Consider the following 57,671-nt stretch of genomic DNA (forward strand, 5'->3'; position numbering starts at 1 on the left):
GTCCGCGCCATCATCGAGCTGCACTGGAGCTTGAGGGCGTCGACGGCCGGACCCGCTACATCCCCAAGGCGATCCTCGGCGAGCTCGAGTCCGACGACGCGGCCGCGGGCCCGCCCCCGCTCCGCTTCCACCGCGCCCTCGCGCGCCTCGGGGGCAACCGCTCGCCGCGGGTGACCGTGCTCGAGGACCGCCCCGAGGGCCCGCGCCTGCGCCTGGCCCCCGAACTTCAATCCCCCCGCAGCGAGGTCGAGGCCCTCCAGGCCCAGCTGCGCAACCGCCCGGCGGGCGAGGTCCTGCGCGCCCTCGACGAGCACGCCGCCCGCCACCCCGACGTGCCCTTTGGCCGCAGCTACGCCGCGGAGCTCGACCTGTGGACCGGCGACTACGCCCGCGCCCTCGAGCGCTTCGACGCGCTGTGGGCCGAGACCCGCACGCGCTGGGCCTACATCGGCGCGGGCGCGGCCGCGATGTTCCTGGGCGACGAGGACGGGGCGCTGGCGCGCTGGCGCGAGGGCCTGCGCGTCTACGAGCTCTACCTCGACGGCGAGGCCACCCACACCTACCAGGCCGAGCTGTGGCGCAAGCGCGGCCAGCCCGAGCGCGCCCGGGAGCTGCTCGAGCACACCCTCGCGTCCACCGGCACCCGGCTCGGCGCGTGGATCAACTGCGCCCTGGTCGGCCATGCCCTCGGCGACGCGGACCTGCGCGCGCGCGGCCTCGCCTTCGCCCAGCGCCACGCCCCGCAGCTGCTGTGGTCGGCCCAGCGCAGCGTCGAGCGCGACGCCTTCCACCCTGGGACCCGCCCGGCCATCGGAGACCCCGCCGTGCTCGAGCGCGCCCTCGTGCTCATGCGAGGCAACCGCTCCTCGGGCATGCACACCTTCTTCGACGACGAGGGCCGGTTTCGGGTGTTCGCCCACGACCACGCCCGGCGCTACCTCGAGTTCGCCGAGACCACCTCCGAGCTGGCGCTGCGGGCCCTCTACGCCCGCCTGGCGAGGCCATGAAGAAATAAAAAGGGCGGGGACTCATCCCCCGCCCACTACACGCCTGCTTCGACGCGCTCACCACTGGCACGCTTCGGCGTCCAAGGTGCTCAGCTCGCAGGCCGCCGAGACCACCGCGTCGCAGGGGACCTCGACCCCCGAGCGGCGCACGAGCTCGAACTCGAGGTTCTGCCCCTCGACCTGGCACTGCGGATCGAGGTCGTCGCCGGTGTGGGCGATCCAGCACGCGTCCGCGCCCGCGGGCAGCTCGTGGCCCCCCATCCCGTCGCGCTCGCACTCGGGCAGCTGCTCCGAGCCGCTGCTCGTGTCCTGGTAGACGTTGCAGTTGTAGTCGAGCTCCTCCGTGCTCGCGTCGATGTCCTTGACGCAGTCGCCGTAGCAGGCCGGCGGCAGCTCGACGGTGATGTTGGCGACGATGTCCTCGAGCGCGGGGGTGTAGTCCTCGGAGCACACCGAGTAGAGGTTGAGCTCGTCCTTGAACGCGCTCGGGAAGGCGCTAGCGAAGCTGACCAGGCGCACCGGCGGGACCGCGGTCTGGACCTCGCCGTTGACCACGTTGCTGCAGCCGTCGCCGATGCCGAACAGCTCCTGCGTCGAGTTGTCCGGGCTGTCGGCGTAGACGATGGCCTCGCCGTCTTGATAGCCCAGCGGCACGCCAGCGATGACCGAGACCAGGACCTCGCGGCCCGAGGTCTTTTGCGCCGCCACGCCCTCGAGCAGCTCGACGTAGTGGTCGACGGGGCGGAGCACCGCCGCGTCCCGGTCCTCCGTGGGGTTCCCGCTCGCGTCGTAGCTGGCGTCGGAGCAGCTCGCGTAGGGGCTCTCGCCCTCGCAGTCCGTGCCCGCGTTCCAGCACGCGGCCGAGGTCGCGTAGCTGACCCCGTCGGCGAAGAAGGCCCCGTCGAGGAACAGCGCGTCGGCGTGCTCGGGGTTGTAGGAGCAGTCGACCTCGTCGGTCACGACCACGACCGCGAGCAGGGCGTCGTCGCGCAAGAAGCCGTACTCCGGGCGATCGGGGTTGTGCATGTTCTCGAGCGCCCGGGCCATGGCCTCGAGGGGCGACTCCCAGCCGCAGCCGCTGATGCCCTGGGGCGCGAAGCACTGGAAGGCGTCGAGGGTCGTCACCCCCTCGGGCAAGTTGGAGACCCCGTTGTAGCTCTGGATCCACGGCCGCGCCGCCTCCTCGCTGTCCCCGCAGCCCTCCGTGGGCCGGATCTCGAGCTCCTCGCCGCTCAGCTGGCAGTGCGCCTCGCAGGCCGCCGCGAACTGATCGTTGCCGTTGAAGGTGAAGGTGCCCGGGCGATCGAGGCACGAGCTCAGGTGGAGCGAGCCGCCCGTCGCCTGGCCCTCGCAGCTGTGCCCGCCGATGTCCGTGGTCGTGATCCCGATGCGGTAGTCCGCGCCGACTTCCTCGAGCCTCTCGATGACCGGGCCAAAGTTCGCCGCGAGGTTGGCCTGCTCCTCGCCCATCGAGCCCGAGTTGTCGAGGACCAGCAAGACGTCGACCTTGCGGTTGACGTCGAGGGGCAAGGAGTTGGTCGACACCGACGAGCCCTCGATCTCCACGCCCTTGAGGTCGTGGGCGTTGCAACCACTCGCAACGACGCCAGCGAAGGTCAGCAGGGCGAAGGCGGAGAGGTTGGAAGGGCGGACCAGGGAGTTCAACGACTTGGCGCTCACGCCCCGAACCCAGAGCAAGGCGCTTGCCCTCGGGAAAAGCTCAATGATTTCGCGGCGTGCAAGCGAAGTTGCCAGCAAACCCCGTTGGCGCCCGCGCCCGCTCCCGGCAACGGCCTTACTGGCGCGAACTCTCGCCACCCACCTCTACGCCGGTCGCCAGCTCGGGCCGCCTCGCGGCGCCCCTCACCAAGTTAAGAAGTGGCGTAATCGAGGGCCCAAAAAATCTCGACATTCTTCCTTGCGCCCCAACCCATCCCCGCTACATTCGTGTTCGTTAGCGAGGTAGATGAGATGAACGCTCGAGACGAGATGACCGCACGCGCCGATTTCCTGGCCGCCGCCGCCCTGGGCTGCGCCGCCGGTAGTTGGTCCGCCGCGGGGTCGACGGACGAGGGTTGCATCGGTACCTCCGGGCTCTGGCAGTCGTCATCCGCCTGTTCATCGAGTTGTCGCTGAGCGCTCGAGCGGACCAGGCGAAGGCCGGGACCCGAGAGCACCACCGACACCGAAGACGCACTGGGGAGACTAGCCGACAGCAGGCGACGGCACCCGCTTGGAAGGCGGGCGAGACGAAAGTCCTTGGGAGTTCGACCCTCCCTCTCTCCGCTCGGGCGTGAACATTTTGGGGGGACTAGCCGACAGCAGGCGACGGCACCCGGTTGCTAGCCGGACGAGACGCATGTCCTTGGGAGTTCGACCCTCCCTCCCTCCGCTCCACGCCCACTCTTGGAGAGACCAGCCGATAGCAGGCGACGGCACCCGTTTCGAATACGGCCGGGCTCACGCCCTTGGGAGTTCGACCCTCCCTCTCTCCGCTTCGACATTTCACTGGTGAGGCAAGCCGACAGCCGGCGACGGCACCCGGTTTGAACCCGGGCGAGACCACAGTCCTTGGGAGTTCGACCCTCCCCCTCACCGTCGCTCGAATACACACAATACGTGAGCGTAGCTCAACGGTAGAGTATCGCATTGCCGATGCGAGGATGCGGGTTCGATTCCCGCCGTTCACTTCCCACTCAAACCCCACATCACGTGCATGGAGCTCGGTTGGCAGAGCACGACACTTCCAATGTTGAGGAAGCGGGTTCGATTCCCGTCATGCACTCTAGATTCCAAGACAATCACAAACACGGGCTGCTGGCTCAATGGGAGAGCACCTGGCTTGCATCCAGGGGGGTATCGGTTCGAATCCGATGCGGTCCACAACCAGAAAAACAGGTCGAGAAGTCGACAGACCCAAATCGGCATACAAAGAAATCGACAGCCGACCAATCACTCTTCCCCCCCTCACCCCAAGCGCCTCGTTCGCGCACACAACCAACGGCCCCTCCGGGGCCGGGCAGTGGGGTGGGGCCCCCCGACGGGTCCGCCCGGCGGGGGGAGGGGCCTGCAAGGCCCCTAAAACAAGGAAGAGTGAATGGAACGCGCCCAAGGGCGCCTTCCATTCACGGAGATGTAGCTCAACGGGAGAGCACGATGCTGGCAGCGTCGCGGTTGAGGGTTCGAATCCCTCCATCTCCATCCATGCTTTTCGAGCAGACAACTCAAACAATTCAGTGATCCACACATAGGGCGCCCACCGGGCTGGCTTTTGGTCTCCAAAACCGGGATGGAGGGTTCGACTCCCTCGCGCCCTGTCCCCCGAGCACGCTCGGGTCTGGTGTGATGGCGGAAATGGCTAACGCGCGTGGCTGCAGTCCACGAGACTTCCGGTTCGAGTCCGGATCGCACCTCTTTCCTTCCCCCTGCTGTGGATCCGCAGACTTTCCCCACTCTTCACCCCTGAAGAGGAGGACACTGCCATGGCCCACATCCACAGCGACAACGCCGTACCTCCGAGGGGCACTCGGGAGTACTTCCTGTACAAGCGGCGCGTACGTACGCTGGGCCGCCGCGGCGGACGGCTGGCCCGCTTCCGCGAGATCGCCCGGCACAAGCGCCTGACCATCGAGGACACCGTCTCGGGCGCCCTCGACCCGGTCTTCGTCAGCGAGTACCGCTACTTCGTGTGGAACGTCGGGCCCGTGCTGTGCGTCTACTGCAACGCGGCCCTGGACAAGAGCACGAAGACCCGGGACCACCTGGTCCCCCGGTCCAAGGGCGGACCCAACGGCGACAACCTGGTCCCGTCTTGCGCTTGCTGCAACCGGGCCAAGGCCGACGACTCGCTGCTGATGTTCCTGCATCGGCGCGCGAGCTGAGGCCCATCGAACAACCCCAAACACGAAGGGGAGTCAGGCAATGCCTGGCTCCCCTCTCTTTGTTGGCGCCGGTCTACGGCGCGCGATCAGGCCTTGTCGGGCGCGCCCCCGGCCTGCTCGCCCTTGTTTTTCTTCTTCTTGTTCTTGCCCTTCTTTTGGCCCTTCACCATGGGCGCGCCGCCCTTGAGCTTCTTCTCGAGCTTGGCCCACGAGTCGCGCAGGGTGATGGTGCGGTTGAGGACCAGCTGCCCCTCGGTGGTGTCCCGATCGACGCAAAAGTAGCCCGTGCGCTCGAGCTGCACGGTCCGCCCGGCCTCGACCTCGACCAGGGCCGGCTCGACCCGCGCGTCCGCGAGCACCGCGAGGGAGTCGGGGTTGACGTGGTCGAGGAAGGTCTTGCCCTCTTCGACGTCGAGGGGGTTCTCGACGCGGAACAGGCGGTCGTAGAGCCGCACCTGCGCCGGCTTGGCGTGGCGCGCCGAGACCCAGTGCAGCGTGCCCTTGACCTTGCGCCCGTCCGGCGCCTTGCCGCCCTTGGACGCGGGGTCCCAGGTGCAGCGCAGCTCGACGACCTCGCCGGCCTCGTCCTTGATGACCTCGGTGCAGGTCACCAGGCAGGCGTAGCGCAGGCGCACCTCCTTGCCCGGGGCGAGCCGAAACCACTTGCGCGGGGCCTCCTCGCGGAAGTCCTCGCGGTCGATGTAGAGCTCGCGGCAAAAGGGGATGTCGCGTCGGCCGTAGGACTCGTCCTCGGGGTGCAAGGGCGCGTGGAACACGTCCTCCCCGTCTTCGGGGTAGTTCTCGATGACCAGCTTGAGCGGCCGCAGCACGCCCATGTAGCGCGGCGCGACCTCGTTGAGGCGGTCGCGGATGGCGTGCTCGAACAAGGTCACGTCGACGACGCCGTCGCGCTTGGACACGCCGATGCGCTCGCAAAAGCGGACGATGGACTCGGGCGGCACGCCCCGGCGGCGCAGGGCCGAGAGCGTGGGCATGCGCGGGTCGTCCCAGCCGTCGACGTGCTTTTCCTCGACGAGCTGCCGGAGCTTGCGCTTGCTGACGATGGTGTAGCCGAGGTTGAGGCGGCCAAACTCGGTCTGCTCCGGGTGCGTGTCGACGGGGCAGTTGGCCACCACCCAGTCGTAGAGCGGGCGGTGGTCCTGGAACTCGAGCGAGCACAGCGAGTGGGTGATGTCCTCGATGGCGTCGCCGAGGGGGTGGGCGTAGTCGTACATCGGGTAGATGCACCACGCGTCCCCGGTGCGGTGGTGGTGCTGCTTCAAGATCCGGTAGAGCAGCGGGTCGCGCATGTTGAGGTTGGCGTGCTGCATGTCGATCTTGGCCCGCAGCACGTGGGCGCCCTCCTCGAACTCCCCCGCGCGCATGCGGGCGAAGAGATCGAGGTTCTCCTCGACGCTGCGCTCGCGGTGAGGGCTCTCGACGCCGGGCTTGTAGAAGTTGCCGCGCCCCTCCCGGATGGCCTCGAGGCTCTGGCTGTCGACGTAGGCCAGGCCCTCGCGGATCAGGTGCTGGGCGCATTCGTACATGCGCTCGAAGTAGTCCGAGGCGAAGCGCGGCTCGCCGGCCCACTCGAAGCCCAGCCAGGCGATGTCGCGCTGGATGGCCTCGACGAACTCGGTGTCCTCGGCGACGGGGTTGGTGTCGTCGAAGCGCAGGTTGCACTGGCCCCCGAACTCCTGGGCCATACCAAAGTCGACGCAGATCGCCTTGGCGTGGCCGATGTGCAGGTAGCCGTTGGGCTCGGGCGGAAAGCGGGTCTGGACGCGTCCGCCGTGTTTGCCGCCCTCGATGTCGGCGGCGATGAGCTCACGGACGAAGTTGGAGGGTCCGTCCTCACTGCGCTCGGGGGTCTTCCCGTCGGTGGTCACCCGGGGAGGTTTACCCCAAAGTCCGCGCAGGGGCCCGCGAACGCCGGGGCTCGGGTTGTGAGCGCGCGCAGGGCCCGTGCGCCCCACCCCGTCGACGCCAGACCCCGATCGCCGGCAGCTCGACCCCGCGGTGCTATGGTCCGCCCGTGCCGGGTCTGCTCGAGCGCCTGTTCGGTCGGCGGAGCTCTCCGCCCAAGCGCGACTATCACGAGGGGCCGAAGCTCGCCGGCCTCGACGAGGCGACAGCCCGGGCCATCGAGCTGCAAAAGCGGTACTGGCGCGACGATCCAGCCGAGCGCGCGGCGCTCGAAGAACAGGCGCGGACCGGCTCGGGCGGGGCGAGCGGCCTGGGCGGGCTCGACTGGCCCGAGGCCCTGCGCCTGCACCACCTGCGCTGCCTCGAACTCCTCGACGCGACCCCCAATCTCCGCGAGCAGCTCCTGGCGCCGGCCGAGGTCCTCGCCGAGCTCGGGGCCGCGCCCACGCCCGCGGTCCAGCACTTGGGCCCGGTCCGCGCGAGCGCCCGCGCCCTGCTCGGTCGGCGCTCGCCCTACCGCCCGCGCCACGGCTTCACCTGGCACGGCGCCGGTCCGCCCGAGGGCGAGGCGATCCCCTACTCGGACCTCCAGGGTCGGATCGTCAACGCGGCCCTGACCCACCTCGGCAGCCTCGAGGTCCTGGTCCTCGACGAGGCCTTCGAGCCCGCCGGCGTCGACTTCGTCGCCTTCGACGAGATCCAGACCCTGTCCCTCGCCCCCCGCGAGAGCCCGGAGGCGGCCACCCAGCCCCCCTTTCGACCGGCGCGCATCCTCGGCGAGTACGGCCTGGGCGACCGCGTGGTGCTCGTGCCCCTGCGCCACGGCCTGAGCTGGTACGGCCACGAGCCCAGCCTGCTCATGGGCGCGGGCGAGCGCCAGGTCGCGCCCGTCGAGCTCCGCGGCCTCGCCGATCCCACCAAGGCTCTCGCCAACCCCGAGGGCGACCGCCGCGAGCTCACGATCCGAGCGGGGCTCCAGCGCCTCGAGGTGCTCAGCGACTACGCCGAGACCGGCCTGGGCAGCGCGACCCTGGCCGAGGCCTACCAGTTCAGCCTCGCCATCGATCAGGACGACCCGCGCTTCGACGACAAGTGCCGCGGGCGCGACCTCGATCCTCGGGCCACGCGGGGCGACGTCGTCCGCGAGTCCCGGCTCCGCGCGAGCGCCCGGGCGGCCAAAAAACGCGACTGAGACCGCCTTCGCGCGCGATGTGCGGAGTGCCCAGGGCCCGGGTGACCTGCCGCGATTGCGCCCCCGCCTCGGCTGGCGTAATCAGCCCCAGCCATGGCCTGGTTCTACGAGCACTACCGCGACACGTCTGCCGTCGGCATCCACACCACGGGCAAGCTGCACGAAGAGCGCAGCGCCTTCCAGGCCATCGAGGTGCTCGAGACCAAGGGCCACGGTCGCCTGCTGACCCTCGACGGCATGGTGATGCTCACCGAGCTCGACGAGTTCGTCTACCACGACCTGCTCACCCACGTGCCGCTGTGCGCCCACGCCGATCCCAAGCAAGTGTTGGTCGTCGGCGGCGGCGACGGGGGCACGGTCCGCGAGGTCCTCAAGCACGCCAGCGTCGAGCGGGTCGTCCAGTGCGAGATCGACGAGCGCGTGACCCGGGTCTGCCAGGAGTACATCCCCTCCGTCGCCGGCTTCCTCGACGACCCCCGCGTCGAGCTGGTGTTCGAGGACGCCGTCGCCTACGTCAAGCGCCACCCAAACACCTTCGACGCCATCTTGGTCGACTCGACCGAGCCCATCGGCCCGGCCGCCGCTTTGTTCGGTGAGCCCTTCTTCCGCGACCTCGACGCGGCCCTGCGCCCCGGCGGCGTGATCAGCTCGCAGTCCGAGTCGCCCTTTTACGCCCCCGAGGTCATCCAGGGCCTGTTCGGCGCCGTGCGGCGGGTGTTCCCCGAGGTCCACGGCTACTACGGCGTGATCCCGACCTACCCCGGCGGCGGCTGGGTGTTCTGCATGGCCAGCCACAGCCGGAGCCCCGGAGACCTCGACCTCGACCGCGCCGCGGCCCTGTCCACGCGCTACTTCTCGCCGGCCGTGGCCCAGGGCGCGTTCATGCTGCCGAGCTTCGTCCGCGAGCTGGTCACGGCCGGAGACGCGCAGGCGTGAGCGTCGTCGAGCCCTCGGCGGGGCGCGAGCGCTTCCTCGGGGCGCTCCCCTCGGGAACGCAGCTGGACGAGGTCCAGGCGGCCCTCTTGGGCGTGCCCTTCGACGGCGCCGTGACCTACCGCGGCGGCGCGTCCGGAGGCCCGGCGGGGCTGCGCGCGGCCTCCGACAGCATCGAGACCTACTGCCCCAAGCTCGACGAGGACCTCGAGGATCGGCGCTACGTCGACCTGGGCGACCTCGACTGCTCGGTCCCCGACGCGGCCAGCGGGATCGCGGGCGAGACCCCCGGCGAGCGCCTATGTCGCTCGCTGCGGACCCAGCTCGACGCCCGCCTGGCCGACGCCCCCGCCCTCCCCGTGCTCGGCATCGGCGGCGATCACCTCGTCGCCTACCCCTTCCTCGAGCGCATGCTCGAGCGCCACGCCGACCTGCAGATCATCCACATCGACGCGCACATGGATCTGCGCGACGAGTGGGAGGGCGAGCCCTTCAACCACGCCAGCGTCCTCGGCCGCGCCCGGGACGTGATGGGCCCGGACCACCGCGTGCACCAGTGGGGCATCCGCTCTGGCGAGCGCAGCGAGTACCGCATGGCCCGGGAGGACGCGCGCTTCGAGCTGCTCGCGCCCACCCTCGAGGCCATCACCGCCCGCGTCACCGCGCTGTGCTCGGCCGGGCTGCCCCTCTATGTGACCCTCGACGTCGACGGCATCGACCCCGCCGACATCCCCGGTACCGGGACCCCCGAGCCCGACGGGCTGGCCTTCGGCGCCGTCGAGGCCGCCCTGGGTCTGCTCGCCACGCGCGAGGGTCGGGTCGTCGGGGCGGACATCGTCGAGCTCGCGCCGGCCCTCGATCCGACCGGGCGCTCGAGCGTCGCGGTGGCCCGGCTCGCGCGGACCTTGCTCCTGGTCCTGACCCGCTGAGTCACGCGCCAGCTGCTATGGTTCGGCGATGGCCCTCCTGGCCCACGCGCCGCTGCTCGCGGCGCTGACCCTCGGCGCGCCCCCGCCGGACTTCGCCCTGCGCGTGCACGAGGCCCCGGATCCGGCGTCGATCGTCGACGAGACCCCGGCCGACTTCGACGGCTGGGCCGAGACCCCGCGCTGCTCCGAGGCCGCTACCGAGGGGGGCGAGGGAGCCCAAACCCACGCCAGCGACGAACTCAGCCCCCCGCCCCCCGCGCGCAAGATCGGCGAGCACACCACCATCTTCGTCAACTTCGACGGCGTCTCCCTCGACACCTGCGTCCCGTCCAACAGCCACGCCAACTGCAGCTCCATCGAGGGCGGCGAGACCATCGACCCCTTCCCCGGCGACCTCGCCCAGCGGGTGGCCATCCTCGACGGCATGCGGGACATCGGCGAGGGCCTGGGCCTGCGCATCACCGGGCAGCGCCCGGGCCCCGACGAGACCTACCTGATGCTCGTCTACGGCGGCGACTCCATCGCCGAGGAGGCCCTGGGCCGGGCGCCCGCGGGGGACTGCTACGACGACCTGCCCAACCAGGTCGGCTTCGTCTACCTGGGCACGGACCGCGCCGCGTGGATCAACGGCGGCGCGTCGACGGCCATGCACGAGGCGGCGCACACCTGGGGCCTCGACCACGTCGGCCTGGACACGGCGCTGATGGCCCCCATGGGCGGGAACACCATCGCCGACTACTTCGACGGCTGCGCGCAGATCGTCCAAAACGTCGAGCTCGACCCCATCGATCCCGGCACGGCCAGCTGCCCCGACCTCAACCTCGAGCTGTGCGGCCTGGCCGACTTCCAGTACGCCACCGCCCTGATCGAGTACCTGTTCGGCGGCCCCTACGTCGACGCGCAAGCCCCCGCCCTCGAGCTGCTCTCGCCCGGGAGCGGCCGCTACTACCAGGCGCCGGCGAGCTTCTTCGTCGAGCTCGGGGTCATCGACGACCTCCACCCCCAGCGCTACGAGTTCGCCGTGACCATCCCCGGCCTCGTCGACGAGCCCAACTTCTCCGAGGTCCTCGACCCGAGCTTCGAGGTCGAGAACCTCCCCGTCGGTAGCTGGACCTTCGAGCTGCGGCTGCGCGACATGGCCGGCAACGAGGGCACGCTGAGCTTCGAGATCGAGGTCGGCGAGGATCCCCCGCGCCTCGACGACGGCTGCGCGTGCGCGGCGGTTGAGACCGATCCGCGGCGCTCGCAGGGGCTGGGCCTCGCGCTGCTCTCGACCCTGGGCGGCGTCTGGGGGCTGAGGCGCCGCCGCAGGCGAAAGTAGGGCGCCCCCTCGCCGTTGGGCAGCTTGCGCCCGGCCGCGCTCGGACGCTAAGAAAGCCGCTGCCCATGACCGACGCCACCTCGACCGCGCACGCCACCTCGCTCCCCCGCTGGGCCATCCTCGGCCTCACGGCGCTGCTGGGCACCGCATGCCCGAGCAAGATCGAGGCCGGCCCGAGCGAGGGCGAGGACCAGGCCGGGTCCGCGAGGGAGGTCACCGAGGACGACCCGCGGGTGGTCCGCGACACCGACGACCTCTACGCCAAGGAGGACGCGCCGACTCAGCCGCCGCCCCAGCCCTCCCTGGGCACGGGCCGGCCCGACGAGACCAACGGGGTGTGTCGCCTCTACGCGCCCAAGCTCCCCGACCCGCAGTGCTGCCCGGCCGAGCTCGGCTTCGACGCCGAGCGCTTCAAGGAGCTGTGCGGCCTGCCCATCTACCTGGGCGAGTCGATGCACCACACCTGCGGCTACCACTTCATGGCCGAGCCCGACGGCGACGGCCGCCTCCCGAATCCGCTGGCCGTGCGCGTGTCGAAGATCATCGACCCCGACACCAAGACCGCCGCCGAGGAGCACGACGAGCGCATCCAGGTCCGCCTCAAGCAAGAGGGCTTCACCTCCGAGCCCATCCCGGGCATCCCGGACGCCTACTGGAGCAGCCTCGAGGGGCTGCACTGGGCCTTCATCCCGGGCGAGGGCTGGGGCGCGCCGCGGCTGGTGACCTGGCGCGACGGGGTGTGCTCCGACGAGGCCATGCAGACCGTGCTCGCCGAGATGACCAGCGCCAAGCCGCCGCCGCCCAACGCCCCGCGGCCTTCCCTGGTCCCGAAGGCTCGGCACTGAGGGCCGGCCAACGCTGACCCTCCACCGGAGTCTCCCCGTCGGAGGCACGCCAGGTCGATATTGAGTTTCCCCTAACCAGGCTTCGGGTGTGGGAAGCTCTTTGCGATGCCCCTGATTCGGACCACCAGCAAGTTTAGCCAGACCCTGCAGCCTCAGCGTTACACATCCGAGCGCGAGTTGCAGGATATCATCGAGAAGCACCCCGAACTCCTCGTCGATGAGAACGAAGCGCGCGTCGCCCTCGTCTCCCGTGAGTTCGTTCTTCCCAGCGGTGCCGGCCGGCTTGATCTCCTACTCGTCGACGAGACCGGTAGACTCAGCGCAGTCGAGGTCAAGCTCGAGCGCAACGGGCAGTCACGCCGAGAGGTGTTCGCTCAGGTCTTTGACTATGCCTCCGCGCTCGCGGAATACCAGGTGACCGAGCTGAACGAGAACACGGGCGGGGGCGTCGAGAAGGCCCTACGTCAGTTGCTCGGCGCCGACAACCCGAACGCAGTAGAAGACGCTCGGCTCAACTGCGACCGGATGTTGCGCGCAGGCTCTCAGCGCGTCGTCATTGCGGTGGACTCGGCGCCTGATGACCTCGTCCGCATCGTGCGCTTCGCCAACGACCACAGCGACCTCGACATCCGGCTAGTCGAGATCGAGAAGTATGTCGCTAAAAACGAGTCCATCTTCGTCCCCCGACTCCTCGTCCAAGGAAACGAGCATGAGGCCAAAGCCTCAGAGCCTCGCCCCATCATCCACAACCTCATCGAGGTCGTCCGGCTCTTTACGCCCCCGTCAGGCATCACAGTTCATGGTCGCGCCCGTCACTACCGGGCCGTGCGGGTTGCCGGTTGGCCAGCGTCCATGCACTACGAGTTCCTCTCCTCCGGAGATCAGATCCACCCAGAACTGCACCTCGAGTCCAAGAACGTCATGCGTGTAGCGCCTGTCGTTGAAGGCCTCGCTCAAACTGTCGCCTCAGCGCTGCCGGAGTGCAACGTCCAATGGGTGACTCCTTGGCAACGTGTGGGGGGCCGCCTCCGGGTCTCTATGCCCAACGGGGCAGAACTAAGAGACTCCGTTGCAGCCATGTACAAGCTCATTGAGCTGACCAAGCAGCCTGTCGCATCCAGTTGGAACGAGGCTGCAAAACTCGATCAGTAGCTCAGCTCATTCGCTCACACGCGAACTGGGCCGACACGCGGGTGAATTCGAGACTAGCGACGTCCACGAGATGCACACTCCCCCGGTTTGCTCACCGAGGGCTCGCTCGGCATGGGTGGTGTATTCAGCTCCCGATTCGCGTTCTTTGAGGCGTGGGCCCATACCGAGATCATCGATTCGACAGACCAACTCGGCACGAGACTCGACGCTGTCCCAACGCCCCCGCCGCTCAACTCCAAGCGATCGCCCTGAGCCTACTCACCACCTAGTCGATCCAGGCTCGGCACAAAGCCGTCGCCCGTCGGCCTACTGGTCGACTTCGTCTTCTTCGGCGGCGGCCGCCGCGTCTTCCTCATCCTGACCCACGGCCGGATGCGCGGGGCGGCGGATCGGCCCGCGGGCGTCGAGCTCGTCCTGGCGCGCGGCCGCGCCCACGTTGTTGCCCGGGGTCTTCGCCTTGGCCTTGCGGGCCTCTCGGCGAGCCTCCCACTCGGCGCGCTTGGCCTCCTGCTTGGCCTTGCGCTCGTCCTTCTTGCGCTCGGCCTCGGCCTTGTCCCACCAGGTCCGCTGCTTGACGGGCCGAAAACGCTTCTCGTCGTCCTCGTCCATCTCGATGCCGTAGCGGTCGTAGAGGCGCTCGGGCAGCTGGGCGTGGACGGTGGTCTTGCAGGTGATGGTCTCCTGCTCTTTTTGCTTGAAGGGCGCCTTCCACTGGTCCCAGCCACCTTGCTTGATGACCACGTTCCAGTGCGGGACCTTGGTGTAGCGGCGCACGAAGGTCACGGACTTGGCCGGCTCGCCCTCATGGTTGCGCTCCCAGTCGCGGCACACCCAGGCGCCGTAGATGCGCTGATAGTGCTTCTTGCCGTTGATCCGGCGGTTGATCTTTCCGCCGCGGTCGTACCAGAGGTAGGGGTAGCGATCGATGCCCCAGATGTCCTGGCGGTAGTCCCACAGCTCGCCCTCCTGATCCTCCACGAACACGCGCACGAAGGTGTTGGTGCGGTTCGGGTTGGGGGCGAACATCGCCCAGCTCTGGTTGAGGCGGGCGGCGTTGAAGTACTTGTAGCCGTAGACCCCGTCGAGGAACTCCTTGTGGAAGGTCTTGGCCAAGCCCTTGCTGGGCGTGTTCCAGACCAGCAGCGTGGAGGTCTGGTAGGCGACGAAGATGCTGACGAGCAGGATGCCCCACAGCGGGTAGGCCCAGCGGCTCTCGGGGCGCCTGTGCGAGGGCACGGGCGGATCCGAGAGCAGGGTCTCGTGCAGCGGGCGCTCGACGCCGTCGTCGTTCATCGGGTCGGGGTCGGCCTCGAGGGTCGCGTCGCCATCCTCGGCGCTGGCGTGGCCCTCTGGCGGGGTCACGTCAGCGGTGTTTTCGGACTCGGGCCCGTCCTCGCGCACGTCGGACATCCTGGGGATTGTGCCAGACCCCCCGACAGACTCCACCGCAGTTTGTGCCGATACGTGCGCTTTGCGTGAGCTGACGCGCCTCGGTCTGGGTCCAAAGACACCCTGCCGGAGTGAGGTGCGCACCCTCCACAGATCTCTGCGCCGCCCATGGAGTCTTCCCGCCGCTTCGTTCGTCTAGTGCACAGCCGCCCATGCACGACGCCTCCGCGAGCCCGAACCTCCCTGCTCCCCTCGCCTCGACGGAGCCGAGCGCCCCCAGCTCCCTGCCCGGGCGCCTCGCCGCCCTCGCGGCCCTCGCCGTGTCCGGCTGCTGCCTGGTCGTCAGCGCCGGCATGTGGCCCCTCAACCTGGAGTGGATCCCGGGCTTCACGGCGCTGGTGATCCTCTACGCCGTGGCCGCCGCGGGCCTGTGGTCGAGCCGCGGCTGGGCCCGCTACCTGGGCCTGGGGACGGCCCTGTGGGGCCTGGTCTGCTTCGTCCAGGCCACCTTCGTCATCGGCCCGCAGCGCTTCGCCCTCGCTGGCATCGCCCTGCACGCGCTGATGCTGCTGTTCACCCTCGTGCAGCGACCGGCACAGGGCGGCGCCGTCGATCGCCGCCACGCCTTCGCCATGACCTGCGCCAACGCGGCCCTGCCCTGCGCCCTGGTCTACGGCCTCGCGCCTCAGCACGACTGGCTCGTCGGCGCCGGAGTCATCGGCGGCGCGGCGGTGGTCGTGGCCGCGTGCGCCGGGCTCGGCCGCGGCCGCACCTGGGGCCTGTTCGCGGCGCTATTCGGCGCGGTGTTGATCGCGGTGACCACCGCCCGGGCGCCGGCCACCGGCTGGCTCGTCCACCCCCACGCGATCTTGCCCAACGAGAACCCGCTCGCGCTCTTGGGCCTCGGCGTCGCCGCCTCGTCCCTGGCCTTCCTCGCGGTCACGCCCTACTTCGGGCCGATCGTCCGCTTTTTGATGCGCCCCTCGAGCGAGTAACTAATCGGCCTGGCGCAGCACCCGACCGATGTGACTGCGCCGCGCGGCCTGGGGCGGCCGGCGCATGGCCTCGACCATCTGGTCGATGCCCGCGACCGTGAGCGTGTACATCGGGAACACCCGGCGGATCTCGCTGATCGTCGGGGCGTCCCACAGGCGCTCGGGCTCGGGGTTGATCCACCCCGAGCGCGGGAAGTGGTCGGCGAGCTTGGCCAGGCAGCGCAGGCCGCTCGGCGCCCGGTCGAGGGTCCAGAAATTCGAGCTGGTCATCATCAGCTCGCCGGGGTGCATCCACGCGTCGCCGACCAGGCACAGGTGCCAGTTGGCGTCCTTGGTCCGCAGCAGGTGGTCGATGGGCACGGGCTTGGTGAAGGCCGCGTCCTCGTAGACCTTGGAGTAGACGCAGTTGTGGAAGTAGTAGGACTCGAGCTCCTTGAAGCCGCCGTGCTTGTGGGCCGCCGAGAACAGCCGGCTGACGAGCTCGGCGTGGGGGTCCATGCTGCCGCCGACGTCGAGGAGCAAGAGCATGCGGACGTCGTTCTTTCGCGGCGGCCGCATGACGATCTCGAGGTCGCCGCAGTTGCGCGCGGTCTCGTCCACGGTCATGTCGATGTCGAGCTCTTCGATGCCGCCCTTGCGCTGGAGCCGACGCAGCCGTCGCAGCGCCGTGCCGAGCTGGCGCGTATCCAGGACCAGGTCCTTGCGAAACTCCCGGAAGCGGCGCGAGTCGGCGACGGCCAGGGCCGAGCGCCCGCCCCCAGAGCCGCCCATGCGCACGCCCGCGGGGTTCATGCCGCCCTGGCCAAAGGGCGAGGTCCCGCCCGTGCCGACCCAGCGGTTGCCGCCCTCGTGGCGTTTTTTCTGCTCGGCCAGGCGCTCGAGCAGCTGGCGGCGCAATTCTTCGATGCCCAGCTCGTCGATGAGCTCGCGCAGGGCCGGGTCGAGGTGGAGCAGCTGCTGGGGATCTTTGAGCCACTCGGCGAGCTGCTCGGTGAAGGCCTCGAGGTCCGCGATCACCCCGCGGAAGCTCTCGCCGAAGGCCAGGTCGAAGCCGTCGTAGTCGCCCTCGTCGTTGACGAGGATGCAGCGCGCGACGGCGTAGAAGCCGTCGAGGCTCGAGTCGTGCAGGCCCTGGCCGAGGGCGTCGAGGAGCGCGAGCCAGTTGTGCGCGCTGACCTTCACGCCCCGGGCGCGGAGCTTGTAGAAGAAGTCGAGGAAGAGCGGGACCCCTCGCCCGCCCGCGCGCATGTCGACGGCGGGCACTTCAGTACCTCCCGCCGCGCCCGCCCCCCGAGGCGCCGCGCTCGACCCGGGCGACGTCCTGCTCCTTCTTGAGCAGCACGCCCAGGAAGGGCAGGCGCGCGCCGAGCAGCTTGGCGGGGTCGATGTCGGCGTGGCGCAGGGCGGCGATCCAGTCGATCAGCTCGCTCGTGCTCGGGGGCTTGCGCAGGCCCTCCGTCGCGCGCAGGCGGTAGAAGGCCTCGAGGGCGCTGGCGAGCAGCTCGTCCTCGATGCGCGGGTGGTGCACGGCGACGATCCGGGCCATGAGCTCGCGGTCCGGGAAGGCGATCCAGTGGAACACGCAGCGGCGCAGGAAGGCGTCGGGGAGCTCCTTTTCGTTGTTGCTCGTGATGATCACGATGGGCCGCTTGGCCGCCGTCAGCGTCCGCCCGGTCTCGGGGATCGTGAAGCTCATGGCGTCGAGCTCGTGGAGCAGGTCGTTGGGGAACTCGAGGTCCGCCTTGTCGATCTCGTCGATGAGCACCACGGTCTGCTCCTCGAGCTCGAAGGCGCGCCCCAGCGGCCCCAGCGAGATGTACTTGGCGATGTCGCCGACGTCGCCGTCGCCGAAGCGGCTGTCGTGGAGGCGCTTGACCGTGTCGTACTGGTAGAGGCCCTCGACGGCCTTGGTCGTCGACTTGACCTGCCAGCGCAGCAGCTCCTTGCCCAGCTGCTGGGCGAGGTCGACGGCGAGCAGGGTCTTGCCGGTGCCAGGCTCGCCCTTGATCAGCAGGGGGCGACCGATCGCCATGGCGACGTCGACGGCCTTGGCGAGCTCGTCAGAAACGATGTAGCGGTCACTGGACGCGAACTGACTCATGGATGGCGGAGTATGGCACAGCGTTCCGAGGCCGCCCGGCGGGCCCTGCTCACCCGGCCAACTTCCGCGCGCCGCGAGGGCTGTGGCATACCCGAACTGTCATGCGCTGCCGTGCCTCCGCACCTGATGCCCCGCCCGCTCGGGCGAGGGCGGCGAAGCTGGCGCGGTGGGTCGCGCTGCTGGCTACGCTCGCCTGCCACGGCGAGGGCGAGAGCGACGAGCCCAAAGACGATCGCCCGAGCGCGGCGGCCCCCGTCGAGCACCCCGCGGCGACGGCCGAGTCTCCGAGCGCCGAGCCCGAGCCGACGCGCGCCGAGGTCCCGCCCTACACCCCGGCCTCGACCCTCGGCGAGCCCGTCGACCTTCGCCGTGCCCGCAGCGTGCGCACCGTGTACCGGGCGACCGACAAGCAGTCCGGATCCCGGGGGCGCATCCCCAGCAAGGAGCGCTTCCACGTCTACGCCCACGCCGAGCCCACGCCGGACTGCGGCGCTGGCTGGGCCCAGGTCGCCGACGCCGGCTGGGTGTGCCTGTCGCGGACCGATCCCGACACCGCCGCGCCCGATCCCCTGCCGCGCCTGCTCGAGGGCTCGGACCTGCCCTTCGTCTACGCCCGCCACAAGGCCCACGCCGACGACGCGACCCCGCCCCTGCCCGTCTACCGCAGCGTCCGCTCGTTCAACGCGGGCGACGATCCCGTCGAGGCGCTGCCCGCCTACGGGAGCTACGCCTTCCTGCGCTACCGCTGGAACAAGGGCACGCCGGTGATGCTCACCGCGACCAAGCGCGCGGTCCCGGCCGCCGAGCTGCACCGCTTCGACCCCAGCGCCTTCGAAGGTCGAGACCTCCGCGAGCGCCCGCTGCCCGAGGCCGTGCTCGAAGGTCGCTGGCAGCTCGCGTGGTCCAAGCGCTGGAAGGCCGCGGTGCTCGCCACGCCCGACCCAAAGGCGAGGGTCCTGGGCCACCTGCCCCAGCAAGGCGAGCTCTACGTCAACCCAACGAGCGCCCCCGGCCCCGGCGGCGAGCCCTACTTCGAGGTCCTCGCCCTCGAGCCCGGCACCGGCCTGACCCCGGAAAAGCGGCGCTCCGATCCCGCCGCGCTCGCGGGCGGCTGGGTCGCGGGCGACGATCTGCGCCGCTGGCTGCCCCTCCCGCCGGAGGGCGGCACGGGCGACGCGGGCAGCTTCCTCGCGGGCGAGCGCCTGCTCGACGTCGACCTCGACGAGCAGATGCTGACGGTCTGGCACGAGGGCGAGCCGATCTACGTCACCCTCGTGTCTTCGGGCCGCGCCGGCGATCGCACCCCGCCGGGCCTGTACCGCGTCAAGACCAAGTACGCCTTCGGCAAGATGGCCAGCCTGCCCAGCGACGACGATCCCTACTTCGTCGAGGCGGTCCCCTGGGCCATCTACTTCAGCGGCCGCTACGCCTTCCATGCCGCCTACTGGCACGGGCGCTTCGGTCAACGCATGAGCCACGGCTGCGTCAACCTCAGCCCCCGCGACGCCAAGCGGGTGTTCGAGCTGTCGACGCCGACCCTCCCCGACGGCTGGCGCATCGTCCACGAGCACCCCGTCGACCCCGGGACGCAGGTCCGCGTTCGCCGAGCGGGGCACGAGCTGCCCGATCGCCGCAAGCTGCTCGAGTAGCCCCGCACCAGCCGCGATCGACCCTGCACGGCCCGAACTCCCCGCAGACGGGGGCGCCAGGGCTGATACCATCGCGTCAATGGCGGAGAGTTCGGAGCAGGCCCAACGAGCTGACGAGTCGGCGTCCAAGGCCAAGGCCGAGCCCAAGACGGCTGGAGGCGGCGCAGACACGGACGGCGTCTCGCGGATCACCGCCGACCTGCTCGAGATCGAGATGCCGGCCCCCCACAGCATCGGGACGACCGCAAGCTCGAGCATGCTCTTCCTGGTCGCGGCGGTGTGCCTGTCGGCCTACGTGTTCACCGAGCTGGTGTTCGGCAAGTTCGAGCTCAACGCGGTCTACCTGCTGCTGAGCCTGTCGGCGGCGCTGAGCTGGGCGGCCTACGCCATGCGCGAGCGCGGCCACGAAGAAGCCTGGGCCGGCGCCGTCGGGGCCTGCGTGGTGACGACCATGTTCTGGGGCGGCGAGCACCTGGCCACGGCCAACCTGCTCAGCGGCATCCTGATCACCCTGACCTGGGCCGGCATGCTCTTGCACCCGCAGTGGAACACGGCCCTGGGCCTGTACTCGGTGTTCGTGCTCTACACCGTCAAGGGCCTGCCGCGGGCCGACGACGACTTCGGCATCCCCGTGGTCATGGCCTTCGTGCTCGTGCCCATCGCCCTCGGCGCGGCCTTGCACCTGCGCGAGCGCAGCGTCGACAACCAGGTCAAGGCCAGCCTCAGCAAGCTCGCCAAGCAGCGCCAGGAGCTCGAGCAGCGCCTGCAGGCCAAGATGGACGAGCTCGAGCTGTCCCGCGAGCAGCTGTTCGAGGCCCAGAAGCTCAAGACCGTCGGCACCATGGCCTCGGGCCTGGCCCACGAGCTCAACAACATCCTCACCCCGATCCGCGGCCACGCCGAGCTCATCGCCGAGGGCGCGGCCAGCACGGAGCAGAGCCGGCGCTACGGCCAGCGCATCCTCGACTCCGCCGCCGCGGCCGCGCAGATCACCGGCGCGCTGCTGACCTACACCCGCCAGGGCACCTTCCAGCCCGTGCGCTCCAACCTCCGCCAGCTGCTCCAGGCGCAGATCCTGCCCGTGCTCTCGCGCAGCCTGCCCGGCAACGTACGCCTCAAGGTCGACCTGGCCCGCAACGTGTCCGTGGACGTGGACCGCGTGCTCTTGCAGCAGGCCGTGGCCAACCTGGTGTTCAACGCCGTCGACGCCATGCCCGAGGGCGGCGAGATCACCATCAGCCTGGGGACCAGCTCGCGCCCCCACGCCGAGGCCGAAGAGGACAAGGTCGACGTCAACGACGGGGTCCCGCGCAGCGCCGTGCTGACCGTGGCCGACACCGGCACCGGCATCGACGACGAGCACATCGACCAGATCTTCGATCCCTTCTTCACCACAAAGCCGTGGGCTCGGGCAGCGGCCTGGGCCTGGCCATGCTCATGGGCACGGTCACCCGCCACCACGGCCGCGTGCTCGTGGACAGCGTCATCGGCCAGGGCACGACCTTCACGATCCTGCTCCCGCTGGTCGTCGCCGAGGACCGCGACAGCTCGCACAAGCCCTGGCCCGTGCTCGGCGGCGACTCCAACGGCCCCGTGGTCGTCGTGCTGACCGAGGACCAAGACGCCCTCGACGAGTTCGAGGAGCTGCTCGAGGCCACGGAGTGCAAGCCGATCTGCACCTCCGACCCCAAGGGCGCCGCGCCCTTGCTGACCGAGATGGGCGACAAGGTCGACCTGCTGATCCTCGACCTCGAGATCGAGGGCTCGACGCGCATGTTCAAGAGCGTCCGCGAGCTCAACCCCGACATGCCGGTGATCTTGCTGTCCGACTCGCCCACCGATCCCACGGTCCAGCGGATGATCGGCGCGGGCCCGACCCGCTCGGTCCGCAAGCCCATGGACGGCCGGCTGTTCTCGGCCCTGCTGACCGACCTGCTCCACCCCTCCGAGGGCTACGTCCGCGACTTCACCCCGGTCCCGATCGGCCCGGGGGCGGACTCGTCTGGACCCCACCCGCGGGCCTGAGCGCGCCATGTCGCAGCCGCCTCAGCCGACCCAGCCGGCTCAGCCCGAGTTCACCACGGCGCGGCTGTGGCTGCGCCACGTCCAGCCCGAGGACCTCGACGATCTGATCGCGCTCGACTCGGACCCCGAGGTCATGCGCTTCATCAGCGGCGGCAAGCCCAACACCCGGGCGGACTACCTGGGCGACCAGACCAAGGCCGGCCTGCTCGCGCGCATGACCGCCTACTCGAACCAGGACCCGCCCAACCCCCAGGGCTACTTCAGCGCGTTCATGGGTGAGGCGCGCCGCTTCGTGGGCTGGTTTCACCTGCGCCCGAGCGTGTTCGACCCCGAGGTCCCCGAGCTGGGCTACCGGCTGATCCGCGGCGTGTGGGGCCAAGGCCTCGCCTCCGAGGGCTCCCGCGCCCTGGTCGCGTACGCCTTCGACACCCTCGGGGTCGCGGCCGTCGACGCCTGCGCCCTGCCGGACAACGCCGCGTCCATCGCCGTGATGCGCAAGTTCGGCATGCGCCTCGTGGGCGAGTCGGCGCACCCCATCGCGCCACAGCTACAGGTCGTCCGCTACCTGGTCACGCGCGAGCAGTGGGCGGCGCGGGGCTGAGGACCTCGCGTTGATCGCGGACCCCATGTTCGCGTCACCCCCTCGGAGGCGGGGCTGAAACCAGAGGGACCAGTCGACTTTCGACTGCGGACTGTTTCCAAGGTCGGGAACACCGCCCAGCCGCAGCTGGGCGCTCCCCGAGTGGGCGGACGGCGCTCAGCCCCCAGTGATACCGTGGTCAACGCGGGCCCCTTGCAACCCCGCAGCGCCCGCGCACAAGGCTCATGACCGAGGTCTTCTACGACCAGCTGCTGCTCGATCTAAAGCGTGACGACCAGGGCTCGTGCACGGTGACGATCCGCGTCGAGAGCGGGCGGAGCCAGGGCGCGCAGGCCGACCTCGACGCCCGCGTGAGCCTCGACCCCGACGCCCTGCGCGTGTGCGACACGGCCGAGCGCTACGCGCAGACGCTCACCGAGCAGCTGTTCGCCGCCGCCGAGCTGCGCGAGTGCTTCGTCGAGGCCGAGAAGACCGCGCAGACCCGCGGGGACTTCCTGCGCGTCGTCGTCCGCATCCACCCCTCCGCGGACGACCTGCACGGGCTGCGCTGGGAGCTGCTGCGCCACCCGGTCACCGAAAAGCCCCTCGCCACCAACGAGCGCGTGTTGCTGTCGCGCTTTTTGTTCTCCGACAACGAGCGCCCCGTGGAGCTGCGCAGCCGCCCGCAGCTGCGCGCGCTGGTGGCCATCGCCGCGCCGGTCGGCAAACGAGCCGAGCGGACCAAGCTCGCGTCCGTGGACTTCGAGGCCGAGCGCGCCCGGGCCGAGGCTGGGCTCGAAGGCATGGCCATCGAGGTCCTCGGCGGGCCCGAAAATCCGTGCACGCGCGCGCGCTTGCTCGACGCCCTGCGCGGCGAGGTCGACGTGCTCTACCTGGTCTGTCACGGGCGCTTTAGTCGGCGCAACGAGGGCGAGTGGCGGCTGATCCTGCAAAACGAGGCCGGCGACGTCGACTACGTCGGGGACCTGCTCGATCAGCTCGGCAACCTCCAGCGCCTGCCCCAGCTGGCCATCCTGCTCTCGTGCGAGAGCGCGGGCGACGGCCGCTACGAGCCCAAGCCGAGCATCCAGCAGACCCTCGCGGGGGGCCTGGCCAAGGCCGGCGTGGCGGCGGTGGTCGCCATGCAAGGCCGCATCTCCATGGCCACGGCCGAGCGGATGATGCCGGTGCTGCTCCGGCAGCTGCAGGCGGACGGCCGCGTCGACCGGGCCCTGGCCGCCGCCCGAGCCCTCGTCTGGGACCGCCACGACGCGTGGATGCCCGCGCTCTACAGCCGGATGAAGTCCGGGCAGGTGTTCGCCCCCGAGCCGAGCGCGCGACCCCTCGCGGAGCGCCTCGACGAAGCCTTCGCCGCCGACCCCCTGCCGTCCTCGGAGGAGGTCGAGCCCGACCCCGACCTGTTCCAGCGCGACGCGCAGCTGGCCGCCCTGCACGAGGCGCTGCGGGAGTCGCAGGGCCAGGGACCGCGCGCCTGCGTCATCCGGGGCGACATGGGCACGGGCAAGACCGAGCTGGCCCGGAGCTTCGTCAGCCAGGCCCTGCGCGCCGACCCCTCGCTGATCGCGGTCGTGGCCGACGACGCCAGCTTCCTCCAGCGCAAGAGCACCTACCTGGCGATCCGCGAGGCCTTGAAGCTGCTGTTCGGCGGCATCGAGGCCGGCCGGCTGCTCTCGGAGTCCGACGCCGAGTCGGTCCAGCGCTGCCGCGCGCTGACCACGGAGCTCGCCGAGCCGCTCGTCGAAGAGGTCCCCACGCTGCTGTCCTCGATGCTCTCGACCACGGCCCCGCTGCGCCGCGCCCTCGCCGAGGACGGCGCCCAGGAAGGCATCGGGCTCGAGGCCACGCAGATCTCCCAGGACGACCTGCGCGAGCAGTTTTGCAAGCTCCTGCTCTCGCTCCAGGGCGCGCGCCCGCTGCTGCTGGTGTTCGAGAACATGCAGTGGGTCGACGACGTGTCCATCGGCCTGCTGCAGGATTTTTTGAGCCGCAAGGCGAGCGCGCGCGTGCTGTTCGTGTTCACCTACCGGCCCGCGGATCTGGTCATGGAGGGCAAGCAGCAGCACGCCTTCTCCCGGCTCCAGCGCAGGCTCGAGCGGGACAAGATGATGCTCCCGGCCCTCGACCTCGACGCCATCGAGGCCCGGGAGCGGCGGCGCTTCGTCGACGCCTTCATCGACGCCGAGTACGCGCCCAACGCCATCGACGAGGACTTCCGCGAGTCCCTGTTCGAGCACACCCAGGGCAACCCGCTGTTCGTCCGCGAGCTGATCTGCGCCCTCGAAGAGCGCGGCGCCATGTTCGAGGACGCGGCCCAGGGCTGGACCGTCGACGCGGGCTTTCGCTGGGACGAGTTCCCGCGCAGCCTGGAGTCGACGGTGGAAGAGCGGCTCTCGCAGCTCGACGACGAGCACCGCGAGATCCTCGACGTCGCCAGCGTCGACGGCCTGACCTTCCGGGTCAAGTCCCTGGTCGAGGTGCTCGGGCAGAGCGAGCGCCAGCTCGAGCGCCAGCTCAACCGCTACCTCGAAGAGCGCCACCGGCTGGTCGAGGACGGCGGCGTCCAGCGCCTGGGCGAGCAGCGGACGACCCTGTTCCGCTTCTCCCACCCGCTCGTGCGCCAGTACATCTACGACGGGCTGAGCCGGTCCGAGCGCAGGCGCTACCACCGTTACGTCGCCGAGCAGATCGAGGCGCTCTACGAGGGCAGGCTCGACGAGGTCGCGATGCTCCTCGCCCACCACTACGAGCAGACCGGCGACAACCTCGACGCGGCCAAGTACCTGCAGATCGAGGCCCGCCACGCGGCCCGGGTCGGGGCCAACACGACGGCCATCGAGCACCTCCAGCACGGCCTCGAGCTGTGCGCCACGGCCGACCCGGAGGAGGGCGAGCAGACCCGCATGCAGCTCGAGCTCGACCTGCAAAACGACCTCGGCGCGGCCTTCAAGGTCGAGCAGGGCTGGCTCGCCGACGACACCGTCCAGGCCTACCAGCGCGCCCGCGAGCTCGCCGAGCACCTCCTCGATGACGCCGAGCTCGCGCGGACCCTGTTCGGCCTGTGGGCGCCCCGGATCTGCCGCGGCGAGCTGCCCGAGGCCAGCGCGCTGGCGACCCAGTGCCTCGCCATCGGCCAACAGCGCGGGGACACCGGGATCATCCTCCAGGCCCAGGCGGCCCTGGGCAACACCTTGTTTTGGAGCAGCCGGTGGGAAGACGCCGTGGCGGCCTGCTCCCAGGTGCTCGAGCTCTTCGACCCCGCCGTCCACGGCGAACACATCGCGGAGTACGGCCAGGATCCGCGGGTGCTCGCCTACATGTTCTTGACCCTGAGCCTGAGCATCCTCGGCCGCGTCGACGAGGCCCTCGACCAGCGCGAGAAGATGCTCGAGCTGGTCCGCGAGCTCGAGCACCCCTTCACCCTGGCCATGGGCCTCAACACCGCCGTGTGGGTGGCCTGGCAGCACCGCGACGGGCCCGGCTGCCAGCACTGGGGCACGGAGCTGGTCCAGCTCTACGCCCAGCGCCACCTCGCCCCCATGTACCTGAGCCTGGGCCAGATGTACGCGGCCGCGGGGGATGCCCTGGTCGGTCGAAGCGTGGGCAGGCTCGCGATCATCGAAAAGGCGTGGGAACAGCAGGTCGAGCGCGTGCCCGTGGTCCAGTCCATCTACCGGCTGATCGAAGCCGAGATCCGCTCGGGCACCGGCGACATCGACGGAGCCCTCGAGGCCATCGAGGAGGGCAAGCGGGGCGACGAGCGCCAGGGCCAGGACTGCTACCTCGCCGAGCTGCTGCGCATGCAGGCCCAGTGCCTCGCCGAGCGCGATCCGCCTCAATCGCTAGAGCTACTCGAGCAGTCCATCGCCGTGGCCCAGCGCCAGGGCGCTCGCTTGTTCGAGCAGCGCGCGCGCGCGCAGCTCGAGAGGACCCAGGGGTGAAGCGCGAGGGTCGCTCCGAGTCCTCGATGTCCGGCAGGGAGGGCGCGGCGCGCCCACGACGACCAAAACAGCCAGCGCACTCGCTTTTTCGGATGGTGGGCCGGCCCGAGCGTGCTACTTCAACAAAGGACCATGGCCTACCTAGCTGATGACGGGGAACGCATCCTCGACGCCCTGATGGCAATGGTCGTCGTCGACGGGGAGATCGATCGCGACGAATTGGCCCAGGTCAAAGGCGTGTATGTCGATTTGACCGGGGAAACACTCGACCCCGCCGCGCTCGCGTCCCGTGCAGCGCGCCGCCTCCACTCCGACGACCCCGCCCAGCTTCACCCCGACCTCGGCGTCGGGCTCGACGAGGGCGCCAAGCGCCGAGTGATGGCCGCCGCCTACGCCGTGGCCGAGGCCGACGGCTTCGTCCTCGAAGAAGAGGACCAGCTGCTGCTGCTGCTGAGCCGAGCCCTCGGCCTGAGCGAGGACGTCTATCGCCTGGCCATGTCGGGCCTACTGTCGACGAGCTCGAGCTGACGCGGCGGCCTCGCCCACCGAATCCCACCTCGCGCCCACCTCGCGCAGGGGCCCCGCTCGGGGCTCGCCACCCCAGGGACCATCCTTGATGTCTATCCAGTCTGACGCTTCTTTGCTGTCCATGGCCGCCATCGTCGATGACAACTTGAGCCGCCTCGACGAGCGCGAGCCCGCGGCCCTGCAGCTGCGCTTGAACGGCCGCGAGCTGTCCTACTACGGCAAGGCCGTCAGCATCTCCACGACCTCGAGCAAGCGAAACCGCAAGCTCAAGAAGGCCATCGAAGAGGAGATGGCCGCCGGCCGCCTGCCCCCCGGCGCGGGCGAGCTCATCGTCGAGTGGGGGCCCCTCGACGGCCCCCGCGATCGCTTCTTGATGGTCGAGCACGAGGGCAAGCGCAACTTCATCAACGTCAAGCTCAAGGGCCCGCGGGCCAAGAAGGGCAAGGGGCCCGGGCGCGAGCAGGTGTTCGTGACGGGGACCTGCCTGTTCGGCAAGCACGGCGTGCGCGCGACCACCGATCGCGGGAACACCCTCCACCTGTGCAGCCCCAGCGAGATGCGCAACGCGACGGCGCAGACCCACGGCGTCATCGAGAACCTCGACTTCATGGACGGGCTGCACGGCTACGAGGTCCAGAGCACGCTCTTGCGCCAGGGCGCGCTGAGCTGGTGCGGGAGCGAGCAGGTGTTCTTCAACGCGCCCTTCATCCCCTATGTGCTCTACGGCCGCGGCGCGCTCGAGCGGGGCCTGCTGAACCGCCGCACCTTCCTCGACTATGTCGATAGGCTCGCGGCTCGCGTCCAGGACGTCATCGACTACGAGCGCGGCGTGGCCGAGTGCGCCGTCGTCCCCCTCGATCCCCTCTACCCCTTCCTCGACGACCTGCTCGACACGGACCGGACGCTCGAGGACTTCGTGCGTCGCCTGGTGGCCCACGATCCGTGGTGGGGGGCCTACCTCGGCGAGGACACCGTCGAGGACTTCGAGAGCCTCGGCTTCGCCAGCTACGTCAAGGTCTACCACGACCTCCTGTCCGCCCCGGGCGACATCGATCTGTGGGCCGTGGAGATGCAAGAGGAGATGCGGATCATGAAGATCGCCTACGCCGCGATGCGCGACGGGAAGCTGTCCATCCCCAAGGGAAACAACCGCACCCTGGGGCTCTACCCCTTCGTCCAGGTCGTGTCTCCAAACGCCGAGGGCCAGTGCAACATGGCCTTTTACTCCGAGGAGTACGGGCGCCGAGACCTGGCCCGCGAGATCCTCGAGCGGGCCACCCGCTCGGTCCCCAAGGCGATCGTGCGCGACGCTCAGAGCACCCTGATCGACCTCGAGCGGCGCCGATCCGCGGGCGCGCAGACCCACGCAGAGGCGGCCGAGCCCCTGCGGGCCCGCCTCCCCTTCTCGCAGGCGGCCGGCTCGGCGAGCTGAGCTCTGTTTTGCCCCCACAGGCGTCTGGGACCGGGGGCGCTTCGTCGCTCCGCTCCTCCGCTTTGGCTTGGTGGGCAATGGAGTTCGTGCCGTTGAGAGGGCATGTGGTCGCCCCCGCAAGCGGGGGCGTGGATTCGCTGACAGTCTCTGATACGAAACTGACCGCTCGGTAGTCCGCGGGGGGCTGTTTCATCCTTGGTAGGCCGAAGCCTCGACTTCGGTGAGGGCTGATAAGAAACTGACCGAGCGGTAGATGGCCTGGGCGCCGTTTCATCCCCGGTAGGCCGAAGCCTCGCTTCGGTGATGGCTGATAAGAAACTGACCGAGCGGTAGATGGCCTGGGCGCCGTTTCATCCCCGGTAGGCCGAAGCCTCGCTTCGGTGATGGCTGATAAGAAACTGACCGAGCGGTAGTCAGCCTCCCGTTCCTTGGGCCGTAGCAACCTGCGTCAGGTCAACTTCGTAGCCGAGGTTCTCGAGCTTCCGCACGAGTCGCTTGAGAAGCTTGTTGCGATCGAGGCGGTCGAAGTAGTCAGGCCCAAGGTCCCTGTAGGGCGCGCCTTCTCGCAGCATGTAGTAGACCGCGGTCAAGATCGAAGCGGCTACTGCCATGACTGCCTTCTTGGGCCCTCGTCGGCTCTTGAGCCGAAGGAACTGGGCCCGAAGGTACGTTCGCTTCGCTCGGGTCGCGCACCATGCCGCCTGGACGAGCTGTGTCTTGAGCCACGGAGCCCCCATCCGTACGCGAGTCGAGCGACGCTTGCCTGCGCTCTCGTCATTACGTGGACACATCCCCGCCCACGACAAGAGATGCTTGACCGAAGGAAACCTCGTCATGTCCGTGCCGAGCTCCGACACGATGACCTCGGCGATCGTCGTGCTGACACCAGGAATTGTCGTGAGCAGCTCCACCGCCTCTCGAAACGGCTCCTTCGCGTTGCCGAGCTCGGCATCGATCTTCTCGATCGCCTTCTCGATCGCCTGGACCTGTCGGTAGTGAAGCTCGAGCAAGAAGCGATGAGATGGATCGAAGTGACCCCGCAGCGCCTCGATGACCTCCTGCCGCGAAGCTCGGAGTCGCGTTGACGCGAGGCCGGCGAGCTCTTCGGGGTCCGTCTTGCCTTTGATGAGCGCTTCGAGGATTGCCCTCCCGCTCTTCCCCATGACATCGCTGAGGACCGATGTGAGCTTGATGTTTGCGTCCTGGAGGACCTTCTGCAGGCGCTGGATGTGACGGGTCTTCTCGTGAACGAACTGCTTGCGCGTCCGAGTGAGCGAGCGCAGGTGCTGGATCCACGACTCGGGCACGAAGCTGGCTCGCACCAAACCGTGGGCGAGCAAGTCGGCCAACCATGTCGCGTCGTTGATGTCTGTCTTGCGACCCGGGACTGCCTTGACGTGCAGCGCGTTGGCCAGGGTGAGCTCGAAGTGACCATCGAGCACATGCCACACGGGCTTCCAATAGACCCCCGTAGCCTCCATGATCACATGGCTGCACCCATGCGACTGAATCCAGTCCCGCAACCTCTGGAGCTCGCGGGTCGTAGTCTTGAAGGTCTCGACGTGCCGAGTGACCTCGCCATCGTGGGCAAGTCGAACACAGGCAACGACGCTGTCCTTGTGAACGTCGAGACCGGTACAACGGGGATGTAGAACTTCCATGGCTGGCTCCTGCGAGAGAACTCGACGAGGAGCTCGCCATCTTCGAAGTCTGATACGCGTGATCCCGGCCAGGCCGTGTCACAAGTGGAGGTGCTCGCGGAGCTCCGGGTCCGACTGATCTACGGGCTTACCCTGCACCAAGAGAAAACCGACCTCCGTGCGTCGAGGGGCCATCATCGCATGCTCGGGAGAGCTGCCGCGTACTACGCCGTTTCATCCTTGGTAGGCCGAAGCCTCGCTTCGGTGACGGCTGATCTGAGCGCTCGAGGGCCGGACATGAACCTGCTCAAAAAGCTCCAGCATTGCGTCGGCGTGGCGTCGTCCACGACGGCTAAAATGGACAGAGGGTTGGCCAAACTCGTCTTGGCCGACCCTCTGAGCTCCCTCCACGCGCTCGTGCAGCTCGAGGCACACCTGCGGAGGATTGGCGCGTCACGCAGTGATGCCGAGCTCGAGCTCTATCGGCGGGTCGACCAAGACGAGTTCTGGCGCCCCCACCAATCGACATGGCGGTGCGCTCACCCGCCCGCGAGGGCGATGAAGATGTACATCAACACGCGCAGGACGATGGCCGAGAGGAAGCCATGGTTGGCGCCCTGCTTGGTGTCGGCCTTGCCGACGGCGAGCACGATGGCCCAGCCGATCAAGCCGAAGAAGAAGCCGACCGCGGCGCCGCCCCAGTAGGTGCCCTGGGGCTCTTCGTCGAAGTTGATCTGGGTGTCCGTCCAGGGATCCGAGCCGTTGCTCGGCGGCGGTGCAGGGCTGGCGTAGGGGTTCGGGTCGCCACTGTTGGGCTGCATGCCCCGACGATAGCGTCAAACGCGTGCCCGGTGACTGAGTCTCAGATCCTCGCGCACGCGGCCTGGCGCTCCCGCTACCCTGGCCCAGACCGGTTCAGCTCACTGCATCGGCGTGATGCCGCCGCGGCGGGACCCCGTGGGCTTGCTCGAGCCCGTCGTCCCGCTCGAGGCCTCGCGCGCCGCGTCGTCGATGAACTGCACCTCGGAGACGTACCAGTCACCCCACTCCATGCGCATTTGCACGGCGATGCGTCCGCCCTTGCCGATGTCCGCCGTGACCACGGCCTTGGGCGCGCCCAGGGAGGGGCTGACGTCGACGCGCTCGATGTTCGAGCGCACCCCGGCGAGGCGCTCGACGATGTCGACGAGGGCCATGGAGCGGGCCGTGTCCAGGCTGTAGACGTGCTGCACGGCGACGAGCAGGGCCTCGCGCTGGCCGTAGTTGCCGAACCAGCGCGCGGCCATGTAGGTGCTGCCGATCTCGTAGAAGAAGGCCTGGACCGCGTCTCGGGAGATGGTCCCGCTGACCCCGAGGCGGCGCATGACCTCGTCGGAGCCGGTGTGCGCGACCATGGACTCGAGGGTCGCCAGGGGCGGCTCGGAGACCATGCGGTCGGCGACGAGCTCGTCGATGGCGGCGAGGAAGCCCTGGAGCACCGAGCGCTCGGAGCTGCGCTCGATGAGCACGTCGATGGTCCGGCCGCGGATCTCCCGGGCGTGGCTCGGCGAGGTCAGCCGGGCGAGCTCGTCGACGGAGCCCGTGCCCAGGGCCGCGAGGTACTCGAGCGCCCGGCTCTCCGCGCGCGCGCGCTGGTCGAGCTCCGACTCGAGCTCGGGGCGCTCGTCGAGCATGCGCACGGCCTCGGCGATGGGGATGGCGAAGCCGCCTTTTTGGTCGCGCCAGGTCCAGGTGACCACGCCGATCACCCGGCCGTGGTGATCGAGGACCGGGCCGCCGCTTTGGCCCTGCTGGATCCGCGCCGTGACGCCCACGAAAGAGCCCGGGCCGACGTTGGGGTTGTAGACCTCGAGGCGCTCGACCGCGCCCGTGTGCGCGAGCAGGCCCGGATCCTCGTCCATGGTGGCCGCGTCGTCGGGGTCGACCTCCCGGGACAGGATGACCACGCCTTCGCGCTCGTCGACGTAGTCGCTGACCGGGGTGCGCTTGCGCGTGGCCAGGCCCAGGGCCGGCAGGGTCTCGTCGGTGTCGATGTGCAGCAGGGCCAGGTCGCGCTGGGGGTCGATGTAGACCACCTCGACCATGGAGTACTCGGGCACGCCGTCGAGGCCGGGGAACTGGACCTTCTCGATGTGGTCGGCGTCCTCGACCACGTGGCGGTTGGTGATCATGTAGCCGGCCGAGTCGATCACGAAGCCCATGCCGCGGCCCTGGTCGGTGATCACCACGCCGATCGACGCGGCCGAGCGGTCGGCGACGACCCCGGGCGCGAAGCTGCGCGCCTTTGGACCCTCGGCGACCCGCACCCCGCCCAGATCGCGGCTCGCCGCGCAGCCCGTCCCCACCGCCCCGAGCACCAGCGCAGCGGTCAGCAGGCGTGCGGAGACTCGACGGGCTTTGGCGAGCGCAGTCACTGCAATTCAGACTACGCCCACGGCCGCCGCGATGCCACTGATTTAGCGCTCCTCACCGGTCTGGACCGGTTCTGAGCGCCCGTCTGCGCCCGCTCCCGCCGAAGCGGGGGGCGCGAGCGAGTCGGCGCTCGGATCCATCCCGGCGCCAGCCTCGTTGGCAACCGATTCCCCCGGCTCCGTGTCGACCGCGACCGTCGTCCCCGGACGGTGTTCGACGACGAAGCGGACCTCGACCCGGGAGCCGACCCGTGGCTGAGACGGCGCGGGAGTCACGGGCTCGGGGCTCGGCTCCGGCTCGGCCTCGCCCCCGACCTCGCCCTCGGCTCCGGTCTCGCCCTCGTCCAGCAGATCATCGAGCCGCTCCAGGGGCTGAGCCCGCGGGCGCGGATGGTGCAGACCGAGGCGGGCCTCCACGAAGATCAGCCGCGTGCCCGGATCCACCTGCGGCGCGATGCTGTCGACCCGTCCGCGCACGACCGTGGGCACGCCGCCGACGTTCTCGATGGTCATCTCGACGATGGCCCCGAGCTGCAGCAGGCTGCTGCGCGACTCGGGCACGGCGAAGCGAACCAGGCGCTCGTCGGAGATCAGCTCGAGCACCGGGTCGCCCATGCCCACCGTGGCCCCCTCGTCGACGTAGCGCTGGGACACGGAGCCCTCGAAGGGCGCGCGCAGCTGGGCCTCGGCCATGCGCGCCTCGGCCTCGCTCATCTTGGTGCGCTGCTCCCTGGCCGAGGCCCCCGCGACCCGCCGGCGCGCCTCGGCGACCTTCTCGGCGTAGCGGCGCTCGCGGAGCTCGGCCTTGGACACGAAGTCCTCGATGGACTCGACCTCGGCGCGGCTGCTCTTGGCCTGCTCGAGCTCGAGCTCGAGGCGCTCGAGCTCGGCCTTGGACGCCTTCCAGGCCGCCGTCGCCTGGTCGAACTCGCTCTGGTCCCCGCGGATGTCCATCTGGGCCACGAGCTGACCCAGGCCGACGCGATCGCCGACCTTGAGGTCGAGGACCTCGACGCGGGCGAAGTTGTTGCTGACCAGCAGGACCTCGGCCGCGGGCACGACCACGCCGAGCATGGCCTCCTCGGCCCGCTCGCGCTCCCAGGCCTGGATGCCCACGTCGACCGCCGGGCCCATGCGCGCGCCCAGGCCCCGGGCCGGCGGCGGCCCCTGCTCGCTCGGCTCGGCGTCGCAACCGAGCAGCCCCAACAGCCCCAGTACAGCCAGGCCGGTCAGCCCCCTCAGCCACCGCGACGCGCTCACGACTCCTGCCCCTGTCCCGCGTAGAGCTTGGCGTAGACCTTGCCGCGCGCGAGCAGCTCGGCGTGGGTCCCCGACTCGACCACCCGACCCTCGGACAGGACCAGGATCTCGTCGGCGTCGATGACCGTGCTCAGGCGGTGGGCGATGACCACCCGGGTGCACTCGAGCTCCGCCAGGGAGCGCTGGATCGCCGCCTCGGTCACGTTGTCCAGGTTACTCGTGGCCTCGTCCAGGAGCACGATGGAGGGCTTGCCGGCGAGGGCCCGGGCCAGGGCCAGGCGCTGGCGCTGCCCGCCCGAGAGCGAGGCCCCGCCGTCGGCCAAGATGGTGTCGTAGCCCATGGGCAGGTCCATGATCTCGTCGTGGATGGCCGCGAGCTTGGCCGCGTCCATGACCGCCTCGAGGCCGATGCCCGGCTGGGCCAGGGCGATGTTGTCGCGCACGGTCATGCCGAACACGTCGCCGCGCTGGGTGACCACGCCCAGCTGCTCCCGGACCGAGCGCAGCTCGAAGTTGGCCAGGTCGCGGCCGTCGTAGAAGACCTTGCCGTGGGTCGGCATGTAGAGCCCGACGAGCAGCTTGGCGAGGGTCGACTTGCCCGCGCCCGAGGCCCCGACGATGGCCACGAACTTGCCCGGCTCGATGTCGACGCTGATCCCGTCGACGGCGAAGGGCGTGCTGTCCGAGTAGCGGAAGCTGACCCGGCGCGCGCTGATCTGCCCGCTGAGCCGGGGCGCCCGCTCGACCTCCCGGCCGTGCTGCTCGGCCTCGGTGTCGAGCACGTCCTCGATGCGCTCGAGGTAGCTGCCCAGGACCTGAAAGCGCATGGCCACGCCGACCAGGCCGTTGAGCGGGCCCAAAAAGCCCCCGGCCAGCGCGGCCAGGCCGAGCATCCCGCCCAGGCTCGTGCTGCCCTCGAGGACCAGCTTGGCCCCGACCCCGAGGATGATCAGCGGCGCGGCCATGGCCAGGGAGCCCAGCAGCGAGCCCACCCAGGCGTCGAGGCGACCGCGGCGCAGGGACACGTTGAGGTTGTCGACGAAGAGGTTGGTCCAGCGCTCGACGGCCCGGAACTCGGCGCCCATGCTCTTGAGGGTCTCGATGCCGCTGATCAGCTCGATCTCGTAGCCCGAGGTCTTGGCCTGGACCGCGAGGCTCTCGGCCATGAGCTCGTGCTGGCGCTGGCGCGTGGCGAAGTACAGCGACAGCTGCAGCCCCGCGATCAGCAGGACCACGAAGCCCATCAGCGGGCTGAGCCAGAACACCATGACCAGGTAGAGGCTGACCAGGGTCCCGTCGAGCACGGCCGACATCGCCCCGGAGGTCAGGATCTCTCGGACCGTCGTGTTGCTGGCCAGGCGCATCATCAGGTCGCCCGTGGACCGGCGCTGGAAAAACGAATAGGGCAGCTCGACGAGGTGGTCGAGGAAGCCGACGGTCATCTGCGCGTCGAGCAGGGTGCGCAGCTGCAGCAGCAAGTTCGCGCGGATCAGGCTGCTGATGAAGTGGAAGAACACCATCGTGCCCAGGCCGACGCCGAGCACGAGCATCAGGTCGAGGTCGCGGCGCGGCAGGATGCGGTCGACCAAGAGCGTGGTCATCAGCGGCAGCGTCAGCGCGAGCAGCTGGATGAGCACGGACATCAGCAGCGCCCGGGACCACAGCTGGGGGTAGCGGCGCATCAGCGCCACGTAGCGGGCGATGCCCTTGCTGCCCCCGCGCTCGTCGCCGCGGACGAAGGCCTCCCCGGGCTCGAGCAGCAGGGCCACGCCCGTGCACGCCTTGTCGAACTCTTCCTCGCTGACCACCCGCCGACCCAGGGCCGGATCGACGATGCGCACCGAGGTGTCCGCCCCGCGGCGCTCGATGCCTTCGAGGACCACGAAGTGGTTGAACTCCCAGTGAAGGATCGTCCCGCGCGGGCACAGCTCGACGTCGTCGATGTCGTCGATGCGGACGCCGCGGCCGCGCAGGCCGTAGCTGCGCCCGGCCCGGAGGATCGCCAGGGCGCTGACGCCGTTCTCGTCGGCCCCCGCGGCCTCGCGCAGATCCTCGAGGGCGACGATGTTGCCGTGGTAGCGCAGCACCATCGCCAGGCAGGCCGCGCCGCAGTCGGCCTCGGTCATCTGCTGCACGTGCTCGAGGCGTCGGGCGCCGATCGCCCCCAGCCGCCCGAGCGCGGGAAATCTCTGCCACAGCGGTTCGTCGCGGGTCTCGCTCATCACGGCTCGGGTCGGTCAGCTTAGCAGCCTGCGCTCGGCCGGGAGGCCGCGGCCGCTCAGACTGCCCAAACTAGCAGCCCCCGGCGCCCGAGCCAGCGTGGCAGCTCGGACCCGCGCGGTGCCGACCCCTCGGCGTGGCCACCCGGCCTGTCAGGTCCTGAAGCGGCCGAACTCAGCGCGGATCGGTGGCGTGGAGCCTGCGCCCCTCGCGAGCGAGCTCGCGGAGGTTCTCGCCGTCGATGGAGGCCGCGTCCCGGCCGCCCAGGGCCTTGGTCAGCGAGCGCCGGTAGTTGTCCACGGCTACGTAGTACTCGGGGTCCTCGAGCACGTTGACGTCGCAGATCTTCTCGGCGCGGCGGATCAGCTTGATGCAGTCCGGGCTCAGGTGGCGCAGGCGCAAGCGCTTGTTGGCGGCCTGGTAGCGCTCGGCGAGCTTGTTGATGGCCTCGATGGCGCTGTGGTCGGCGATGCGCGACTCGGCGAAGTCCACGACGACCTCGTCCGGGTCCCCGGCGACGTCGAACTTCGAGGCGAACAGGGTGGTCGAGCCAAAGAACAGCGGGCCGTAGATCTCGTAGTGCTTCACGCCCTGCTCGTCGACGTGCTTGCGGGCGCGGATGCGCAGGGCGTTCTCCCAGGCGAACACCAGCGCCGAGACGACCACCCCGCACAGCACGGCGACGGCCAGATCGAAGGCCACGGTCAACCCGGTGACCAGGCCCATGACGGCCACGTCGGCGACGGGGACCTTGTTGAGGATGCGGAAGGTGTTCCAGGCGAAGGTGCCGATGACCACCATGAACATCACGCCGACCAGCGCGGCGATCGGCACCATCTCGATATAACGCGCGCCGAACAGGATGAACATCAACAGCCCGACGGAGGCGACGATGCCCGACAAGCGCGCGCGGCCTCCCGATTTGATGTTGATGATGCTCTGGCCGATCATCGCGCAGCCGCCCATGCCCCCGAACAGGCCGTTGGTGATGTTGGCCGCCCCTTGGGCCAGGCACTCCCGGTTCGCGTCCCCGCGGCTGTCGGTCAGCTCGTCGATGAGGTTGAGGGTCATGAGCGACTCGATGAGCCCGATCGCCGCCAAGATCCCCGCGTAGGGGAAGATGAAGGCCAGGGTCTCGAAGTTCAGCGGGATGACCGGGACGGCGAAGCTGGGCAGGCCCGCCTCGATGCCGTCGCCGCCGCGATCGGCGATGAACGACGCCACCGTGGGCGTGTCGATCCCGGCGACGATCGTCACCAGCGAGACCGCGAGGATCGCCGTCAACGCAGCGGGCACCTTGGTCGTCAGGTGCGGCAGGCCCACCATGATGGCCATGGTCGCGGCCGTCAGGCCCAGCATGACCCCGAGCTCCGCGCCCCCGAGCCAGGTACCCGCGCTCTGGAACATGCCCAGCTGGGACAAGAAGATGACGATCGCCAGCCCGTTGACGAAGCCCATCATCACGGGGCTCGGGATCATGCGCACGAACTTGCCCAGGCGCAGCCCGCCCGCGGCGATCTGCAGCGCCCCCGCGAGGATCAGGGTCGCAAACAAGTACTGGAGCCCGGCGTGGTCCCCCGCGCCGCCCATGGCGTTGCCCTCTTTCACCAGCGAGACCATGACCACGGCCATGGCCCCCGTCGCCCCGGAGATCATGCCTGGGCGGCCGCCGAAGATGGAGGTGATCAGGCCCATCATGAACGCGCCGTAGAGGCCGACCACGGGGGGCACCCCCGCGACGAAGGCGAAGGCCACCGCCTCGGGGACGAGGGCGAGGGCTACCGTGAACCCGCTCAGGATGTCCGCGCGGACGCTCCCTGGCTCTTTGCTGATGAACATGGGCAGATCGCTGTCGGTCCCGAGAGGTCGGGGCTCGACAGGGCGGCGTCTCTACCCGACTCCCCGCCCCCGCACAACTGCGCCGATCCCATGGACGCGTGCGTCACCGTGGGCGCTGCCTCGAGAGAAGCCGTCGTCCACGGCTTTGCCGCGCGCCGAGCCCGTGAACGGCGCGCGGCTCGACGACGGCTCCGCGCCTACAACTTCGCCGTGTCGAGGTGGATGAGCCGCGCGTGCAGGCTGTCGGACTCGAAGCCCTCGGTCTGCTCCCGAGTGCCCAAAGTCAGCGTGGTCCCGAACGCGCTCAGGTCGAAGCTGCGGTCGCCGGGCCAAAACTGCACGGCCTCCATGGGCATGATGGCGTCGGCGTCGATGGTCATCGCCTCGCCCACGGTCCCGGTCTCGACGTCGGCCTCGGCCAGGTGGATGCGCGCCGTCGACTCGTCGGAATTGATCGACGGGTAGCAGTCGCAGTCGGGCAGGCCGTTCTCGCTGCAGTCGAGGGTGTAGGTGTACTGGCGGTCGTACTGGGTCTCGACCCAGGCCACCCACAGCCGACCGTCGCTGGTCTCGGCCACGTCGAAGGCCTCGTACTCCAGGCCCGCCGACTGCTCGTGGCAGGCCTCGCTGCACGACTCCCCGGGCGCGACGTAGTGGTGATCGGGGCAGTCCCGGACCGGCGCGGCGGAGTCGGGGATGGTCACGTCGAAGGTGCTCACGCCGTCGCCGGCCAGGCCCCGCAGGTGCAGGCCGTCGCCTTGCCGGGCGACGACCGTGACGAGGGCTCCACCAGCGGCGGGCGCCGGCTTGGCCAGGGGCAGGGGCAAGAAGGTGACGTCGCCGTAGTCCGCCGCGACCATGCCCAGGTCGACCTCTTGGCCAGCGACCTCGGCCATGAGGTGGCCCTCGGTCTCGATGTGCGACTGGTAGTAGCGGACCAGGTCGCCGCCGCGATCGAGGCCAAAGTCGTGGTGACTCCAGGTGTTGTCCACCGTCACCGAGCTGCTCGTCCACTCGCCCGGGCCGGTGCGCACGGTCTCGTGCTGCGGGTCGCTGTTCGGGCCCGCGTGGAACTCGTAGTAGATGTGCGGGCGGTCCTCGAGGTCGAGCTCGATGCCAAAGATCTCGCGGATGTCCTCGTCGACGATGGCGAGCTCCGTCGCGTAGCCCTCGCCGTCGGGGTAGGCGTAGGTCGCGTCGTAGCCGTCGTGGGTCACGAGGTGCACCGCCCCCGTCGAGTCCTGGGCGATTTCCGTGACCGAGAACACCGGCGCCACGTCGAGGCGCTCGACGGCCTCGCCCTCGACCTCGAGCATCAGCACGCCCTCGGTCCACAGCTCGACCAGCGTCGCCTGGCCGTCCCGGCCGGCCACGCTGATGCCTCCGCTCGTCGTGAAGCCACCGCAGCCGCCACACTCGATCTGCACGTCCACCGCGATGGCGCAGTCGGGGCCCGGGCAGCCCGGGAAGCTCTCGTGGGTCGCCGGTGTGGCCGTGCACTCGAGGCTGCACTCGCCCCCCTCGTCGGCACCTTCATCGGTGTCGGTGTCGGTGCCTTCGTCGGCGTCGTCGCCCGTCTCCCCGGACTCGTCCGCGGGGGTGTCCTCGACCGCGCAGGCCAGGCTGAGCGACGCGAGGCCGGCGAGGGTGAGCAGGGAGAGCAAGCGGGGGGAGCAACGCAAGGCCATGACACAAACACGGTTCCACCCACGGACTGAATCGATCATGTGTTCGATCCCAGTCGCAGGCCGTGAACGGCCTTCGCCGCCCCAGAGGCTCTGGATGACCGAGCCCTGCGCGACCCAGGCCTCTCGACCCCGGCCGCGCAGCGTGGCCGCCCGATCAGTGCGCGGGCGTCAGCTGAAGGTGGTGGACCTGGGAGGCCGAGACCATCTGGAGGCAGCTCGAGTGCACGATCGCCTCGAGCTCCTGGCCCCGACGATCGAGGTCGTCGTAGTGGTACTGCGCGGCGCTCGGGCCGTTCGCCGGATCCCCGACGGGGCAACAGCTCGCGGTGCAGGTCTCCGTCCCCAGCGGCGCGACCAGACCGCTCGGCGTCGTGCAGCCGTCATCGGTGCCCGTCATGAAGCGCGAGAACTGGGCGGGCCCGGCGTCCACGGGGCTCTGGGCGCGGACGTGCAGGAAGGGCTCCTCGGCGACGGCCCCGGCCACCGAGCGGCTCACGCCGTAGGTCAGGGTCTGCTGGTAGAGGCCGCCAGCGTCCTCGAAGGTCTCCCGCCCGTGGCAACCGCTGCAGGTGTTGAGGGAGAACTCGTGGCGCGCCTCGAGGTCGGCGTGGTGGCTGCCCCAGTAGCGCGCGCGCTGCATGCCCGCCCAGTTGATCACCCCCGGAGCCGCCCACGCGGGCACGCTGGAGCTGGCGCTGACGAAGGGATCGAAGTACACGACGTCGGACCCGCTAAAGGGGCTCGGCCGGCTGTGGTTGAGGTAGCCGTAGGGCGCGTAGGCCCCTTGGAAGGGGGTGCTGGTCCCGGGATAGAAGGGCTCGACGGTGTAGCTCCCCGCCACGATGTCCGCGGCGTAGGTGTTGATGAAGTCGTCGATGGGCTGCTTGGCCGTGTTCGTGTCGGGGTACTCGTAGGCGAAGGCCGGGGTCATGGCCACGGGCTGCATCCTCAGCTCCGCCCCGGTGTTGACGTACTCCCGCATGTGCCACTGATGGCCGGAGTAGTGCGGCCAAAACAGGGTCTGGGAATTGACGCGCAGCTGGCCCAGGGCGCTCCCCGTGACGTGGTTTGGGTTGGCTCCCGACGCGACCACGGGCTCGGTGATGGCCTCGAGCATCGCGTTGTAGGTGGGCGTCCCCAGGCCCACGCCGTCGAGGTCGTACCAGCTCGAGGCGTAGCTCCGAGTCGCGCTGCAGCCCGTGATCGGGACCTCGTACTCGAAGATCACCGTCGTGTTCATGGGCTCGCAGGTGTCGGGATCGACGAGCTGGAATACGTAGCGCAGCTCGCCCGCGTTCCCGCCAACGCCGGCCTCATGGAGGTCGACGCGGTTGACGATGGCCAGGAGCTGGAAGGGCGGCGCGGACAGGTCCAGGGTGTCGTTGAAGACGTGGACCTGGTTGTCCTCGACGGTGTGCGGGAAGCGGTTCCAGATCTCGGCCACGCCGCTGGGGTTGCTCTGGGTGGTCTGCCCGTTCACCGACTGGTTGTTCTCGTAGGTGAGCAGCCAATCCTGGACCCAGGTCTCCACGGGCACCCCCGCGGGCGTCGCCATCTCGTTCATGAGGTGGGAGAAGCCGTGGCTGCCGTAGGCGTCTCCGGTGAACTTGCAGGTGCCCCCCACCTTTCGCCACACTCCGGTCCGAGTGGGGTCCTGCACCACGTGCAGGTCCCGGACCGCCAGGGTCTTCTCGAAGTCGGTGGTCGTCGCCATGGGGGCCGGCGCCGAGGGGAAGGAGAGGCTCGCCCCGACAAAGGCCTGGGGCTCGAGGGACGCTGGGGCCACGGCCTCGCCGTCGAAGACGAAGTCGAGGGCGCTGGCCTCGAAGGCCTGGGTCTCGAGGGCGTTCCTGCCGCGGAAGCGAGTGACCTGGCTGCCGTCTTCGACGCGCTCGAGGTAGGCCAGGCGACGCTCAGCCTCGGCGCCAAGATCAAAGCTGACGATGGCCGAGTAGATGCCATCGAATGCCTCGAGGTCTCCCTCGCCGCCATCGTCGCGCAGCGTGACCACCTCGCCCTCGTCGAGCTCCATGACGATCTTGGGCTCGAGCGCCTGCCCCTTGGCGAAGCGCAGCTCGAGGCGCGCGTTGTCGACGGTGCCCTCGTCGAGGAGGGTCAGCTCCACGGCCTGGACCGCCGGCAAGAGGAGGGCCTCGGCCTCACCCTCCCGAAAGTCCTCGAGGGCCGCGTCGGCGAAGGCCTCGCTGTCCGAGCCCTCCCCGGCTCCCTCGCAGCCCGCCATGCCCACCGCGCAGGACATGCACAGCATGCCAGCGAGCCTGAACGCACAGACCCGCCGAGGCGACGGGGCAAGAGGAAGAGTCGGCACTCCGTGAATGGAGCGAGAGGGCCAGCGAATGTTTGGAGAGGTCACATTCGCTCATTGGCCAGAATTTCTGAAATCGAGCGCGCGATGGATTTTGCAAACTCACGGTGCAAAGCAAAATCAACGCCACCCGAAACGGGCGCTTCGCCACACCGAGACGACCCGAGCCCCGAGCTCGTCCGAGTCCCTCTCGAGACCGAGGAGCTCGCTAGGCGACCAGGACCTTGCCGGTCACCGTCGGGTCGATCTGTCCGCGGATGTCAGCCTGGACCAGCAGCGCCACGGTGCACGAGGAGGTCGTCGCGTCGCAGTGCTCCGGGACGGGCACGGACACCGCCACCTCGCGCTCGGCCTCGACGTCGACCTCGGCCCCGACCTCGACGCGGGCCTCGCTGACCAGCTCGCGGGACCAGGCCGGGGTCAGGTGGCTGCGGTCGTCGAGCTCTCGGGCCTGGGCGTCGGTCAGGGTCATGCCCTGGCCGTCGCTCCAGTTGCGGTGACGAACGATGACGCGCAGGACCAGGGCCTCGACGCGGGCCATCTTGGTCCCGCCGCGGATCGTCACGGACGCCTCGGCGGTCCCGCCGGGGCTGACCCGCGCGGCCCAGCCGTCGTCGTCGGTCTTGACTTGCAGTCGGGCGCCTTCGCTGCCCAGGGTCTCGCGCATCTTGTCGGAAAAGCCCATCGTCGCTCCGGGTCGACGATAGCAGTCAACGGGGCGCGGGCGGGGCCTTTTTGTCTCCAGCCTCGCCGGCCCCCTCGGCGCCCCCTTCGGCGCCCGCTGGCGGCTTCGCCGAGGGATCGTTGAGGACGATGGGGGGCTGCTCGTAGGGCTTGCCGTCGGTGCGCACCAGGGTCTCCGCGCCCTTCTCATCCGTGGTCACCTTGGCGAACTGGTAGCGCAGCTGGGTGTTGGTGACGACGCCCTTGGCCGCGTCGAGGGTGAACACCAGGCGCTCGCGCATGAGGTGGGGCTCGCCGGCGTCGGCGAAGAACAGCAGGTCGCCCTTGACCTGGCCGCGCTGGCGCGCGTTGGGCTTTTTGCTGTCCTCGCGGAACACCGTGCCCGCGTACTGCAGCGTGACCCGGGTGCCCTCCTCGCTGTCCTCGATGGTCTGCACCTGCCAGGTCAGCTCGCGGGTGACGATCTTCCCGGACTGGCGCATGCGGCAGGTGTCCGTCCAGGTCGCGCCCTCGCCCACGGGCTGGTCGGGGAAGCGGATGCAGTAAAAGCGGTGCGCCGTGGCCAGGTCGGCGCCGGGCTTGGCCTCGCGCTGCTCCTCGGGGCCCTCGAGGGTGGTCGCCGTCGTCCGCAGACCCGTCGCGTCGATGCCGTGGGTGCTGGTCAGCCCGGCGACCGTGGCCTCGTCCCGCTCGAGCCCGTCGCCCGTGGGCGGCTCGGCGTCGTAGTGGCGGTAGCTGTGGACCACCGTGCAGCGCCGCGCCTGCCCCTCGCCCGCGCAGTCGCGCAGGCGCACCTCTTCCTCGCGGGCGAAGCCCGTGGGCTGGTTGAACAGGGGCAGCTGCAGCATGCCGATGGTGGTCACGCGGTAGACCGCGCCGTCGGCCAGGGCCAGGCGAAGGGTGACGCCGCGGTCGTCGGAGCCGCGGGTCACGAGCTTGGCCGCGCCCTCCGTCGCCGGGATGGGGATGTCGAAGGCGTCCCGGGCCAACCCCGCGCTGGGGCCCGCGGCCGGCGGCTTCGCCTCGCCCTCGGCTCCCCCACCTTCGGCCCCGCCCTCGGACTGGCCGCCCTCCTCCTTGGCCTTCGCTTTCTTGGCTGCCTCTTCCTCGGCGGCCAATTTTTCGAGGTTCGTCTTCTCCGCGTCGCAACCGACGCTAGCGACGCTGACGACCAATGCCGCGCCGACGAGGACGAGAGAGGAGCTGCGAAGGGCTTGTGCGAGACGGCGGCGCGACACGGTCGCGAGCATTGCAAGAATTCGCGACCGGGCCAAGCTGCCCACCCCAGCCGCCCGGCCTGGCCCCAGGATGGAGATGATCGAAACCCGCGATTCGCGCTAATTCAGAGGGCATGTGGCTGCGTCTCTCGACCTCTCCCGATCGCTTCATCAGCGTCCATGGCAATCGCACGCTCGTCGACGACGTGGCCCAGCCGCGGACCAAGGCCGAGTTTCGCGTGGTCAACCTCGACCACCCGCACGCCCGCGGGCTGATGCACAAAGAGCGCTGCTTGCTGATCGCCGGCAACGGCAACTACCTGCGCCGCCTCGATGACGGGCGCCTGATCGCCGACGTCGATCCCCTGACCCTCGGCGCCGAGGGGACGGCCCTGCCCGGCATCTTCTGGCTCGAAAAGCGCCACCGCAACGGCGAGCCGTGGGAGCCCAAGATCGCCGTCGACGAAGAGGTCACGCTGATCCACGAGCGCATCATCCCGCCGGACAACACCCTGCGCGACTGGGGCCTGGCCTTCGTGGCCGTGGCGACCTTTGGGCTCAACCCGACGCCCATGGGCATGATCGAGGCCGGCGGCGCCGCGGGGCTCGTGGCCCTGATCGCGGGCGACCCCGAGGCCACCCACGAAGAGCACAAGATCGTGGTCCAAGGCGGCGTCCTGCGCACCCAAAAGCGCGGCCGCTCCGAGTGGGGCGCGAGCCTGCGCGCCTACCCGGTCCACCTGCGCGCGCACCTGCGGGTCCCGGGCGCGGGCATCGTCGCGGCCATCGGCGGCCACCAGCACCTCGTCGCCAACAGCCGCAACCGCGGGCCCTGGGAGCTGTTCGACATCCACGTCGCCCCGCGCAACGGCCACGCCCCCGTCGACACCCTGCGCAGCGGCGATCAGGTCTACATCCTCGGCGTCGACAACAAGTGGCTGTGGGCCAGCAGCGGCGGCGCCGGGCCGGTCCGCGCCGACTTCCGCTCCAGCGGCCGCGTCGCCCCGCCGCTGTTCATCGACAAGGTCGGCGGCGAGCCGGGCGAGCGCATCGAGCACGAGGACCGCATCCACCTGCGCACCCAGTACGGCTGGCGCGCCCGGGTCGAGGACGGCGGCTCCCGCGACGTCGTCGCCGACGTCCCCGAGGCCGAGCTCGACGACGCCGCCGAGTTCATCCTCGAGTTCTCCCGCCCCCTGCTCTTGTTCCGCGGCGGCCACGGCGACTCGTTCACGACCTGCTCCTTCCACGGCATCCGCGACGGCCGCAACGCCGGCTACGCCGAGCAGCCCCGGCAGCAAGGCTGGGCCCTCGTCGGGCCCGCCCACGACAGCCGCCCCCTCGAGCTGTGGTTCAACCCCGCGGGCCACGTCCGCGACAACGCCACCGTCGCCACCGAGACCAGCAAGAAGCTCGTCCGCGAGCTCGGCTACCACCGCATCCGCATCGAGGGCCACGTCTACAAGCGCCCGCGCGAGGGCACCGTCCCCCTGCGCCTGTATCGCAAGCGCCGCGGCCACGACTTCCTGACGATCAGCGACCCCGAGGACGAGCGCTGGGCCGGCGACAACGACTACGAGTTCGTGCGCGTCGAGGGCTGGGTGCTGCCCTCGCGCCCGGGCATCGTGACCGAGCATCTCGACCTCGACATCGGCGACGTGCTGGCCGAGAACCACCAGCTCAGCCAGGCCGCGCGCGATCAGATCCAGCGCCAGCTCGGCGACGTGCAGATCGGCGGGCGACCTGCCGCGGGCGGAGGCTCGCAAGCCCAGCCCGGAGCGTCCAGCGTCGCCCCCGTGCAGGGCGCTCAGGGCGTCAACATGGAGATCAAAAAGCCGACGGCCAAGCCGACCAAGCCCGCACAAAAGCCCGCGGCCAAGCCCGCACAAAAGCCCGCGGCCAAGCTCCCCCCCGCGGCCTTTCGGCGCCCCGGCCTCGCCAGCAAGCGCCTCGCCAAGTTCAGCGGCGTCCGCTTCCTCGGCGGCGGCGGTCACTCGCGCATCAGCGCCAACAAGGCGCCCTCGGTGCGCCTCACCGGCTCGGCCTCCCGCGGCGTGCGCGATGGCATCGACCCCAGCGTGCTCGGGGACGTCCGCTTCAACCGCGGCCGCGACACACGCTCCTTCGACCACGCCCTCGTGCTCAGCGGCGGCGGGGCCAAGGGCGCCTTCGAGGTCGGCGCGGCCTTGAAGCTGTGGGACGACGGCTACATGCCCAGCCTGATCTGCGGCGTGTCCGTGGGCGCCGTCAACGGGGCCAAGCTCGCCGAGGGCCGCCCCGAGTCCGCCCGCGACCTCGAGGCCATCTGGCGCACCCTCGGCGTGAGCCGCCAGGTGTTCAAGCCCAACTTCTTCATGGAGAAGATCGCCGAGCTCGCCAAGGGCCGCGGCGAGGAGCTGCTGCTGCGCCTGGGCGCGGCGCCCTTTAGCCTCGGGACCTCGCTGATCGGCGTGGACTTTGCCGACCTCCCCCAGGAGGCCATCGACCTGGCCGGGGCCCTCTACGCCCTGCACTCCATGGAGCCCCTGCGCCAGATGATCGCCGACGAGATGAAGCCCGAGCGCCTGCGCGACTCCGGCGTGGGCCTGCGCCTGGGCATGATCGACGGCCGCACCGGTCGCTACCTCTCGGCCACGGGCCCCGAGCGCGGCTGGACCGGCGACCTCGTCAACTACGGCCGCCTCGAGGTCGAGCCCGACCACCAGCTGGGCGAAGACTGGCTCAGCCGCCCGCTGTTCGGCGCCGACGGCTACCTCATGCGCCTGACCGACGCCGTGTACTGCTCGAGCGCCCTGCCCGTGTTCATGGAGCCCATGCAGACCCGGCTGTCGACCACCACCACGCGCCGCGTCGACGGCCGGCTCCTCGCCCAGCTCCGCTTCATGATCCCCGAGGCCACCCGCGAGCTCCTCGACGACGCCTACGCGCGCGGCCAGGACGAGCAGGACTCGGGCCCCGAGAGCAGCACCCACCCCTTCTTCGACGGAGGCCTGCGCGACACCATGCCGATCCGCACGGCCATGCGCCTGGGCGCCCGGCGGATCACCGTGATCACCGGCGACGAGCTGGCGACCGCCCCCTGGAGCCCCGCCCCGCTCAGCGGCGGGCTCGAGTCCACGCCCCTGTTCCAGAACCTCCTGCGCCTGCTCGGCATCTGGTTCAACGACACCGCCCGCAACGACCTGATGCTCGCCGTGGGCCACAACGAGCTGCTCGGCTCGCTCTATCGCGTCCACGGCAAGCTCGACCGCGAGGCCCAGCAGACCATCGAGCGCGACCTCGACCAGTACTGGCGCCGCCAGGGCCGGACCCTGCGCGACACCCTCGGCGGCTCGACCCTCATCGGCGGCGAGCAGCCCATGCGCGCCCGCGCCGACGCGGCGATCGGGCCCGACCACTACGGCGCGCCGCTGCACGACGAGGGCTGCGAGATCACGCTGATCTGCCCGGACCGGGAGATCCTGGACGCGCTGGCCTTCCACGATCAGCGGGGGATTCGGGACGCGATCGAGCTTGGCTATGACCGGGCTCGGGATCCGATCACGCTGTCCTATCCGGTGCCGGACGACCTGCTGCGGATCGACTGACTTCTACTTTGCCCCCACGAGCGCCTCGAGACCGGGGGCGCTTCGTCGCTCCGCTCCTCCGCTTTGGCTTGGTCGGCAATGGAGTTCATACCTACGAGAAGGCTGGTGGTCGCCCCCGCAAGCGGGGGCGTGGATTCGTTGACAGTCCCTGGAGCCGACGACATCGTGCACGCCGGCCATGGCACGACTATCATCACGGGAGCGTCCAGCGGCTCGTCGTGGCCGTGGTTGAACGTGCGTGCGACGAGCCCATCGACTGGCAGGGGAACACGGGAGCGCGATGCTGTTGCGAACAATGAACTCGGCCCTCGGCCTGCTCGTGGCCCTGAGCCTCCCGGCCTGCGACGGCTCCGCGGACGCGTGCGACCCGGCCCCCTCCGAGCTCGAGCCCATCGGCGCCGAGCTCTACTCCGTCTCGGCCGCCGACGGGACCGGGCCGCGGGCCCTGTACCGCGCGGGCGCTCGAGTCCAGCTGCTCGTGGGCTTCGACGGCGAGGCTGAGGTCCGCGCGACCCTGTCCGAGGAAGCGGAGGCACTGATCGATCAGGTCGAGTCTTCGCTCGCTACCGGTCAAGCGCTCGGTAGCTTCGATGGCTCCTGCCTGACCTTCGTCGATCGACCGCGCGCGAGCCTCTCGCTCGAGGTCTACAACTCGTCGCTGCGCTTCAGCTACGCCTGGGGCTGTCCGCCGACGGGCCTGGCCGAGCTCGACGCGATGCTGCGGGAGCTGACGGACGCGCTGGTCAGCTGCGCTCCCTCCCCGCTCGTGCTCGAGTGCGGCGTGGTCGAGCCCTAGCAGTCGCCCCCCCCGGCCGCTCCGGGACCCATGATCCACGAAAGCATCGTCCACGGACTCAGCTGGCGTTGAACCCGTGGGCGGCTGTCTTTCTCGGTAGGACAGCGGGCTCAGGCCCCCTCGCACTCGAGCTCGGCCGCGCAGTTGCTGCTCGACGCGCACACCAGCGCCCCCAGGTCCTCCGACAGCACATAGCGCGTATCAAAGGGATAGTCCGTGCAATCCATCGACGCCTGCCCGTTGGCGTCGATGGGCTTGTGCGCCGAGCTGCCCAGGAACTCCACGCTCCCGTCCTCGAGCACCGTCGGCGCGGCTCGGGGGTTGTGGCTGTTGACCTTGCCGTCGGACTTCACGGAGATGATGAAGCTGGCGCTGTCGAGGGCGCCCGTGTCCGCGTTGACCTTGCCCACCACCGAGACCTTGGGCCCGCCGCCGCTGATCGCCCCGGGGGCGTAGGCCGAGAGCCAGCCGCCCTTGCCCTCGAGGCTGCTGCCGCCGCCGACGATGGTGTAGACGAGGTAGGCCACAGCGCCCCCGTCCCAGGTCAGGCCCACGGCGCGTCCGTCGGGGCCCTCGGTCTCGTGGCGCTCGCAAAACTGTTGGGCGTCGCCGTCGAAGCCGATGACGATCGGGTTTTGGTTGTCCCCGATCTGCTCGAAGCCGACGTAGAGGGCCCGCTCGCCCTCGCTGACATTCGGGACGCCCTTGCCGTCGAGGGTCGCCCGGTCGTCGTCGCAGCTCAGGCCCACGCCGCCGTCGGCGTAGTCCGAGCTCCAGCCAGCCGCTGGGGCGCCCGGCTCGGGCGCGGGCGAGCCGTCGGTGCCCCCCTCTTCGCCGGCCTCGTCCGTGCCACCCTCGCCGCCTCCCGAGTCGTCGCCGCAGGCCGTCGTCGAGGCCACCGCCAGCGCGGCGAGGCAGCTAATTTTCCAGTGAATCACCCGGCGATAACGACTCGACATGCCAGAGCATCGCACACGACTCCATGACCTCGTGAAACTTGCCTGCGACCTCCAGCACAGACCTACCAGTCGAGCTCGACGGTCCCGATGACCGCAAACTCCCGCTTTTTCCCCTTGATCATCACGCCGAACTCGCCGGTGTCCCCCTCGGGCGTCGAGATCCCGAGGTTCTTCTTCTCCGAGCGGCGCAGGCCGACGATGAGCTCGTGGGTCCCGGGCAGGACCTCGAGCCAGGGAATCTCGAGCTCCTCGTGGTGGTGGATGAGGTCGCCCTTGCGCCAATAGTTGGGCGGCATGGTCCCGCCGGTGAGCTCCCGCGGCATGGCGCCGACGCGGCTCGACTTGCCCTTTTGCAGGCGGGCGTAGAGCTTGGTGCCGGCGGGCAAGGGGCGCTGCACCTCGAACACCAGATCGAGGACCATGGTCCCGCCGCGGTGCAGGTCGCCGCCGACCTCCCACGCGACCAGCTCCACGTAGGGGCTCCACGCGACCTTGGTCTGGTTGTCGACCTCGGCGCGCACAGCCTCGATCTCGGCCTCGGTCTGGTGGAGGACCTCGAACAGCGGGTTTTGGTCCTCGGCGCCCTCGGGCAGGAAGTTGGCGACGAGCACGTAGTCGTGGTGGCTGGCGTCGAGGACGTGGAAGGGGTGCCCGCGCAGGCGCGCGCCGGCGTAGGCCGAGGGCAGGTCCGTGCGGCGGATCAGCGCGCTGCGCCAGGCCTCGCGCGAGACCTCGGCGACCTCGCCCGCCTTGCCGACCAGATCGACGGTCTGGTCCATGCCCGGCTCGAGGCCGGAGAGGTAGATGTCGAGCTCGGCGCGGCTGCTCAAGAACAGCTCGCTCGCCGGCCCGGGGCCGTAGCGGGCCACGCCGGGGTTGCGGATCCGGTACATGGCCAGGCGCGAGTCGGCCCCGGCCTCGACGCTGCGCGACCAGCTGGCGAGGGGGCCGGCGACCGACAGCTGGCCCCCGAGCTCGTCGAGCACGCCCCGGCCAAAGGCGAAGGCCTCAGCGGTCAGGGCGAGGGCGACGACGGCCGTGGCCAGGGTCTGCTGGCGCTGGGCGAAGGCCTGCTCGTCGCCGCCCAGCGCCGCGACGCCGCGGGCCCGGGCGCGCTCGCGGACCCCCGCCATGAATTCTTCGACGCGAGCGGCGAGGCGCTCCCAGATCGAGCGGCGCTCGGGGTCGGTCGGCAGCGCGGAGCTCAGGGCCTCCCGCCCGCGGCCTGCGGGGGACAGGGCGTAGGCCAGGATCAGCAGCGCAGCGAAGCGCATCGCCAGGCTCGGCAGGGTCTCGTCGAGGCCCAGGTGCGCGCCGGGGAAGCGGCCCTCGCCCAGGAAGAACAGCGGCGAGGCGACCTGGGCCGGGGTGCGGCCGGCGTCCTTGGCGAGGATCAGCGCGCCCAGCACGGCCAGCGTCAAGATCAACCGGCGCCCGCCGAGGGAGGCCTCGGCGTCGACGAGGCGCCGGAGCGCGGCCGTGGCCAGCAGCGCCGCGGGCACGACCACGGGCGCGGGCGTCTCCCCGTAGATCAGCGACCACACGCTGATCGCCACCACGGCCGCGCCCAGCCACAGCGCGGCGACGCGGGCCTTGCCCGGGGCGAACAGGCCGGCGACGACGAGGCCGGTGAAGGGGAACAGGCCGTAGCCAAAGTCTTCGAGGCCGGCGGAGAACACCCGGCGGGTGGGATCCTCGACGAGCTCGAGGTCCTTGGCCGCGGCGAGCAGGGGGATGTAGCCCTCGCCCTGGCCAACCACCAGGCGGATGCCGACGCCGGCGCAGGCCACCGCGCCCACCCACACGGCCGCGCGCAGGCCCTGATCGAGGGGCGAGCGCTCTGAGGCGTCTGCGTCTCCGCCTTCGCCGCGGACCACGGCCGAGCAACCGAGGCCGATCACGACCAGGGGCAGCGCGCCGCCCAGCGCGATGCCGAGGGAGGCGATCGAGGCTCCGAGGCAGGCCACGCCGAGGGCCAGCACGATCCAGCGCCGCGCCCCCGAGAGCTCCTCGCCACGCACCGCGGCCAGGCAGGCCAGCACGGCCGCGCTCGACCACAGCTCGCCGGTGGGGTTGCCGAGCACGGTCCGCGCCCCCGACAACAACAAGGGCGTGGCGAGGGCGAACAGCCCGGCGACCCCGGCCCAGACCGGCGACCAGCCCAGGCGTCGACCGGCGAGCACGCTCAGGCCGACCAGGCCCAGGCCCGCGAGGGCGCCCGGGAGGCGCAGGCCGAGGTCCGAGCGGCCCAGCGCCGCGAAGCTCCAGGTGCGCAGCTGGTCTGGGAGCCACGGGCTGCGGACCATGTCCGAGCGCGGCTCGCCGAGGGCGGCCAGGCTGCGATCGAGCACGGCGATCTCGCCCTCGCTCCACAGCCCAGCGGCGCCGAGCCCCGGCAACAGCACCACGACGGCGATCAGCAAGACCAGACCCGTGACCACCCAGGCGCCGAGCGAGGTCCCGGTCGAGGCGGGCGCCTCGGCCTGCGCGCGCGCGTCTGCGTCTTGCGGTGCGTCAGTCATGGCTCAGCGCCGGACTCTACCCCCGCCAGGCACCGCGGGTGAAGTCGGGAACGGCCACCGGCGCCCCGCCGTGGGCCACGGACTGCTCACTCAGGGGACTCACGCAGCTCCACGCGACCCCGTCGTAGACGCTCATGTCGAGGGCCTCGCCCGCGACCAGGCACTCGACGAGGCGGGCGAGCATGACGAAGTCCATGCCGCCGTGGGTGTTGGCCTGGCCCAGCGCCTCCGGGCCCAGGCGCTTCCACACGGGGTGGTCGAACTCGTCTTGATAGGCGTCGAGGGGCTCCCAGGCGTGCTCGGGGCTGCGGTCGACCACGTGGATGCGCCCGGGAAAACCGCGCAGCGTGCCCCGCGTCCCCTGGATGTGGTTGAGCCGCGTATAGGGTCGGGGCGTGGTCGTGTCGTGCTGGACGACGATGGTCCGGCCGAGCGCGGTCTGGAGGACGCTCGTATTGATGTCGCCGCAGATGAAGTCGAGCTTGGCCTCGGGGGCGTCGGCGCCCAGCGCCCGCTCGGCGTGGGCCCGGCGCCCGCGCGCGGGGCTCGACATCGAGACCAGGGTCGCCAGGCGGTCGCCCGCGTGCACGCCCATGTACTGCGCGATCGGCCCGAGGCCGTGGGTGGGGTAGAGGTTGCCGTTGCGCGCGAGGTGATGGGCCGGCCGCCACAGCCCCTCGCTCACCCCCGAGCCCAGCTGCGCCGAGAGGTTGTGGATGTAGGCCCCCTCGCCGTGGGTCAGCTCGCCGAGCAGCCCCGCGCGGCACAGGTTCAGGGCCATCATCTCCTCGCGGCCGTAGCAGACGTTCTCGAGCATCATGCAGTGCACGCGCTCACGCTCGGCCGCGTCGACGATGCGCCAGCAGTCTTCGAGGGTGTAGGCCACGGGCACCTCCACGCCCACGTGAACGCCCCGCTCCATGGCCGCGAGGGCCTGGGGCACGTGCCAGCGCCAGGGCGTGGCGATGATCGCCAGGTCCACGCCGACGCCGTCGGCGGTGAGCAGGGCGTCGAGCATGCGCAGGTAGTCCTCGTCCCCGCCCTCGCCGAAGCCCTGGGGGGCGGGCCGGCCCGCGTCGGTCACGAGCTTCGTGCCCGCGGCGAGGGCCTGGGCGTCGACGTCACACAGCGCGACGATGTCGACCTCGAGGCGGGCGAGGAGGCGGACGAGCACCTGGCCCCGGGCGCCCGTGCCGATCACCGCGACCTTGGGCCGGGGGATGGGGTCGACCTTCAGCCCGAGCACGTTCTGGCGCTGGGCCGCAGGCGCTTCGACGGGCTCTGGGGGCGCTCCAGATGAGACACAGGCCGCTGCAGCGCCCGCGCTCGCGCCCACGGACGCGCGCAGGAAGGCGCGCCGCGAGGGCGCCCCGGTGGACTTCGGCTCACGCGGGTCCCGACTCATGGCCCGGAGGATAAACGAACTGGTACACCCGACCGGCATGCCCGCGCCGCCGAGCTTCGCCGACCGCTACGGACCCTGGGCCCTCGTCGCCGGCGCGAGCGAGGGCATCGGCCTGGCCTTCGCCCACGCCCTCGCCGAGCGCGGCTTGAACCTCGTCCTCCTCGCCCGTCGGCCCGGTCCCCTCGAGGCCGCCGCGACCGAGCTGCGCGCGCGCTGGGACGTCGAGGTTCAGCCGACCCCCTGTGACCTCGCCGAGCTCGGCGACAAAGCCGTGCGCGAGCGCATGCTCGCGACCCTGAGCGAACGCGAGATCGGTCTGCTCGTCTACAACGCCGCCTACTCCCCCGTGGGCGACTTCCTCGACCGCGACCTCGACGACGCCCTGAAAGCCCTCGACGTCAACGCCCGCGCGCCGATGATCCTGACCCACGCCCTCGGCAAAGCCATGGCCGCCCGCGGCCGCGGCGGGGTGATCTGGATGGGCTCCCTCGCCGGCTTGCAGGGCAGCCCGCGCCTGGCCGCCTACGCCGGCACCAAGGCCTTCGACCGCAGCTTCGCCGAGAGCCTCTACGGCGAGCTCCGGGCCCGGGGCGTCGACGTGCTCGCGTGCGTGGCCGGGGCGACCCAGACCCCAGGCTTCGCCGCGACCGTGGGCGAGGACGCAGGCGCGGCGCCGGTGATGCAGCCCGAGGCCGTCGCCCGCGAAGCCCTCGCGGCGCTCGGACAGGTCCCGAGCGTGATCGTCGGCCGGGGCAACCGCGCCGCCGCGAGCGTGCTCGGGCGGCTGCCGCGGTGGCTTCAGGTCGCGCTCATGGACCAGCTCGGGCCGCGCTGAGGCCCATGCATCACATCGGGATGAGGCCCGCGAGCTTCGTCTTCAGGGCGTGGATCGAGCTGCCGATCTGGCCCAGGTCCAGGACCGCCGGGTCGAGGAAGTTGGGCACGCAGGTCGCCAGGGCGTCGAGGACCTTGAGGGCGTCGGTGTCGGTCTCGATGTAGTCCGGGATGGCGTCGAGGCCGAGCAGGTCGAAGATGTGGGGGAAGTCCGGGGCGCTCGGGTCCGAGGTGGGGTTCGGCGTCGGCGCGTCGTCGACGTACATCGGATCCGGGGGGCACTCGACCTGGTGCAGGCTCGCCTCGAACAGGTGGCGATCGATGAGCTTGGCGAAGTCGAGGTCGGGGACCTCGTGCTGCTCGAGGTCCCAGGTCGTGCAGTAGTCGCCAAAGGGCGTGAACATGAAGGCCGGCTCGGAGGTCGAGAACTCCGTCCACGGCGGCGCGGGGGGCCAGCTCGGGTCGCAGCCCTCCCCCTCGCTGGGCTCGGGCTCCGGGCCGATCGCCAGATCCCGGCACAGGTGATCGAGGATCGCGTTGACGGCGTGGCGCGCCGACTCGTTCGCCGACTCCATCGTGCCCAGGCGGGTGAAGGTGCGCATGTAGGTCCCCGCGAGCACGAGGTTGTCGAAGTGGACGAGGTAGCCGTCGTCCTCGTGCTGCCAGACCTGCGTGCCCTTGGAGTAGCTCCCCCGCCCCGGCACCCGCGAGCGCTGGCTGCGATCGAGGGTCGACCACGGCTCGCCCGCGGGCCGAGCCGCCCAGTCGTCGATGAGGTTGATGAGGTAGGGGTAGCGGTTGCGCAGCGGCTTTTGGTCGAGGCCGAGCTCGATGTAGTCGTCGACGTGCGCGGCCATGGCGTAGGGCGCCGAGTAGCGCCCGACCTGACCCAGGCACAGGCGGATCTGGGTCTGCGAGGCCTCGGCGATGTCGATGGCGGTCATCGCCGAGGGCGAGCTGAACGCGACGGTGCCGTCGGGCAGCACCATGCTGCCGGGCTCCCAGGCCCCGATGTCGATGCTGAAGTTGCCCAGAAAGCGCGACTTGACCTCGCCCTCGAGCGGGGCGTAGGCGCGCCAGTACTGGTACTGCGACACGGCCGAGAGCCCCCACGGAGACTCGGCGAAGTAGACGTGGGCGTCGGCGAAGGCGATGCGCGCGGGGTAGAACAGCTGCAGGCCCGTGAGCGTCTGGTAGCGCCGCTCGAGGCCGACTTGGCTGGCCAGGTCGAGGCTGTGAAACTCCGGGTCCCGGGCCGCCGCGGAGCTCCCTGGATCGGCCTTGGGGTAGGCGTAGTCCTGGAAGCCTTCGAGGGCGCCCACCTCCGGCAGGTTCTGGGTCAAGGCCGCCGCCGCGATCAGGTCGGTGGCGATGAGCACGTAGTGGCGCTCGCCCGCCGGCCAGGGATCCGCGCCCGTGGGCTGCGGCGGCGCGATGCGTCCCGAGCTGTCGCGCTGCAGCGGGGCCACGTTGCACACGTGGAACTCGACCCCCTGGACCTCGAGGTACTGGCGCCAGTGCCTGAACCACGCCTCGCTGGTCGGCCCCGTCAGCGTCGAGTCCGTCATCTCGTGCATGCCGATGTTGTCCATCATCAGCTGCACGCTGACGTTGCCCTGGGTGCGCGCGTCGGCGATCTCGGCCTTCATGGCCACGAGGGCCTGGGGCGAGTGCTTGAGGGCCTCGGCGAAGCGCGCCCCGTAGGCCAAGCGCGCGGCGCTCGGGTCGACGGGCTCGGAGCTCGGCACGGAGCGCAGGTCGACCAGGGACAGGAAGTCCCACCAGCTCAGCTGCTCGTAGCAGGCCTCGCGGCGCTCGCTCGACGAGGTCATGTAGCGGACCAGGCGAAGCATGAAGCGCAGGATGTCCGAGGGGCGGTAGCCCAGGTCCCGACGCACGCGCAGGTACACCTCGCGGGCCTCGGCCATGCTGCGCACGGGCACGCGGGGGAAGGCCGTGGGGAAGGCCCGCTGGGGATCGCCGATGGCCTGCCACTTGATCTCGCGCAGGTTGTCGAGGGCCGTGCGCACGCCGAACTCGCCGCGCTCGGCCTCGTAGATGGGCGTGCGCTTCATGGTCTCGCGCAGGTGGCGATAGAAGCCGGCGAAGAAGCGGTAGCCGTGCTCGCCCGCGACGAGCTGCCCGCCCTCGACCTCGCGGGTGACGCTCAGGAAGATCGCCTTGCCGAAGCCGGGGAAGGACTCGGGGAACAGCTCGGGGTCGAACTCGACGGTCGCCGGGGGCAGCCACACGCCCAGGTCGAGGCCGGGGAAGGCCTCTTGCTCCGTCGCGTGGGTGAGCAGTTTTTGGTGCAGCGCGGTGAGCTCGTGGGTCTGCGACTCGGAGACTCCGGGCTGGACGATGTGGACCACCTGCAGCCACGACTGCTTGCGCCGCAGTCGATCGAAGCGCCCGTCCTCTTTGAGCCAGCGCGCGAGCTTCTTGGGCAGCGCCGGATCCAGCTTGGGCTTCCCGTCCTTGCCGCTGATCATGAGGGTCAGGGTCGACTCCTTCGCCAGCTCCGCGAAGGTCAGCGGGCGGGTGAGCGATTGCAGCAGGCGAATGGGCGGCGCGCCCGAGGGGCTCGGGTCGGGGGTCCCCGCCGGCGTCGATCCTCCGGGCGGCTTGCCTCCCTGGTCCTCGTTGTCATTGCTGTCGTTATTATTGTCGCCTCCGAAGGGGTTGCCCCCGGGCTGCTTGCCGCCCTGGTCGAGGCTGCCTCCCGGCTGCTTGCCCGGCGTCCCGGGGAGGTGCCCCTCGAAGCTCCCCTTGGGGTCCTCGTTGACGACCTTGGGCAGCTCTCCGAGCGGCTTGACCGGAACGGTGGCGGCCTCGTGGCCCCCCGCCTGCGCAGCCGGCGTGAGGGGCTCCCGCGCCGTCGACGAGCCCCGCTTCGTGGTCCTCACCCGCCCGATCAAGCTCTTGGCCGCCTGACCCCGCCGCCGCGCCAGCTTGCGCGCGAGCTCGGGCCGAGTGAAGGCCGCCCCCTTCTCGGCCGCTCCCGCCTTGCTGACAGGCCTCCGCTTCGCCGCCTTCTTCTTGCTCGACTTCTTCTTGCCGCCGCCGGGCGACGCGGGCTCCCCCGTCGGGCTGTCGTCGTCAATGATGTCGATGGGCCGGCTGTGTCCCGACAGCCCGATGCAGGTGTCCATCTCGTGGGGCAAGACGGCCCACTGGGTCCGCGCGATGCCGCCGACGTCGACGATCTCCGCCGTGCTCGCGGCCACCATGTCGCCGTCGGTCTCGCGCGCGACGTCCATGGGCGAGTTGCTCTCGCGCTCGAGCACGCGGACACGGAAGCCGCGCTCGATGAACTCGTGGGCGGCGCTGAGGCCCGTGATGCCGCCGCCGATGATCGTGACTATGGGGGTGGTGGAGCAGGTGTTTTCAATGGTGGGCATGGAGTTCTCCAGCGAGAGGGGTTCGGGCGCTCGGCAGCTCACGCAGCGCGCGGGCGAGTTCGGGGCCCCTGCCGCTGCGCATGAGGCCGTGGATGAAGACTTGGGCGGCGCGCCCGATGGCGCCGAGGCTGGCCACGCCCGCGCGCAGCTCGAGGCTGCCGCGGCGCAGGGCCGCCTCGAGGCCGAGGGCGCCGTCGAGCAGCTCGAGGACCGTCGCGTGGCTCGTGCGCAGGCCGACGGGGGCGGGGCGCTCGGCGACGCATCGAGTCTGGCCGTCGACGACGGCCAGGTGCAGCCGCTCCTCACCCACGCGCAGCTCGAGGGCGTCGTCACCCAGGGCTGCCGTCAGTGACTCGGCGAGGGCCGAGGCCAGCGACGGGCTCGTGCGCTCGAGCAGCTCCAGGGCCAGCTCCACCCACGCGCGCAAGGTCGGAGGCTCGAGGGGCCCCGTCTGCGCGCACGGGCGCGAGCGCGGCCCCGGGCTCACGCGCGAGCGCGGCCCCGGGCTCACGCGCACGAACTCGAACACACCGCGGCCGGTCCATCGCTGGGTCTCGCCCGCGGCGTTCGTGCAGACAAAATCCACCGGCCCCACGCACTCGTGGATGGTGACGAGCCCAGTCGGCTGGCGATCGTTGGGGATGACCAGCTCGGCGACGTCCTCGACGCGCAGATCGAGGGCCAGGGTCGTGCCCCGTCGACGCGCGCGCAGCTCGACCTCGCCGGGCAAGTCCGCGTCGTGGCGCCGGCGCAGGAGGCCCGCGACCGCGGGGAGCCGGAAGCTCGCCTCGGCCCGCGACGGACCGCGAAGGCAGACCTCGAGCTCCGCGCCGCTCGCGGCCAGGGCGTTGCGTCCCCCCTGCCACCAAAACAGCTGCTCGACCGTGGTCCGCCCCCGCGCCCGGGACTGCAGGCTGCTGAACACCACGGCCTCGTCGCGCTCGGGCGCGTCGGGCAGGGCCACGCCCCACTCCCAGCAAAAGTCGTCGCCCCAGGCGAACTCGCCCCAGTTGTGGTCGTGGTAGGTCGGCGCCCCGG

The 57,671-nt window shown here is 70.3% G+C and carries 38 protein-coding genes and 8 tRNA genes (1 of these 46 running past the window's edge); 26 read left to right on the top strand and 20 right to left on the bottom strand.

Features of this window, described 5'->3' with window-relative positions; all coding sequences use genetic code 11:
• The coding region (locus PPSIR1_RS09775; protein WP_006970874.1) for a tetratricopeptide repeat protein at positions 1 to 1,007 on the top strand (1,007 nt) is incomplete at its 5' end.
• Positions 1,008 to 1,064: 57 nt separating this feature from the next.
• Here PPSIR1_RS09775 and PPSIR1_RS09780 read toward each other — a convergent pair.
• Positions 1,065 to 2,687 carry a vWA domain-containing protein gene (locus tag PPSIR1_RS09780; RefSeq protein WP_045115744.1) on the bottom strand — a complete coding sequence of 541 codons (1,623 nt, stop codon included), beginning with the start codon at positions 2,685 to 2,687 and terminating at the stop codon, positions 1,065 to 1,067.
• A gap of 518 nt (positions 2,688 to 3,205) precedes the next feature.
• Between PPSIR1_RS09780 and PPSIR1_RS47630 the strand changes: the two genes are divergently transcribed.
• From PPSIR1_RS47630 to PPSIR1_RS09810, 9 genes are all read left to right on the top strand, one after another.
• Positions 3,206 to 3,293 (top strand) — tRNA-Ser (locus PPSIR1_RS47630).
• A gap of 18 nt (positions 3,294 to 3,311) precedes the next feature.
• Positions 3,312 to 3,399, top strand: a tRNA-Ser gene (locus PPSIR1_RS47635).
• 227 nt (positions 3,400 to 3,626) lie between these two features.
• Positions 3,627 to 3,697 (top strand) — tRNA-Gly (locus PPSIR1_RS09785).
• A 22-nt stretch (positions 3,698 to 3,719) separates the two neighbouring features.
• Positions 3,720 to 3,792: transfer RNA gene (locus PPSIR1_RS09790), tRNA-Gly, on the top strand.
• A gap of 26 nt (positions 3,793 to 3,818) precedes the next feature.
• A tRNA-Ala gene (locus tag PPSIR1_RS09795) sits at positions 3,819 to 3,890 on the top strand.
• A gap of 246 nt (positions 3,891 to 4,136) precedes the next feature.
• Positions 4,137 to 4,208: transfer RNA gene (locus tag PPSIR1_RS09800), tRNA-Ala, on the top strand.
• Between the two features lie 48 nt (positions 4,209 to 4,256).
• Positions 4,257 to 4,324 (top strand) — tRNA-Trp (locus PPSIR1_RS47640).
• 22 nt (positions 4,325 to 4,346) lie between these two features.
• Positions 4,347 to 4,420: transfer RNA gene (locus PPSIR1_RS09805), tRNA-Cys, on the top strand.
• A gap of 69 nt (positions 4,421 to 4,489) precedes the next feature.
• Entirely contained in the window at positions 4,490 to 4,888 is a 399-nt protein-coding gene (locus PPSIR1_RS09810) for an HNH endonuclease (RefSeq protein ID WP_006970876.1), read from the top strand.
• A gap of 86 nt (positions 4,889 to 4,974) precedes the next feature.
• Here the strand turns inward: PPSIR1_RS09810 and PPSIR1_RS09815 are convergent, their stop codons facing one another.
• On the bottom strand, positions 4,975 to 6,777 hold the full coding sequence (locus PPSIR1_RS09815; protein WP_006970877.1) for a glutamine--tRNA ligase/YqeY domain fusion protein: 1,803 nt from the start codon (positions 6,775 to 6,777) through the stop codon (positions 4,975 to 4,977).
• Between the two features lie 146 nt (positions 6,778 to 6,923).
• On the opposite strand from PPSIR1_RS09815, the gene PPSIR1_RS09820 reads away from it, so the two are divergent.
• The 6 genes from PPSIR1_RS09820 (at position 6,924) to PPSIR1_RS09845 (ending at position 13,186) form a co-directional block, all read left to right on the top strand.
• Positions 6,924 to 8,006, top strand: coding sequence for a hypothetical protein (locus PPSIR1_RS09820; RefSeq protein WP_006970878.1), 1,083 nt, complete (start codon positions 6,924 to 6,926; stop codon positions 8,004 to 8,006).
• A gap of 93 nt (positions 8,007 to 8,099) precedes the next feature.
• Positions 8,100 to 8,942, top strand: a complete 843-nt coding sequence (gene speE, locus PPSIR1_RS09825; protein WP_006970879.1) for a polyamine aminopropyltransferase — start codon at positions 8,100 to 8,102, stop codon at positions 8,940 to 8,942.
• Positions 8,939 to 9,868: an agmatinase gene (speB, locus tag PPSIR1_RS09830; RefSeq protein ID WP_006970880.1), complete on the top strand. Its 930-nt coding sequence runs from the start codon at positions 8,939 to 8,941 to the stop codon at positions 9,866 to 9,868. The genes speE and speB overlap by 4 nt, the downstream gene beginning before the upstream one ends.
• A 28-nt stretch (positions 9,869 to 9,896) precedes the next feature.
• Positions 9,897 to 11,189 (top strand): zinc metalloprotease, encoded by a 1,293-nt coding sequence (locus PPSIR1_RS09835; RefSeq protein ID WP_006970881.1) that lies wholly within the window; start codon positions 9,897 to 9,899, stop codon positions 11,187 to 11,189.
• 65 nt (positions 11,190 to 11,254) lie between these two features.
• A complete protein-coding gene (locus tag PPSIR1_RS09840) occupies positions 11,255 to 12,034 on the top strand; it encodes a hypothetical protein (RefSeq protein WP_006970882.1) in 780 nt (259 codons plus the stop codon).
• 105 nt (positions 12,035 to 12,139) lie between these two features.
• Entirely contained in the window at positions 12,140 to 13,186 is a 1,047-nt protein-coding gene (locus PPSIR1_RS09845; RefSeq protein ID WP_006970883.1) for an endonuclease NucS domain-containing protein, read from the top strand.
• Positions 13,187 to 13,492: 306 nt separating this feature from the next.
• On the opposite strand, the gene PPSIR1_RS09850 is transcribed toward PPSIR1_RS09845, so the two are convergent.
• Positions 13,493 to 14,596 carry a hypothetical protein gene (locus PPSIR1_RS09850; protein ID WP_006970884.1) on the bottom strand — a complete coding sequence of 368 codons (1,104 nt, stop codon included), beginning with the start codon at positions 14,594 to 14,596 and terminating at the stop codon, positions 13,493 to 13,495.
• Positions 14,597 to 14,787: 191 nt separating this feature from the next.
• Here PPSIR1_RS09850 and PPSIR1_RS09855 point away from each other — a divergent pair, with 191 nt between their 5' ends.
• On the top strand, positions 14,788 to 15,570 hold the full coding sequence (locus tag PPSIR1_RS09855) for a hypothetical protein (RefSeq protein ID WP_006970885.1): 783 nt from the start codon (positions 14,788 to 14,790) through the stop codon (positions 15,568 to 15,570).
• Here the strand turns inward: PPSIR1_RS09855 and PPSIR1_RS09860 are convergent, their stop codons facing one another.
• Together PPSIR1_RS09860 and PPSIR1_RS09865 are read right to left on the bottom strand one after the other, a co-directional pair.
• Entirely contained in the window at positions 15,571 to 16,833 is a 1,263-nt protein-coding gene (locus PPSIR1_RS09860) for a VWA domain-containing protein (RefSeq protein WP_006970886.1), read from the bottom strand.
• A gap of 1 nt (position 16,834) precedes the next feature.
• Positions 16,835 to 17,671, bottom strand: a complete 837-nt coding sequence (locus PPSIR1_RS09865) for an AAA family ATPase (RefSeq protein WP_006970887.1) — start codon at positions 17,669 to 17,671, stop codon at positions 16,835 to 16,837.
• A gap of 101 nt (positions 17,672 to 17,772) precedes the next feature.
• Between PPSIR1_RS09865 and PPSIR1_RS42325 the strand changes: the two genes are divergently transcribed.
• From PPSIR1_RS42325 to PPSIR1_RS09900, 6 genes are all read left to right on the top strand, one after another.
• Positions 17,773 to 19,320 carry a L,D-transpeptidase gene (locus tag PPSIR1_RS42325; protein WP_006970888.1) on the top strand — a complete coding sequence of 516 codons (1,548 nt, stop codon included), beginning with the start codon at positions 17,773 to 17,775 and terminating at the stop codon, positions 19,318 to 19,320.
• Positions 19,321 to 19,399: 79 nt separating this feature from the next.
• Positions 19,400 to 20,929 (top strand): sensor histidine kinase, encoded by a 1,530-nt coding sequence (locus tag PPSIR1_RS09875; protein ID WP_006970889.1) that lies wholly within the window; start codon positions 19,400 to 19,402, stop codon positions 20,927 to 20,929.
• Between the two features lie 423 nt (positions 20,930 to 21,352).
• Complete coding sequence (locus tag PPSIR1_RS09885; RefSeq protein ID WP_006970891.1) at positions 21,353 to 21,946, top strand: GNAT family N-acetyltransferase; 594 nt, start codon at positions 21,353 to 21,355, stop codon at positions 21,944 to 21,946.
• Between the two features lie 224 nt (positions 21,947 to 22,170).
• Positions 22,171 to 25,884, top strand: coding sequence for an ATP-binding protein (locus PPSIR1_RS09890; protein ID WP_006970892.1), 3,714 nt, complete (start codon positions 22,171 to 22,173; stop codon positions 25,882 to 25,884).
• Between the two features lie 132 nt (positions 25,885 to 26,016).
• Positions 26,017 to 26,412: a TerB family tellurite resistance protein gene (locus tag PPSIR1_RS09895; protein ID WP_157595384.1), complete on the top strand. Its 396-nt coding sequence runs from the start codon at positions 26,017 to 26,019 to the stop codon at positions 26,410 to 26,412.
• Between the two features lie 88 nt (positions 26,413 to 26,500).
• The gene (locus tag PPSIR1_RS09900; RefSeq protein ID WP_157595385.1) at positions 26,501 to 27,844 is read left to right on the top strand and encodes a hypothetical protein; all 1,344 of its coding nucleotides are present in this window, start codon (positions 26,501 to 26,503) and stop codon (positions 27,842 to 27,844) included.
• Between the two features lie 413 nt (positions 27,845 to 28,257).
• Here PPSIR1_RS09900 and PPSIR1_RS09905 read toward each other — a convergent pair whose 3' ends face one another.
• The 10 genes from PPSIR1_RS09905 to PPSIR1_RS47645 all read right to left on the bottom strand — a co-directional run bounded on the left by PPSIR1_RS09905 (position 28,258) and on the right by PPSIR1_RS47645 (position 43,150).
• Complete coding sequence (locus tag PPSIR1_RS09905; protein ID WP_006970895.1) at positions 28,258 to 29,505, bottom strand: IS110 family RNA-guided transposase; 1,248 nt, start codon at positions 29,503 to 29,505, stop codon at positions 28,258 to 28,260.
• A 518-nt stretch (positions 29,506 to 30,023) separates the two neighbouring features.
• On the bottom strand, positions 30,024 to 30,305 hold the full coding sequence (locus PPSIR1_RS09910; RefSeq protein ID WP_006970896.1) for a hypothetical protein: 282 nt from the start codon (positions 30,303 to 30,305) through the stop codon (positions 30,024 to 30,026).
• Between the two features lie 99 nt (positions 30,306 to 30,404).
• Complete coding sequence (locus tag PPSIR1_RS09915) at positions 30,405 to 31,898, bottom strand: S1C family serine protease (RefSeq protein ID WP_157595386.1); 1,494 nt, start codon at positions 31,896 to 31,898, stop codon at positions 30,405 to 30,407.
• Positions 31,899 to 31,940: 42 nt separating this feature from the next.
• Entirely contained in the window at positions 31,941 to 33,155 is a 1,215-nt protein-coding gene (locus PPSIR1_RS09920; protein WP_157595387.1) for an efflux RND transporter periplasmic adaptor subunit, read from the bottom strand.
• Entirely contained in the window at positions 33,152 to 35,377 is a 2,226-nt protein-coding gene (locus PPSIR1_RS09925) for a peptidase domain-containing ABC transporter (RefSeq protein ID WP_006970899.1), read from the bottom strand. Before PPSIR1_RS09925 ends, PPSIR1_RS09920 begins: the two co-directional genes overlap by 4 nt.
• Positions 35,378 to 35,549: 172 nt before the next feature.
• Entirely contained in the window at positions 35,550 to 37,214 is a 1,665-nt protein-coding gene (locus tag PPSIR1_RS09930; protein ID WP_006970900.1) for a SulP family inorganic anion transporter, read from the bottom strand.
• 197 nt (positions 37,215 to 37,411) lie between these two features.
• The gene (locus PPSIR1_RS09935; protein ID WP_006970901.1) at positions 37,412 to 38,902 is read right to left on the bottom strand and encodes a hypothetical protein; all 1,491 of its coding nucleotides are present in this window, start codon (positions 38,900 to 38,902) and stop codon (positions 37,412 to 37,414) included.
• A 154-nt stretch (positions 38,903 to 39,056) separates the two neighbouring features.
• Entirely contained in the window at positions 39,057 to 41,171 is a 2,115-nt protein-coding gene (locus PPSIR1_RS09940; protein WP_006970902.1) for a choice-of-anchor X domain-containing protein, read from the bottom strand.
• A gap of 265 nt (positions 41,172 to 41,436) precedes the next feature.
• A complete protein-coding gene (locus PPSIR1_RS09945) occupies positions 41,437 to 41,913 on the bottom strand; it encodes a sporulation protein (RefSeq protein ID WP_006970903.1) in 477 nt (158 codons plus the stop codon).
• 25 nt (positions 41,914 to 41,938) lie between these two features.
• Positions 41,939 to 43,150 carry a hypothetical protein gene (locus tag PPSIR1_RS47645; RefSeq protein WP_157595389.1) on the bottom strand — a complete coding sequence of 404 codons (1,212 nt, stop codon included), beginning with the start codon at positions 43,148 to 43,150 and terminating at the stop codon, positions 41,939 to 41,941.
• A 113-nt stretch (positions 43,151 to 43,263) separates the two neighbouring features.
• On the opposite strand from PPSIR1_RS47645, the gene PPSIR1_RS09955 reads away from it, so the two are divergent.
• Positions 43,264 to 46,716 (top strand): patatin-like phospholipase family protein, encoded by a 3,453-nt coding sequence (locus PPSIR1_RS09955; RefSeq protein ID WP_006970905.1) that lies wholly within the window; start codon positions 43,264 to 43,266, stop codon positions 46,714 to 46,716.
• 295 nt (positions 46,717 to 47,011) lie between these two features.
• Positions 47,012 to 47,512 carry a hypothetical protein gene (locus tag PPSIR1_RS09960; protein WP_006970906.1) on the top strand — a complete coding sequence of 167 codons (501 nt, stop codon included), beginning with the start codon at positions 47,012 to 47,014 and terminating at the stop codon, positions 47,510 to 47,512.
• 110 nt (positions 47,513 to 47,622) lie between these two features.
• Here the strand turns inward: PPSIR1_RS09960 and PPSIR1_RS09965 are convergent, their stop codons facing one another.
• The 3 genes from PPSIR1_RS09965 to PPSIR1_RS09975 form a co-directional block, all read right to left on the bottom strand.
• A complete protein-coding gene (locus PPSIR1_RS09965) occupies positions 47,623 to 48,471 on the bottom strand; it encodes a hypothetical protein (RefSeq protein WP_157595390.1) in 849 nt (282 codons plus the stop codon).
• 62 nt (positions 48,472 to 48,533) lie between these two features.
• The gene (locus PPSIR1_RS09970) at positions 48,534 to 50,993 is read right to left on the bottom strand and encodes a hypothetical protein (protein WP_006970908.1); all 2,460 of its coding nucleotides are present in this window, start codon (positions 50,991 to 50,993) and stop codon (positions 48,534 to 48,536) included.
• Positions 50,994 to 51,009: 16 nt separating this feature from the next.
• Positions 51,010 to 52,398, bottom strand: coding sequence for a Gfo/Idh/MocA family protein (locus PPSIR1_RS09975; RefSeq protein WP_045115746.1), 1,389 nt, complete (start codon positions 52,396 to 52,398; stop codon positions 51,010 to 51,012).
• A 37-nt stretch (positions 52,399 to 52,435) separates the two neighbouring features.
• On the opposite strand from PPSIR1_RS09975, the gene PPSIR1_RS09980 reads away from it, so the two are divergent.
• Positions 52,436 to 53,233, top strand: a complete 798-nt coding sequence (locus tag PPSIR1_RS09980) for an SDR family NAD(P)-dependent oxidoreductase (RefSeq protein WP_006970910.1) — start codon at positions 52,436 to 52,438, stop codon at positions 53,231 to 53,233.
• Between the two features lie 10 nt (positions 53,234 to 53,243).
• Here PPSIR1_RS09980 and PPSIR1_RS09985 read toward each other — a convergent pair whose 3' ends face one another.
• Entirely contained in the window at positions 53,244 to 56,633 is a 3,390-nt protein-coding gene (locus PPSIR1_RS09985) for an NAD(P)-binding protein (RefSeq protein ID WP_006970911.1), read from the bottom strand.
• Positions 56,620 to 57,671: the 3' portion of a hypothetical protein gene (locus PPSIR1_RS09990; RefSeq protein ID WP_006970912.1), read on the bottom strand. The gene runs 484 nt beyond the window's last position; only the last 1,052 of its 1,536 coding nucleotides appear in the window; its start codon lies beyond the right edge, outside the window; the stop codon is at positions 56,620 to 56,622. The genes PPSIR1_RS09985 and PPSIR1_RS09990 overlap by 14 nt, the downstream gene beginning before the upstream one ends.

Source organism: Plesiocystis pacifica SIR-1, from assembly GCF_000170895.1.
Classification (GTDB): domain Bacteria; phylum Myxococcota_A; class Polyangia; order Nannocystales; family Nannocystaceae; genus Plesiocystis; species Plesiocystis pacifica.

Bases quoted from the DNA above. Each gene is read 5' to 3' on its own strand.
- PPSIR1_RS09810 (WP_006970876.1), top strand. From the start codon at position 4,490: ATGGCCCACATCCACAGCGACAACGCCGTACCTCCGAGGGGCACTCGG.
- speE (WP_006970879.1), top strand. From the start codon at position 8,100: ATGGCCTGGTTCTACGAGCACTACCGCGACACGTCTGCCGTCGGCATC.
- PPSIR1_RS09835 (WP_006970881.1), top strand. From the start codon at position 9,897: ATGGCCCTCCTGGCCCACGCGCCGCTGCTCGCGGCGCTGACCCTCGGC.
- PPSIR1_RS09840 (WP_006970882.1), top strand. From the start codon at position 11,255: ATGACCGACGCCACCTCGACCGCGCACGCCACCTCGCTCCCCCGCTGG.
- PPSIR1_RS09845 (WP_006970883.1), top strand. From the start codon at position 12,140: ATGCCCCTGATTCGGACCACCAGCAAGTTTAGCCAGACCCTGCAGCCT.
- PPSIR1_RS09850 (WP_006970884.1), bottom strand. From the start codon at position 14,596: ATGTCCGACGTGCGCGAGGACGGGCCCGAGTCCGAAAACACCGCTGAC.
- PPSIR1_RS09855 (WP_006970885.1), top strand. From the start codon at position 14,788: ATGCACGACGCCTCCGCGAGCCCGAACCTCCCTGCTCCCCTCGCCTCG.
- PPSIR1_RS09865 (WP_006970887.1), bottom strand. From the start codon at position 17,671: ATGAGTCAGTTCGCGTCCAGTGACCGCTACATCGTTTCTGACGAGCTC.
- PPSIR1_RS42325 (WP_006970888.1), top strand. From the start codon at position 17,773: ATGCGCTGCCGTGCCTCCGCACCTGATGCCCCGCCCGCTCGGGCGAGG.
- PPSIR1_RS09875 (WP_006970889.1), top strand. From the start codon at position 19,400: ATGGCGGAGAGTTCGGAGCAGGCCCAACGAGCTGACGAGTCGGCGTCC.
- PPSIR1_RS09885 (WP_006970891.1), top strand. From the start codon at position 21,353: ATGTCGCAGCCGCCTCAGCCGACCCAGCCGGCTCAGCCCGAGTTCACC.
- PPSIR1_RS09890 (WP_006970892.1), top strand. From the start codon at position 22,171: ATGACCGAGGTCTTCTACGACCAGCTGCTGCTCGATCTAAAGCGTGAC.
- PPSIR1_RS09895 (WP_157595384.1), top strand. From the start codon at position 26,017: ATGGCCTACCTAGCTGATGACGGGGAACGCATCCTCGACGCCCTGATG.
- PPSIR1_RS09900 (WP_157595385.1), top strand. From the start codon at position 26,501: ATGTCTATCCAGTCTGACGCTTCTTTGCTGTCCATGGCCGCCATCGTC.
- PPSIR1_RS09905 (WP_006970895.1), bottom strand. From the start codon at position 29,505: ATGGAAGTTCTACATCCCCGTTGTACCGGTCTCGACGTTCACAAGGAC.
- PPSIR1_RS09910 (WP_006970896.1), bottom strand. From the start codon at position 30,305: ATGCAGCCCAACAGTGGCGACCCGAACCCCTACGCCAGCCCTGCACCG.
- PPSIR1_RS09925 (WP_006970899.1), bottom strand. From the start codon at position 35,377: ATGAGCGAGACCCGCGACGAACCGCTGTGGCAGAGATTTCCCGCGCTC.
- PPSIR1_RS09930 (WP_006970900.1), bottom strand. From the start codon at position 37,214: ATGTTCATCAGCAAAGAGCCAGGGAGCGTCCGCGCGGACATCCTGAGC.
- PPSIR1_RS09935 (WP_006970901.1), bottom strand. From the start codon at position 38,902: ATGGCCTTGCGTTGCTCCCCCCGCTTGCTCTCCCTGCTCACCCTCGCC.
- PPSIR1_RS09940 (WP_006970902.1), bottom strand. From the start codon at position 41,171: ATGCTGTGCATGTCCTGCGCGGTGGGCATGGCGGGCTGCGAGGGAGCC.
- PPSIR1_RS09945 (WP_006970903.1), bottom strand. From the start codon at position 41,913: ATGGGCTTTTCCGACAAGATGCGCGAGACCCTGGGCAGCGAAGGCGCC.
- PPSIR1_RS09955 (WP_006970905.1), top strand. From the start codon at position 43,264: ATGTGGCTGCGTCTCTCGACCTCTCCCGATCGCTTCATCAGCGTCCAT.
- PPSIR1_RS09960 (WP_006970906.1), top strand. From the start codon at position 47,012: ATGAACTCGGCCCTCGGCCTGCTCGTGGCCCTGAGCCTCCCGGCCTGC.
- PPSIR1_RS09965 (WP_157595390.1), bottom strand. From the start codon at position 48,471: ATGTCGAGTCGTTATCGCCGGGTGATTCACTGGAAAATTAGCTGCCTC.
- PPSIR1_RS09970 (WP_006970908.1), bottom strand. From the start codon at position 50,993: ATGACTGACGCACCGCAAGACGCAGACGCGCGCGCGCAGGCCGAGGCG.
- PPSIR1_RS09975 (WP_045115746.1), bottom strand. From the start codon at position 52,398: ATGAGTCGGGACCCGCGTGAGCCGAAGTCCACCGGGGCGCCCTCGCGG.
- PPSIR1_RS09980 (WP_006970910.1), top strand. From the start codon at position 52,436: ATGCCCGCGCCGCCGAGCTTCGCCGACCGCTACGGACCCTGGGCCCTC.
- PPSIR1_RS09985 (WP_006970911.1), bottom strand. From the start codon at position 56,633: ATGCCCACCATTGAAAACACCTGCTCCACCACCCCCATAGTCACGATC.